Source organism: Kitasatospora sp. NPDC059648 (assembly GCF_042734825.1).
Lineage (GTDB): Bacteria > Actinomycetota > Actinomycetes > Streptomycetales > Streptomycetaceae > Kitasatospora.
Genome location: NZ_JBHWDU010000040.1, coordinates 1 through 45,275, shown reverse-complemented (window position 1 = coordinate 45,275; position 45,275 = coordinate 1). Strand labels below are relative to the sequence as shown.

Here is a 45,275-nt window from a genome sequence, read left to right as displayed (position 1 = left end):
AAAGGCGGGGGCTGCTGGCCACGGGCGGGTGAAGGCGCGGGCGGGGGTTCCCGGGGGGACCGCCCCCACCTTGCGGGGCCCCCCCCGTGTGGGGTGGGGGGGGGGGGGGGCGCCGTGGAACCCCCCCCCCCCGACACGTGATGTCACGCCTTCTTGCGGGCGCCAATCGCCGTCAGTACTTCCTGGGCCGCCCGGGTCCAGTGCGGATAATGCGCGCACGGCGCGGACGCTGGTCGGCCGAGGGGTTGGCCTGCGTCCTTGCGCCGGGCTACGCCTCGGCGCCCGCGATGCGGCGGCGGCGCTTGGCCATCGGTGCGTACAGCAGTGCGCAGGCGCCGACGGCGATGAGGCAGTAGGTCACCGCCTTGGTGCCGTTCTCCGTGTACTGCTGCCACGCGGCCCAGGTGCAGACGCCGGTCAGGCTCAGAACGACGAGGGAAAGGCCGACGGGCCCGCCGGGGACGCGGTAGGGACGGTCCAGGTGCGGCTCGCGCACGCGCAGCGCGATGAGTGCGGCGACTTCGAGCAGCAGCGTGATGTTGGTGAGGAAGACGTCCACGATGATCAGGTTGCTGAAGCTACTCAGGCAGAACAGGGCGTAGATCGCGGATGAGCCGATGAGGGAGGCGACGGGAACCTGGCGGCGGGCGGTCCTTCTCGCCATCCATTTCGGGAAGTAGCCGTCCTGGGCCAGGACGAAGGGCACGCGGGCGCTGGAAGTGAGGAGCACGGAGAACATCGCGGCCGAGGCGAGCATGCCGCCGAGCGTCACCGCGGTCTGCAGCCACGGGCCGGCCAGGGCGCCGGCCACGGCCGAGAAGGAGCCGCTGTGCCAGCTCTTCCAGCCGGCCGGCCCGTCCGGCCCGAGCGTGAGCGAGGCGACTGCCGGCAGCAGGTAGCCGGCGGTGATGGCCACGACGGAGAGGGCGAGTGCCCGCGGCAGGTGCTTGCGCGGGTTGTCGATCTCACCGGCGAAGGCCGAGACGTCGTCCCAGCCGCTGTAGTTCCACATGGCGAGGAAGAGCCCGGCGCCGAAGGCGCTTGCGATCGACTGGTCCGGGCGGCTGGTCAGCTGCGAAACGGGGCCGGCGCCGTCGCCGAGCAGGTGCGCGAAGCCGGCGACGCTCAACAGCAGCAGCGGAGTGAGGCAGACCACTGCGAACACGAGGGCGGAGGTGCCGACCCTGGCCGTGCCCGTCAGGTTGATCAGGACGCAGGCGGTGATGACGGCGAGGCAGACGAACCAGTGCAGGTCGAACCGGAAGTGGCCCACGGCGAACAGCACGTGCTCGCCGGGTGCGGCCCAGTCGACCATGGACTGCAGGTAGCCGGTGAACAGGACCGGGTAGACGGCCAGGTCCACGAAGCCGCCCAGCCAGCTGAGCATGCCCTGCTGGAAACCCCAGAAGCGTCCCAGCCCGCGCCGCACCCAGTGGTAGTAGCCACCGTCGACGGGGATCGCCGTGCCGAGCTCGGCGCAGACCATCGCGTGCGGAACGCTGTAGACGAGGGGTGTCACCAGGAGCAGCAGCAGGCCGATACCGGGACCGGCGGCGGAGAACAGGCCCTCGATGCCGTAGGCCCCGCCGGAGACGCTGAAGAAGATGAGCGCGACCAGGGGCGCGAGCTTCACGTTCCGGGCGGGGGAGAGGAACTGTGCCGCCGGAGCGGCTGCTGCGGTCACGGCAGTGACGTTCGGTGGCACTTCTCACCTTGATCCGGCGGACGACGGGCAACGAGCCGGGTGATTATCTCCACGGAATCGCCAGGTGGCACATCCGGTTGGCGTCGCCAACTGCCCTGCGCCGGTGATCACGGAGAGTCACGAGCGGCACCGTCGGTCCGGGAGCGGTGCGCCGTCGGAGTCAGCAAGGGCACAGGTGTCAGCCGGCGATCTCCTTGGCCGCGCGGATGCCCGACAGGTAGGCGCCGTGGACGGTGGCGAAGGACTGGCGGTTGGTCGCCTCCCCGGCGAAGTGCACCCGGCCGTCGACGGCGGCCGCCAGCTGGTCGCGCATGTCGGGTGTCGAGCCGAGCTTGTTGAAGGAGTAGGAGCCCAGCGCGTAGGGGTCGGAGGCCCAGCGGGTGATCTGGTACTCGGTCGGGGCGGGGATGTCGTTGCCGAAGATCGTCTTCAGCGTGGTCATGGCGCTGTCGACGATCTGGTTGTCGTTCCAGTCCTCGGTCGTGCGGGCGAAGTCGGCGGCGTTGAAGCCGAGCAGCACAGGCTGGCCGGTGGGGCGGCCGACGTTGATCCACTGCTCCCACTGCCCGTAGTGGCTCAGGTCGGGGATGTGCGTCAGCCAGTCGGTGTCCGGCCAGAATGCCTTCGGGAAGCGCAGGTAGCACTTGTCAAGCACGCCCATGCCGAGCTTGCTGATCGCGGCCTGCTTGTCGGCAGGCAGGCCGGGGCCGAACTTGACCGCCCCGCTCTGCAGGACGCCCAGCGGCAGCGTGACCACCACGTGGTCGGCCTGGACGGTGCCCTTGTCGGTGGTGACCGTCACGCCGCCGGAGTTCCAGTCGATCTGCTTCACGACCTGCCCGGTCCGGACCGACATGCCCTTGGCCAGGTGATCGGTGACGGCGCCGTAGCCGTCGGGGAACAGCACGTCCTTGCCGCTGATCTTGGCGTCGTCGTCGAAGTACAGGCCGGACATCTGGTCGACGCTGCCCGCGTACTCGTGCTCGTAGTCGTTCAGCGCGTACGAGATCAAGGCCTTGTCGGAATCGGAAAGGCTCGACCACCCCAGCGCGTTCTGGACGACGGCGCGCACCGCCTCGTCCTGGTTGTCGTCGCTCTGGAAGGACGACAGCGCCTTCGCGGTGTCCTGCTGCCACCGCTGCAGTGACTGGGCCTGGGGGCCCGCGATCTCCTGGCCGTCGGTGGCGTAGTCGGTGGAGCTCGCGGGGTCGGTCACCACCGTCTTCGCCCCGGCCTGCTTCGCAAGGTCGGTGACCGGGTTGCCGTCGATGCCGTGGATCCACGACGCCCCCAGGTCCAGCGGCGTCCCGGACCATTGCCGACTGGTCCAGACCCGCCCGCCGATCCGGTCGCGCGCTTCGAGCACCGACACCTCATGGCCCTTGTCCGCCAGGTACCGGGCGGCGCCCAGACCGCTGATGCCCGCGCCGACGACGATCACCTTCCGGTGCCTGGAAGAGCTGGGCGGACTGTTCTCCTGGCCGCCGTCCCCGCCGTTGTCACAGGCGGACGTCGAGGCGAGGAGGGAGAGGCCGGGCAGGCTCAGACCCATGCTCTTGAGGAAGCGACGGCGAAGCATCGTCATGCCTTCTCCACTGATCTGCGATCCGACACCGGCCGACTACGAGGATGTCGGTGAATGCCCCGTCACGCCCGCCGTGCCGCCCACCGGTGGCACCACGCTCGGGCCGCTGGGCGCGAGTACGCCCGGGCGGGTGCGCCGTCGTATGCAGCGATGGGCATCGATCCGCCCGGGTCCCCACCTGTACGCCATTCGGTGACGGGCACGGTGTCCAGTCCCTTCGCGAGTGCCGAAGCCGATTCGAGAGCCGCCCCGCCATCTGGAGGCCCCGCCATTCGGCCGGCCATCGCCGAGGTGCCGACGGAGCACGGAGAGGGGCGCGTGGGCACAGCTGCCGCGTCGGTCAAGCTTCGGGCCGCCGCTAAATGCCTCTATTGAAACACTGGAGGCTCAATATGTGCTTTACTGTTTCAGCCCTGTTGGGCTGGCAGAAGGGCAGGATTCCCGTCGGCTGCGCTGCGGAGCATGCAGGTTCCTGCTGTGCATCCCACTACCGCCGCCGACGCTCTCGGCGATCACTGCCCGGATCCGGACCCCGGTCCTCGTGTCCACCCCTGAGGTGCGAGGGCCGGTACGGGTTGACCCTGCAAGCGGGCGGCGAGCAGTCTCCGCCCGTCCTCGTCGGCGATCGCGGCCCGAACCGTTGTACCAACTGAGAAGCCAGTCGAGCCGGGTTGGGATCGGGGACGGGGCATGAAGGAGCCGCCGCGGCGCGGCATCGAAACGAGCACGAAAGATCCGGTGGTGCGGAGATGCTGCGCAATGGCCTGGAGCCCTGGCATGTCCTGGTGATGGTGACGGTGCTGGTGCTGCTCTTCGGTTCCAGGAAGCTGCCCGAGATGGCCCGCGGGCTGGGGAAGTCGATGCGCATCCTGAAGGCCGAGACGGCAGCCATGCGTGAGGACGGCTCGTCCGTCGAGCAGCCGGACGCGGGCACGCCAGCGCCGACCCCGCCGGCGGTCGCCACGGCCACTCTCGCGAAGGCCGATGAACCCGCCAAGTCGGGAAAGGCGTCCTGACCGCGGGCACTTGGAGCTCGGGGTGCGGCGCCGCCGCGCGCCGCCCCTGGTAAGTCGTCTCGGCCCGGCAGGTGATGGGGCCCGTCGGGCCGAGGCATCCCAATCGCAACACCGGCGCGCGTCCGGGCGGCAGCGACCCCGCATGCCCGAACCAGCGCCGCAGGAAGGACGACCGTGCAGGTCACCACTCCCGAGGTCGGCGCAACCGAACCCGCGGCCGAGCCGCAGACAGCGCCCCGTGCCCCTCGTCGCCGAAGCTGGCGGTTCGCCGTCGTGCTGGCACTGATCATCGGCCTGTGCGGGTCCGGTATCGGGCTGTACCTCAATGAGCGCAACACTCGTGAGCAGGCGTACGAGCTGGGCATCCCCTCTTCCGGGGACTGGATCGAGCTGGAGGTCACCGCCCAGGACGTGGATCCGTCGGCGCAGCGGCTGGCGCTGTACGTCGCCGCCATCCCGCACGGCAGGCTCGCCGCCGGCCCCGACTCCCAGGCCTTCGCCCGCCCTGCGGAGATCACCGCCACCGGCACCGCCAAGGCGACCATCAAAGCCGCCGAGGGTGAAGCCGCGGCACCGCAGGTGTTCCACGCCGAGACCTACGGCGGCACCGCCACCGATTACCCCTTCGACCGCTACCGCACGGAGGCGAGCTTCACCGCCACTAGTGGCGGCACAACCGTGCCGGTGGGCCTGGTCTTCACCGACGCCGACCCGTTCTTCGTCCTTCACCCCGAAACCACCACCGCCGCCACCGGCACGGTGGTCCTGGACGCGAAGATCACCCGCTCCCGCAGCACCTTCATCCTGGCCTGGTTCATGATCGCGGCGATGTGGGCACTCGCACTGGCAGTACTCGGCGCCGCCGAAGTGCTCTACCGCAAGCGCGAAGGCCTCATCTGGCCCTCCCTCGGCTGGATGGCCGCGACGATCTTCGCCCTGATCGGCATGCGCAACGCCGCCCCCGGATCACCCCCGATCGGATCGCTCATCGACTACGTCGCCTTCTTCTGGGCCGAAGGCATCATCGCGGCCAGCCTGACCTGCACCGTCCTGTCCGGCATCCGCACCGAGCACCAGCAGCGCCGCGAACGGGAAGCCGCCGCCAACGGGCAGTGACGGCCGGGCCGGCTCCGGAGGCTGCATCGCCTGGTCGGAGTCGTCGGCGTAGCCGAAACCCGCCCCCGGGGCCGTGACCTCGCCCACCTGTCTCTGCGCCTGTCCGGCAGCCAGTGGATCCGCCGGGACCGGGCGCACCCGCCGTGATCGTGATGCGGGCGCGGCGCCGTCCGTGGCCGCGCGGTCTCGGGGTTCCGTTCCGCGGGGGCGCCGGGAGCCGGGCCGGCGGTGGCCGGCCCGGCTGGGCGCCGCGGTGTTCGCGGGGTTCATCGGTGCTGTCGGTCCTTCACGCGGTCCGGCCGGTCACCGCCCGCTCGGGGCGGGGCTGACGATCGGCGTCTGGGGCTGGTCGGCGCGGGCCGTGGCCGGGTAGACGGTACTGCCCGACGCAGCGGGGGCCAGCGCGTGCCCGGAGGGGTTGTTGTAGACGTCCGCACCGAAGGGGCGCAGTCCGTCGGCGGCGGCGTAGCCGAGGTGGCCCTGGCCGTCGGTGCCTCCCTGGTCGACGCCGAACAGGTCTTCCATGCTGCGCAGCCAGGAGTAGTGGTTGTAGGGCTGGTCGCTGATCGAACCCGGCTTGATGTAGCGGGAGATGAGGACGGCGCCGGTGATGCCGCCGCCGGGGGTGGTGTCCTGGCCGAAGGCCTGGAAGCCGGGCTGGGTGGTGTTCGGGCCGGGCAGCTCGTTGCAGCAGGCGACGACCGACTGGGCGGTGTCGGTGGGGGTGTTGAGCTTCGGGTTCTGGTTTCCGGTGTAGTCGGCGACCGAGTTGCCGTACATCTTGTAGGGCGGGAAGGCCTCGTCGAAGATGATCTGGATCATGCCGTCGTGCTGGAAGGCGGGCGAGGCCATGATCTGCGGGACGATCTTCTCCAGGAACAGGTCCGAGGCGTACAGGCCGCCCTGGTGGTCGTTCGGGTCGCCGGAGAGGTTGTCTCCCTTGCAGACGGCGTCGTGGGCGTCGGAGCAGTTGTCGGGCGTGATCCAGGAGAACGCCGGGGTGGTGTCCTCGCTCTTGAGGTCCTCGGCCAGACCGGTCTGGGCCGGGTGGCCCGCGGTGGCGGGGCGGCCGTCCAGCGGGGCGACGTTGGCGCACTCCTGCGGGTCGTCGATGAGCGAGTGGAACCAGGCGGTGGGGTTGTGCTTGGCCACGTACTGGTCCTGGGCGGTCGCGCCCCCCGGGTCCGGGACGCCGGCGCCGGACGGGTCGCCGGGCACGCCGCAGCGGTAGGGGTCCTCGCGGCCGGGCGTGTTGCCCATCTCCTGCATGTACGCCTTCCAGTTCAGACCCTTGTCGTCGAGCTGGTTGAACAGGGTGTACACCGAACTCGGGTACACGCAGCCCGAGGAGGCGTTGACCTGGCCGTCGGCGGCGGGGGTGCCGGGGGAGACGTCCTTGTACTGCGGGCAGTCGTTCTGGTTGTCCGGGGTGGGGGCCTGGCCGGAGACCAGGCTGACGTAGTTGTCCAGGCTGTAGTGGCCGGTGCCGTAGTACTGGCGCAGCAGCTCGCCGTACTGGGGCAGGGTCTTCCAGAGGTAGCTGTTCTGGTTCAGCCCGGTGAAGGTGGCCTCGTAGGACTTGTTCTCCAGGATGATCGTCCACACGTGGCCGATCCTGGGCGTGGCCGGCCGGTGGCCGTCGTGGGCCTGGGCGGAGGCCGGTGCGAGCGAGGCGGCGGCCGTCATCACCGCCACCCCGGTTATCAGCCGCCGTCCCCAGCGGCCGATCGTGAGGCGTGCCATGACACTCCCTCAGTGCGATACGCCGGGGGCCGTCCCCGCCGACAGGACACTGTTCACCCCGCGGACAGCGCGTACCGCCGGGTAGTGCCAACGTGTGGTTGCCGGTGGATGAACAGCAGCCGATGGGATGTCTACGATCCGACCCGCCGGCGAAGTGGCGTCGCGCTCCCTTCCGAGGGGCTGCCGCGCGAGCGTCGATCGGTGCACCGGGCCGTCGGGCCGTCGTGGGCCGACGGGCCGCAGCCGGCCTGTGGACGACGATCTACTACAAGCTGTAGAATTTCTGGCGGTCGAACGCCGGACCCACCACCGCTGCACCTGGAGCGGACTGGCGGAGTCGTTCACCCGATGACCGCGAACACCGGCTCGTCACCCGCCGGCCGCCGCGCCCTGGCGCGCCCACCACTCCCTCCCGAGGTCATCCCATGCATCCCCCAGCGATTCTGGGCATCGGTGCCGCCGTCGCTGCCGCCGCCACCGCCACGCACGCGGCTCCGGCCATCTCCACGTACGGGCCACTGCGCAACCGGCTGATGCCCCGTCTTGCCGGGGAGGGCCGCCCCGACCACGTCGCCCTCACCTTCGACGGGGGCCCCGATCCCGTCTCCACGCCGTACTTCCTGACGTTGCTCCAGAAATACGACGTGCGCGCCACGTTCTTCCTGCTGGGCTCCATGGCGGAAAGGACTCCCGCGCTGGTCCGGGAGATCGCCGACGCCGGCCACGAGATCGCCGTCCGCGGCTGGGGCCACCGTCCGCTGGTGTTGCGCGGCCCCCGTGGCACCCACCGGGACCTGCGCCGCACCCGCGACGCCATCGCCGATCTGACCGGCACCGCGCCGCGCTGGTTCCGCCCCCCGAGCGGCATCATGACCGTCGGCGACCACCTCGCCGCTCGACGACTCGGCCTCACTCCCGTGCTGTGGACCAGCCGGGGCGAAGACTGGACCACCCGCACCACGCCCGAATCGATCCACCACGCGGTCACGGCCGACCTGCACGGCGGCGGCACGATCCTGCTGCACGACTGCGGCTCCACCTCCGTCCCCGCCGCCTGGCAGTCCACGCTCGGCGCCATGCCCCACCTCCTCGACCACTGCGCCACCAGCGGCTGGGAGGTCGGCCCGCTTCGCGACCACGGCGTCAGGCGCGGCCGTCGAGAAGGCGCCGGCTGAACGAGTACCTCGGAGCACCAGGGGCGTCCGCCCTGACCGAAACCCTGAGCGGCAGTCGGCGGGGCCGCACCGCACGGTCGAGCCGAGTGCGTAGCCAGGCCATCGCGGGGAACCCATGGGAACACTGAGTGCCCAATGTGCTGCTTTGCGTGACAAGGGTGATCGCGGTGGCGCAGCGGTGGCTGCTGGGGCTGATGCTGGTCTGCTACGCGCTGGCCGGCGCCTTCCCGGCCCCCGGCGAGGCTCTTCGAGGGCTGGTGCTGCGGGTTCCGGCGGGCTCGGTCGTGGTGACGCTGCCGATGGTGCTGCTGGCGGTGATGCTGTTCAACGCCGGGCTGGGGGTGCGGATCCCCGATCTGCGCGTCGTGGCCTTCCGGCCTCTGCGCCTGGCGGTCGGCATCGCGGCGAACGCCCTGCTGCCCCTGCTCCTCCTGCCCGTTGTCGGGCTGTGCCTGCGGACCTGGCCCGACCCCGCGGAGGCGGAGGGCCTGGTGGTGGGGCTCCTGCTGGTGCTGGCGATGCCGATCGCCGGTGGTGCCGCGTCCTGGGGGCAGAACGCGGGCGGCAACGTCCCCCTGGTCGTCGCCATGGTGATCGGCTCCACGCTGCTCAGCCCGCTCACCGTTCCCCACGGCGCCGGCGTCCTGGACGACACGACCACCGTCGACACCGTCGCCCGCACCGGGGCGGGGGTGTTCGCGCTGCTGTCGGTGGTCCTGCCGTGCCTGACGGGCATCGCCGTGCGCGCCGTGCTCGGCGAGGAGCGCATCCGCCGCGCGCTGCCCGCCGCCAAGGCCGTCAACCTGGTGAACATCCTGCTGCTCTGCTACACCAATGCCGCCGGCGCCTTGGGGCAGGTGATCGCCCGTCCGGATCCCGACCTGGTGGTGGCGGCGCTCGGCATCGCCGGGGCGGTGTGCGGCCTCACGTTCTGCTGCGGCCGGTGGCTCTCCCGATGGACCGGGTGCGACCGGCCTGACGGGATCTCCCTGACCTTCGCCACCGGGATGAACAACAGCAGTGCGGCAGCGGTACTCGCGGCCGGCTGGTTCTCCCACCGCCCCGAGGTGCTGTTGCCGATCCTCTCCTACAGCCTGCTGCAGAAGATCGTGGCCGGTGCGGCAGGGCGTCCGCCCCGCCCGAGGCGGACTGCTGTCCGGAGCGAACCTCCGCTCCCGGCGGGCATCGTGACGCGCCAGAGGTGAAGACAGCAGGCCGCCTCGGAGTCGGCGGCGCCCGGGCGGCCGGTCCGGGCACGGGCCGCGTGTTGCGAACCAGGACGTCGTGGAGGCCTTCGAGGGCACGGCGGAGAGGGGTGTACCGATCCGTTCAACGCCCGGCAGACCACCGGGAGGTGGTGGAAGCGCCCGGGGCCGGCACCGGGACCACGGCCCGGCGGTGACGCCGCGAGCCTCAGTGGGGTGTGCCGTTTCGGCGCCGGGCGGGAGGACAGACGTGCCGGCGTCGGCGAGCCGTCCGGCAACGGCCCCGGTTGTCGCAGCACTGGCGCAGGATGTGCACGCGGTGCACTGGTCCGTGACGGTGCGCCGGCCGGCCCAGGACCGAGCCGAGCAGGGGAATCGCCACCATGAGGACGATCAGAGCCGTGATCAGCGCGATCGCCGTCGTCTGCCGCCCAGGCCCCGGGCGCGGGTCTCCGGTGCCCGCTGCCGAGCGGTCGCGCCGCAGCACCTCGCGAGGAGGGACGTCCGCCCTGCCGGTGAGACGCCGCGTACGCTGCCGCTCGGGGGCAGGCCGATCGCCTGGCCCGCTCACCGGGGCCTGCGCGCGCAGTGCCCGGCGCGACCACTGGCCGATCGTGGCGACCAGGCGGATCTGCCCGATGCCGGTGGAAGCCAGCAGGGCGAGGGACCCGGCCCAGCACACGGCCGACACCACCGCCCCCGACAGCAGCGCCCACGCCGCGACCTTCGGCGACAGCCGTCGCGACAACCGCGGACCGAGGGCGGCCAGCAGCACGCTGGTCAGCAGCGGTACGTACACATCGACGCTCACAGGTCTCGGGACGTCTCGTGCCGACGCAGCAGTTCCTGGAGCGAGCGCTCGTCCTCCCGGGAGAGGGTGTCGACGAACCGGGCGAGTACGGCGAGGCGGTCGCTGCCGCGTTCCAGGAGTGCGTGCATGCCGGCCGCGGTGTGCTCGGCCTCGTCCCGGACCGGTTCGAAGGCGTACCCGCGGCCGGCGCGTTCGCGCCGCACCAGCCCCTTGGCCGCCAGGCGGGAGAGGATGGTCAGCACCGTGGTGTAGGCGAGGCCATCGGGCAGGCGGTCGAGTACCTGCGCGGCGGTCACCGGGCCGTCCGCCGCCCAGAGCACGGCGAGCACCTGCGACTCCAACTCTCCGGCCGCGCGCCGCCCGCCCTCGGCAGATCCGTTCCCGCCCCTGGTCATCGTGTCAGCGCCTCTTCCGTTCCTCGCCACCGCACCGGTCGGCGCCGCGTCGCGCCGCGGAACGAGGGTTTCGTGGAACCCGTCGCGGCGGCACCCGACACCAGTATCCCCGCCCCCAGCAGGCCCCGGAGGGCTTCGCCGGGAGCTTTCGCCGCCACGAGCCGGGAATTCCCGGCCGGTGGCTGCTCGTCAGCCCGTCAAGAGCCACAGGACGAGCCCCGTGGCGACTCCGGCGGCCAGGAGACAGGGCACGACGAGGACGAGGACGAAGACGAGGAGCTCGCCGGCCCGGGTGAGGACGGCGAGGACCGGGGCGCGCTCGCCGGCCGGGCGCCGGCCACTGGTGCGGGCCCTGCGGCCGGCGGCCCGCGGCGGGAGCGCGGCTATGCCGGGAGGCGACGGATCCGGATGGGTCACAGCGGTCACTCCAAAGCGTTCTGGGTCCGCAACGGCGGCTGTCCGGCGGTTCGGGCGTCCGAGACTCCTCGGCGATCGCCCTGCACGGCCCAAAGCTACTACAGCCTGTAGAGCCAGGCTGGGGGCGATGCCCGGACGGACCGCCGGCACGCCGTCGGCCCGCCCCGCCGACCTCTACAGCATGTAGTAGTTTTGCTCTTCGGTCGCCGGGCATTCACCTGCATTCCGCTGTTGCGTCAGTTCGATCCAGACGGGAAAGGGGTCGGTGGCCGGCCGGCATTGCGCACCGCCGCATGACCCCGGCGGCCGGTCCAACCGGCCGTTGGGGCGGTCGCGGCACCCCTCCCCCCGACCCTGAGAGACCGCGCCTGATGACATCCCCCTCTGTGCTCCCCCTCGCGTTCGACGGCTCCGGCATCGACGGCTCGCTGTTCACCTCCGTCACCGGCGTCGCCAAGGACACCCCCTGGCTGAACCAGCCCGTCGAGGCCTGGACCAACCTCGGCCTCGGCGTGTTCGCGGTACTGATGCTCATCGGGTGGTGGAACGCCCGCCGCCGGGACACCACCGCCATGGCCCTCGCGCTGGCCGTCCCGGTGTCCGTCGTCGCCGCGTTCGCGGTCGCCGAAGTGATCAAGAAGATCGTCGCCGAGGCCCGCCCCTGCCAGTCCATGCCGCACGCCTACGTCGTCGAGGCCTGCCCCGCGCCGGGCGACTACGCCTTCCCCAGCGGCCACACCACCACCGCCGCAGCCACCGTCGCCGCGCTGTTCCTGCTGGACAGGCGGCTGAGCGCCATCGCCGCCGTCTTCGCCGTCGTGGAAGCGTTCACCCGGGTCTACGTCGGCGCCCACTACCCCCACGACGTGCTCGGCGCCGCCGTCATCGCCCTGCCCGTCGCCTATGCGACGAGCCTGGCCCTTCGCCGCTTCGCGACCCCGGTCGTCAACGGCCTGGCCAAGGGGCGGCTGCGCCCGCTGGTAACAGCGGCCCCAGCCGCCGCAGCGCACTCAGCCTGCTGACGCTATACGGGTGTGCCGGGCCAGGAACCCGGCGGTCCCACTGTCGGACCCGTGCGTGGGGCGCGGCGGTGGGCCGCTCGCAGGAAGTGACGTGGTCGCGGCCGGAAGGCGTGCTCGTGGGTTCCCCGGCTCGACGGGCTTCTCTGCGGGACGGCAGGGCGGTCCGTGGGTGTGCGCCACAGTCGGACGGCCGGGCGGGGCGCGTGTTCGCCGCGCCGGACGGCGATCACGACGGCGTCATCGCCAAGGCGGCCGCCGACACGTGAGAGGAGGTCTTGACGACCCGCCGGTCAGAGCACTAAATGCCCAGGATCTGACGCTTTTTGGCTTGGAATTCCTCCTCGCTGAGCAGGCCTTCATCCCGCAGCGCGGCAAGCTTTCGGATCTGGTCGGCCGGGTCAGGCGCGGCCACTGGCGTGGCCTGCGCAGTGGCACCCGCCCTTTGGGCGTCAGCCACCAGGCGCCGAAGCTCTGCGGCGATGTCGTCAGCGGTTCGCTTGTCGGTCTTGACCGTCTTTATGAACAGCGCGTTCGGCGCTTCCCATACCGATCCAGCACCCTTGTCCATGCGCCCGAACTTCGTCACCGGGACCGTGCCCGCGGACTGGACAACGATCGACGCTGTGGTCATGCCCTTCCGTGTCTCGATGCCGGCGATGTTCCGCAGGTCCCAGGAGTTGAGTTGGGTCGAGAACATGGCCCCTGTCTGTAGTCCCCACTTGCAGATGAGGATTCGGCGATTGGTCGCGACAAGCGCGCTGTTCTCGCCCGCGCGGGCGACGAGCAGGCGCTCCCCGGGCTCCAGCGCTCCGCCGATCGTCTTCTGGGCCTTCTTGTGGAGTTGATCTAGGTCCGACATCTGGCGTTCCCTTTGGTCGATGGTCGGAGCGCAATTTACCGGCACCGCCGCCACCGCGAGAAGCCTTTCCAGCCGCCCAGGATCCCCAGCCGGACTGCAGGGGTCGGCCACCGTGCGCCGCGGCAGATACGCGGCGGTCCGGGGAGGTGTGCGTCCTGCTGGCGTGGAACTTTGACTGGGTGCCCGGTGGACGGCGCTCGCGGCGGCCACCGGGAACAGGCCGCCCGCCGCGGTGTCGGGCCGTGGCCGGCGGCCTGGGTCGGTGGCGCCGGCCAGCCGAGGGCGGCGACGGCGGTCCTGACCTTGCCGCTGACGGCGGCGGGCATCGGGACGTAGCCCTTGTCGGCGATGGCCTGCTGGGCGGCGTCGCTGGCCGCGTAGGTCAGGAACGCCTTGGCGTTGTCGAGGTTCTCCGGCTTGTTGCCCTTGTCGCAGACGATCTCGTAGGTGACCAGGACGATCGGGTAGGCGTTCTCGGCCTTGGTGCCGTAGTCGAGCTGGAGGGCGAGGTCTCCTCCGGTGCCGACGACGGTGGAGGCGCCCAGGGTGGTGGCGGCGGTGGCCTCGACGGGCTTGGAGGCGCCGGTGGTGATGGTGGCGGACTTGAGGTGGTTGATCTGGGCGTACGACAGCTCGGCGTAGCCGCTCGCCGGTGCATCCGGAAACCTAGGGCCTGCGAGGTGAACACCCTTTCCGGCGCCAGGTGAACCGCGCGTGAACCAGGACGGGCCGGGAGGCCACAACCGACTCCGTGGCACGGGTGATCCGCTGATCGGCGCGGAGCGATGCAGACGAGCCGAAGTACTGGGCAGCTCTATGGTGTTGTGCCGCCGCTCGGCACCGTGGTGACGTCCGACACCTTCAGCTCCACGGGGAAGCGGTGGGTCAGGGCCGAGGCCAGCTGTTCGGCCTGTTCACGGGTGAAGGAGCCGCTGATGACCGCGCTGCCGCCGGGGATGGCGCTGCGGACGTAGGGGTGGGAGAGGACCGAGCCGTCCACCACGATCGCGAACTGGTTGGTGGGGTCGGGCTGGGTGGCGAGCCGGCCGGTGACGTCGGCGAAGGCTTTGGCGCCGGCGGCGTCGAAGGAAAGCTGCACCTGCCAGCCGGCGCCCTGCTGGTCGTCGAAGGCGGCTTTCGCGTCAGTGATGTCGGCGCCGTCGACTCCGACGGGGCCCAACAGGAACTTGTACCAGGTATCGCGGTCGGCGTCGGTGCTGCAGGCGATCGCGGGCGCGGTGGCGGCGTGCTGGTAGTCCAGACGGCTGCCCGGATTGGAGCAGTCCAGCCTCGCCCATTGCGCCGCGAACTCGGGCGGCACCGCGCCCTGGGTGAGGGCGGCCGACAGGTCGCCCGGGGCGGCCGGCGCCGGTACCGTTCCCGTGGCCGTCGGCTCTGTGGCCGGGGCGCGCAGAGCATCCTTGAACGCTACCCCGGCGGCGGGTGAACCCGGTGCGGGAAGGCCCTTCACGCAGGGAGCCAGGGCGAGGACCGGGCGCAGGCGCAGCAGTCCGGGCCGGGCAAGGGCGGCGATTTTGTCGCGTACGTTGCCGGGGGCGGTCACCGAAATGGTGCTGCCGTCGATCCGGGTCTTGAGTCCTGCCAGTCCCATGTCGTGCGCCCTCGCCTGGAGTTGTGTAGCGCTCTGCTGCAGTTGCTCCGTGGTGGCGTCGGGCCCTGCCGTCAGGGTGGCCTCGGTCAGTGCGCTGTCGCCGGCGGCAGGCGCGGTGGCGGCGGCCGTCGCGGTGGTGTTCGAAGCGGGGGCGGGCACCGTGGTGTCGTGCCCGGAGCAGGCGGTGAGCGAGGCCAGCGCGAGGAGGACGGCTGCCGGTCGGCCGGCGCCACGACGGCCTGCGGGCGAGGGTCCGGGTGAGGGATGCATGGCGGTCAGTGTTTCCCCATCGCCCTTAAGGAGATGGCCACTTGACCCAAATGTGACCGTAAGGCGAATTTTGTCGCGTCTTCGACAAAGCGGGATGCGGGATGCCTCGGGCGTGGCCGACCCGGCCCTGGTCGTCGGCACCGGCTTCACCGGGAAGGGCGCGTTGGCGGGTGGTGGTTCGGCGAGGACCGCCGACGGGGAAGGGCGTGACGGGTGCCGGGCTGTCATGCCACGGTGGCGGGAGGCCGTCCCCTGCCGGTCCGACCCGCCGAGGAGCACCGCGTGGCCGCTCCTCGGCCGGCCCTGCGTCAGGAGGTGAGGTGGAACGCTTCCAGCTCCACGCCGTACCAGCGGGTGGTACGCCTCAGGAAGGCCATCCCGAGTCGACGGCAGACGGCGAGAGAGGGCTGGCTGTCGGGCCGGACCACCGCGTGGATCTCGGCCAGCCGTCGGTGAAGCCCTTGGCCACGGTGTCCTGCACGGCCTCGCTGGCGAAGCCGTTCCCCCGGCTGTCCGGGTGGAAGTACCAGCCGACCTCGACCTCGCCGCCCCCGTTCGGGATCGGCACCAGCATGGCCGTGCCCGCGATCACGCCGGTGTCCTTCCGCTCCGCGGCCCAGACTCCGAAGCGCGGGTCGGCCCCGTGGGAGCGGAGGCGTTCGATCGCAGCCTCGGCTTGTGCCGGGGTCTCCAGCACGCGGGGCGCGTTCCCCAGCCACCGCGCGACTTCCCAGCGGGAGTAGATGTCGAAGGCCCGTTCGCGGTCTCCGTACTACCACTGGCGAATCGTCAGTCGGTCAGTGGTGAACATGACGGCGATTCTTCTCCTCCTGGCCGCCGTGTGCCGGTCCCACCGAAAGCGATGCCCGCAGGGATCACCGTCCCTGCGCGAGGCTGTGCAGGGTGCCCTCCTCGGGCAGGTGGATCCAGCCTTCGACGGCGGCGGCCGGACCGTCTTCGGCAGTGGGCAGGCCGGTCAGGCCCTTGGCGCAGGCCCGGGCGACGAGGGCTGCGATGAGGGCGTCGAAGGCGTGCTCGTCGCGCTCGTACGCCTCCTGGACCTGCGGTGCGCAGCGCAGGAAGGGTGCCGCCTGCAGCAGTTCGTCCATGGAACGCTCGGCGCCGAGCTGCCACCGCAGGCGGGCGGCCTTGGGGTAGACCTCGACGACGGGGCCCGTCCCGGTGCGCTCCACGGGGTGGCCGCGGTGGGCGAGTTCGTCGGCCAGGTGCGCCCAGCGCGCGGCCGTGGCACCGAGCTTGTCGAAGGACACGGACAGCGGCTGCAGACGCGGGGCGAGGGCTTGCCGTACGACGATGTCGGTGCGGCGGTGGCGCAGCGCGGGGCGGTGTCCGGTGCTGGTGGTGCCGCGTCCGGGCCAGGGTTCGTGGTGGGCGTGGGCGGTGATCGCCTGGATGAAGGGGATCGGCCAGCCGAAGGGGCAGTCGACTCCGGCGCGCTCGCCGGGTGCAGGCCGGTGAGGTGGGTGAGCAGGTCGTCGTCGGTGCAGCGCAGTCGTGGCGGGTCGACGCTGGCGCTGTCACCGTTCCAGTGGATCACGGCGAGGGCCGTGGTGGCGGGGCTTGCCGCGAGGTCGATCCCGATGCTTCGCACGGGGGCCATCATCGCGGACGCGCGGCGGCGTGGACAGGCCCTTGCTGGTCTCTCCGGGCTGCTCGTCGGGCGGCGGGCCTGCGGTCAGCTGTCCGGCGACGGGCTTTCGGTGGCGGCGAGCTGGTGGTGGAGCTGGCGTACGAGGGAGACCATGGCGGGCAGGGCGGCGCCGAGGGCGGCCCGTTCGTCGGGTTCGAGGGCGTCGAGGGCGGTGCCGATGCGTTGTTCGTGGGCTCGTTGCCAGGCGGCGAGGCGTTCGGCGCCCTGTTCGGTGAGCTGGACGGCGGCGCGGCGCCGGTCGCGGCTGTCGGTGCCGCGGTCGACCAGGCCTGCGGCCATCAGGCGGCTGACGAGCCCGGAGACGGTGTTGGGGGCCAGGCGCAGTCGTTCGGCGAGCTGGCCGGCCTGGGCGGGCTGGGACTCGGCGAGGGACTGGAGGATCTCGACCTGGGCGATCGGGAGGGTCTCCCAGGGGTAGTCGGAACGGATCGAGGCGCGCAGGGCCCGGCGCAGTCCCGTTATGGCGTCGGTGAGCAGGCGCGCGTCGGGGCCCGGCCGTTCGAGGTCGGGGCGGGCGCTGGTGTCGGCGGTCGGGCTGGCCATGGTGCCAACCTAACCATGCCGCGACCTGGTCGCGGTCCGCCATGCGCCCGCTCCGGTCCCGGCAGCGCCTTACGGCACGTGGCCTCCTCCGGCGGCGCTTGTCGGGAAGGAGCACCCGAACGGTGGACATGGCGGTGTCGTGTCGGCCGTTCGGGCGGTGCGGGCGAGCACCCTGGGCGTTCAGGTGACTGTACGTACGCGGCGTTTCGGGGGCGGGATGCGCCGTACCCGCCCGTCCGGGAGGACCGTGTGGATCAGGTGAACGAGGCCGGAACGGACCGGTCCGCCCCGCAGGCGCGTCTGCTGCCCCGTCAGGCCGGGGCCGGACGTGGGCCGGAGTGGAAACCGGCCGGGGTGTGGGCGGGTGAGGTGCGCGCGGGTCTGATCGTGGCGTTGTTCAGCGTGCCGGAGGGCATGGCGTACGCGGCGATCGCCGGGTTCGATCCGGCGGCGGGCCTGTACGCCGGCGTGGTTCCCGCGGTCGTCGGTGCGCTGTTGTGCCGCTCGGTGCTGATGGTGACCACGCTGACCAGCGCGATCGCGCTGACCTCGCAGGAAGTGCTCGCCCAGGCGCACCTGGATCCCGCGGACGGGGCGAACGTGGCCGCGCTGGCGCTGCTGGTCGGCGTGGCGATGGCCGTCTTCGCCCTGCTGCGGCTGGGGTCGGCGCTGCGGCTGGTCTGCGGTGGGGCGATGGCGGCGTTCGCGGTGGGCATCGCCGTGCAGATCGTCGCGGGCGCCCTGGCGGACGCCACCGGCTTCCGGGCCGGGCATCACAACCAGCTGCTGCGGATTGGCGGGTGGGCGGCGCACCCGGGCGGGTGGTCGTCGGCGGCGACGTGGACGGCGGCGGCGACCGTCGCGGTGTGGTGGCTGGCTCACCACTGGCACCGTGCGCGGCCGCACGCGGTGCTGATCGCGCTGGTGGTCGGGAGCGCGGGGGTGCGGGCCTGGTCGGCGCCGGTTCCGCTGGCCGCATCGCTCGGCGCCCTGCCGTCCGGGCTCCCGCACCTGTCGCTGCCCGACTGCGGTGTGCTGGCCCAACTGGCGCCGGGCTCCTGCGCGGTGGCCCTGGTGGCCCTGGCCCAGGCCGCCGGGATCTCCGACGACCGCACCGGTGGCGAGCACCGGGCCGGTGGCGCGCGGGACGTCCTGGCGCAGGCCGCGGCGAACGTGGCGGGGGCGTTCTTCCAGGCGATGCCGGTCGGCGGCTCGCTCTCACGCACGGGGGTGGCCGTGGCCGCCGGGGCCCGGACCCGCTGGGCCGGTGCCGTCTCCGGCGTCGCCCTGGCCGTCCTGGTCGCCTCCTGCGGCCGCGCGGTCGGACTGATCCCGCTGCCGGTGATCGGGGCGCTGCTGGTCGTCGTCGGCGTGAAACTCGCGCTCGCCCGCCTGCCCGAGCTCCGGGCCGCCTGGCGGCGCGGGCCCCACGAGCGGGCGGCGACGGTGCTGACATTCCTCGCCGCCACCGAGATCCCGCTCCAGTACGCGCTCCTGCTGGGCGCGGCCGTCTCCCTCCTTCCGCGGGCGGCGGCGCGACTGCACCGCCGGTGGCGTCCGCAGACCGCACGCTCCTGACCGCGAGATACTGCGGTTACCGAGCTAATCGGTGCCCGATGTACTGTGGTGCCCCTCGCGCGGCAGGACCTGCGCCGCGCCCGGCCGCGAGGGGACCGGCCTCATGCATCTGGCGTACCTGCCCAGCCCTTCCCAGGGCGTGTGGCACCTGGGACCGATACCGATCCGCGCCTACGCGCTGTGCATCATCACCGGCATCGGGGCCGCGGTGTGGCTGACCCGCCGCCGCTGGGCCGCCCTCGGTGGCAACCCGGACCACGTCGCTGACATCGCCCTGTGGGCCGTGCCGTTCGGCATCGTCGGCGGCCGCCTCTACCACGTGATCACCGACCCCGAGCTGTACTTCGAACCGGGCCGGCAGCCGATCCGCGCGCTCTACATCTGGGACGGCGGCCTCGGCATCTGGGGCGCGGTCGCCCTCGGCGCCGTCGGCGCCTGGATCGGCTGCCGCCGCCACGGCGTCCGCCTGTCCGCCTACGCCGACGCTCTCGCCCCCGGCCTGGTGCTCGCCCAGGCGATCGGCCGCTGGGGCAACTACTTCAACCAGGAGCTCTTCGGCGACCCGACCAACCTGCCCTGGGGCCTGCTCATCGACCCCGCCCACCGCCCCGCGGCGACCCGGGACATAGCCCTCTACCAGCCGACGTTCCTCTACGAGTCGCTGTGGGACCTGGGCTGCGTGGCCCTGCTGCTGTGGGCCGACCGCCGCTTCGACCTGCACTCGGGGCGCCTGTTCGCCCTCTACGCCGCCTCCTACACCGCGGGCCGCGCCTGGGTCGAGGCCCTGCGCGACGACCACGCCAACCACATCCTGGGCCTGCGCCTCAACATCTGGACCGCCCTGATCGGCTTCGCCCTCGCGCTCGCCTGCCTCGTCGCCACCCGCCACCGGCAACCCCCGGCCGACCGCATCCACCGCACCCCCCAGTCCGCCGAACCGGCCGAGGTCACCAGCTGATGCCCCATCCCACCGCCCCGATACACGAAACCACCGCCCCGGCCGACCGCCCCGTACCGGCCACACGGCGCCCGCGCCCGGCCTGGTGGGCCGAACTCCTGCTCGCCGGCGCCGGATACGCCCTCTACACCGTCAGCCGCAACGCCGTACCCGACCACCGCGCGGCGGCCCTGCGCCGCGCCCAGGAGATCCTGGACGCCGAACGCAGCCTGCACCTGAGCTTCGAGCTCGCCGTCAACCACGCCGCCGACCACGTGACGTGGCTGATCACCGGCATGAACTACTACTACGCGACCCTGCACTTCATCGTCACCATCGGCGCACTGCTCTGGCTCTACGCCCGCCGCCCCGAGCACTTCCGCGAGGCCCGGACGGCCCTGTACGCGGCGACCGCGGCGGCCCTGGCCGGCTTCTACCTCTACGCCCTGGCCCCGCCGCGCTTCCTCGCCGGGGAGGGCTTCATCGACACCGTGGTCGTCCACCACACCTGGGGCTCCTGGGCTTCCAGCTCCGTCGACACCGTCTCCAACCAGTACGCCGCCATGCCCTCCGTGCACATCGTCTGGTCCACCTGGTGCGCCGTCGTCCTGTACCGGTACGCCCGCAGCCGGGCCGTGCGTACGGCGGCGGTCTGCTACCCGGTCGCCACGCTCGTCGTGATCCTGTCCACGGCCAACCACTTCGAGGCCGACGCCGTCGCCGGGCTGCTCACTATCGCCGCCGCCTTCGCCGCCGCCCGCTGGGCGGCCCGCTTCTCCTTCCGGCCCTTCCGGGCGCCACTCGCCTGAGGGTTCTGGGGGATCAATCGATCGGATATCGAGTACATCCTCTACCGATCATATCGGTGACAGATATATTGGGTTCGGGCCGCCGCTGGAAGCACAACCCCACGGGCGGCGGCCCCGCCCGTTCGCCGACCAGCCGATCGAGGTATCCGCCATGACGGTCCGCGACCGCAGCACCCCGGCGTCCTCCACCCCGCGTCTACGGGCGCTGCTCACCACCGAGCGGCCCAGACCCGGCGTGATACGCGACCACCCCGGCGCCTGGCGCCTCGCGGTCGCCACCGTCTGCTTCGGTGCCTTCATGGGCCAGCTCGACGCGAGCATCGTCACCCTCACCTACCGGCCGATCGGCGCCGAGTTCCACACCGGCCTGGCCGGTGTCCAGTGGGTGTCCCTCTCCTACCTGCTGACTCTCGTGGCCCTGCTGGTGCCCGCCGGGCGCATGTCCGATGTCCACGGCCGCAAGCTCATGTACCTGTACGGCTTCGCCGTCTTCACCGCCGCGTCCGCCGCCTGCGGCCTCGCCCCCACCCTGACCGCGCTCGTCGCCTTCCGCGTACTCCAGGCGGTCGGCGCCGCCCTCATGCAGGCCAACAGCGTCGCGCTGGTCGCCACCAGCGCACCACCCGGCAGGATGCGCACCGCCCTCGGCATCCAGGCCGCCGGACAGGCCATCGGACTCGCCCTCGGCCCCACCGTCGGCGGAGCCCTCGTCGCCACCGCCGGCTGGCGCTGGGTCTTCGGCGTCAACGTCCCGGTCGGCATCCTCGCCCTCGCCGCCGGGTACTACCTCCTGCCCTGTACCCGCGACCGGGCCACCACCTCCCGCCTCGACCTGCCCAGCGTCCACCTGCTCGCCGCCGCCACCACCCTGGCCCTCCTCGCCCTGTCCGTCCTCTCCGGACTCGGCCTGCCCCCCTGGACCGCTGCCGCCCTCGGCGTCGGCGCCGCACTCGCCGCGTGGGCGTTCCTGCGCCGCCAACGCGGCCTCGACCACCCACTCCTGGACCTGACCCTGCTGCGCCGGGGTCCCATCGGCCCCGGACTGCTGGCCGGGCTGTGCGGCTACCTCGTCCTCTTCGGCCCCCTGGTGCTGGTGCCCGTCGAACTCGACCGCCACGGCGGTTCACCCCTGACAGCCGGCCTGGTGCTCACCGCGCTGCCGGTCGGCTTCGCCCTCGCCGCGACCACCGCCGACCGCCTCCTGCCCCACGCCTGGGACGACCAGAGGCGCAGCCGCTACGGCGCGGCAGGCTGCATCGCCGCCTTGGCGCTGCTCGCCGCCGTACCACAGCACGCGGCGGTCCTGCCCTACCCGCTCGCTCTGCTCGGCCTCGCGCTTGGGGTCTTCCTGCCTGCGAACAACACCCTCGTCATGAAGGCTGTCCCGAGCCGCTCGGCCGGCACGGGCGGCGGCATGGTCAACATGACCCGCGGCCTCGGCACCGCCACCGGCGTCGCCGCCGTCACCCTCGCCCTCCATCTCGGCGGCCAGGACACCGGCGCCCGCCTCGCGATCCTGGCCCTGCTCGCCTTCGCCGCCGTCGCCCTGGCGAGCACCATGACCGCCCGCAGCCAGACGGCACCGGTCGAGGGGGAGTCGTGAACGGCCACACCCCGCTCATGTGACTCCGGAACCGACCGGACCAGATCGGCGACGGCCGCTCGGCACATGGCCGACGGCGCGGAGCGCAGCCCAAACGGCGTCTCGCCACCCCGCCGGGGAACCGGACGACTTCTCCCGGCGGCCCGACGGCCCCGACCGGGACTTCCCCGAGGCGGCCTTCACCACTGCCTGACCAGGCCCGACCGGCGACCGCAGGGCGGCCGGCGTACAGACTTCCCAGCCCCACGCCGGAGGCGTCCCGGGAACCGAAGCGCCGAGGTCCCGACCCCAAGGCCCGGTCCACGCCCGCCGGGCCTCTTCCGAGGACGCGCGTCCGAGCCGGTTCGCCCCACGGGCCGGACCAAGGCCCCGCCCCGGCGATGGAAGGAACCGGGCTATCGGCGGGACTCGGCCGCAGCACGGAACTCCCGGGCCATTTCCGCAGCCTTGGTGACGTTCTGTCCGGACACGGCATCCGAAATGTCGAGCACCACAAAGGTGTTGACGTCGATCCACACTGCTGCCGTCGTTGCGGGCCATGCTCATGAACGAGTCCGGCAAGTGGAGTTGCGACAACGGCTGGTTCCCGGCAGCAGGCGGTTGTCCGCTCGGACTTCCGCCGGTCGGTGTCGAGCCCGCGCCCCCCGTACCGCCTCCGCCCGCCGAACCGGCGGTTGCGGGAGGTGCGCCCGGTGCGGCTGCGGGCCCCGCGCGGCGGACCGGGTCGCCGAGGTCGGCGGTGGCCTCGGTGGGCACGTCGTGGTGAGCTCGGGGTTGTCGAGCCCCTGACGGTGGTTCGGCGCGGCAGGACGGCGTACGGCTGGGTTCGACCTGTGCGCTCGGGTCGGGCTCGGTTCTGCCGTACGACCAGCCGGCCCGGGTGCCGCCCGGAGCTGCTGATCGGGTTGGCGGCGAACCGCATGACGGTGAGCTGTTCGAGTCGGGGGTGGAGCTGCTCGACGGTCAGGGGCGTTGCCATGGGGTGGGGTCCTTCCAGTGGGGGAGCGGCGTGCGATGTGCGGGGTCAGTGGAGCGCGTCGGTGATCATCAGGGCGGCGACGGCGAGGAGCGCGACGGCGAAGACGGTCTGGAGGGTGTGGCCGCTGAAGCGGTCGGCCAGGCGTTTGCCGTCCCAGGCGCCGAGGACGGCGGCGGCGGTGAACGGGGCGATCACGGCCCAGTCGAGCGAGCCGGTCGTGCCGATGCGTGGGACCAGGGCGGCCAGCGAGTTGGCGCTGATGACCAGCAGGCTGGTGCCGACGGCCTCGGCCATGGTGAAGGCGAGGACGGAGACCAGCGCGGGGACGGCGAGGAAGCCGCCGCCCACGCCCAGCAGACCGGTGACGGCGCCGAGGCCGGCGCCGGTGGCTGCGGCCCGTGCGGGCCCGCTTTCGGTGGGCCGATCGCCCCCCGGGTCGCGGGGACGGTGCCGTGCGGTGTCCTTCGGCTTGCGCGCGGAGGCGAGCATGCGCCAGGCGGCGAACGCCGCCAGCACCGCGAACGCGACGGTGAGCAGGGTGGCGGGCAGGTGGGCTGAGAGTGCGCCCGCGGCGGCGGCCAGCGGGAGTCCGGCGGCGGCGAACAGCAATCCGGTGCGCCAGCGCACACGACCGGCGCGGGCATGGGCGAGCAGTCCGGTGAGCGAGGTGGCGGCGACGATGAGGAGGCTGGCGGTGCCGGCGTGGGCGGGGGAGAAGCCGAGCAGGTAGATCAGGGCGGGGACGGCGAGCATGCTGCCGCCTCCGCCCAGGCCGCCGAGCGCCAGACCCACGACGGCACCGGCGATCAGGGCCAGCACGAGCGCGGTCATATGACCTGTCCGCCCGTGCCGTGTGCGGTGACGACGGGGAGCCCGGCGTCGGCCCAGGCCCGCATCCCGCCCGCCACGTTCACGGCGGTGACGCCGCGCGCCGTGAGCAGGGCGACGGCGAGCTGCGAGCGGTTGCCCGAGCGGCAGATCGCGAGCACCGTCCGTCCCGCCGCGTCGGGCGGCAGATCGCCACCGGCGTCGAGGACGCCGAGCGGAACCCACACCGCGGAGGGCGCTCGGCCGGCGGCGTACTCCTCCTGCTCGCGGACGTCGACGAGGACCGCCCGGCCGGCCGCGACCATCCGCTCGGCCTCGGCCGGGGTGGCCTGCGGCGAGGCGGGTGGCTGGTGGGACGAGAGCATGGCTGGCCTCCGATGGGTGTGTTGCGAGTCGGTGGAAGCGGCGCGCCGGTGCTGGTGACGACCTGGCGCGGTGGCGAGTGACGGCCTGTGAACGGCGCCCCTTGCTTTCGATAATACCCATGGGGGTATCTTTGAGGGCAAGGGATACCCCACCCCGTATCTTTCGGGATCACACGGCGGCCCGATTCGGCCGCATCGGGCCGAGCTGCCACTGCCTCAGGAACATGAGCGATCCACGTGTTCTTCGCCCAGTACTACCTCGACTGCCTCTCCCAAGCCTCGTACCTGATCGCCGACGAGGCCACCGGCCGCGCTGTGGTGGTAGACCCGCGGCGCGACATCGACGAGTACGTCGCGGAGGCCGAGGGGCGCGGCTTCACGATCGAGGCCGTGATCAACACCCACTTCCACGCCGACTTCCTGGCCGGCCACCTGGAGCTGGCGGCCCGCACCGGCGCGTGGATCGGCTACGGGCAGCGCGCGGAGACCGAGTACCCGATCCGCCACCTCGCCGACGGCGAGCGGATCAGCCTCGGTGGGGTAGCTCTGCAGATCATGGAGACCCCTGGCCACACCCCCGAGTCGATCAGCGTCCTCGTGTACGAGCGCGCCGAGGATGCCGTGCCGTACGGCGTGCTGACCGGCGACGCGCTGTTCATCGGCGACGTCGGCCGGCCCGACCTGCTGGCCTCCGTCGGCGTGACGGCCGAGGAGCTCGGCCGGATGCTCCACCACAGCGTCCAGTACAAGCTGATGTCGCTGCCGGACGAGGTCCGGGTCTTCCCCGCCCACGGTGCCGGCTCGTCCTGCGGCAAGAACCTGTCCACCGAGCGGCAGTCCACCATCGGTGCGCAGCGCGCCACCAACTATGCCTGCGCCCCGATGGGCGAGGACGACTTCGTCGCCATCGTCACCGCCGGCCAGTCCACCGCACCCGGATACTTCGGCTACGACGCCACCCTCAACCGCCAGGACCGCGCCCTCTACGACGCTGCGCTGGCCCACCACCCGCTCACCGTTGGCCAGTTCCGCGCCCACCGCGCAGCCGGAGCGGTCGTCGTCGACGCCCGCAGCCCCCAGGAGTTCGCCGCCGGACACCTGCGCGGCTCCATCAACGTCCCCGCCGACGGCCGCTTCGCCGAACAGGCCGGCGCCGTCCTGGCGCCGGACGCCGAGATCCTCGTCGTGGCGCCGGACGGACAGGAGCGGGAGGTGGTGACCCGCCTCGCCCGCATCGGCTTCGACCGCACCGCCGGCCACCTCGCCGACCCGGAGACCGTCCTCGCCGCCCTTGCCGACGACCTCACACCCGCCAGCCGCCTCACCGTCGACCAACTGCGCACCGCCCTCACCGCAGACCTGCCGCCGCTCGTCATCGACGTCCGCACCTGCGGCGAACGCGCCGAAGGCTCGGTCGAGGACTCCGTCCACATCGCCCTCAACGAACTGCCCGGCCGCCTCGACGAGATCCCCACCGACCGGCCGCTCGTCCTCCACTGCGCAAGCGGACACCGCTCCTCCATCGCCGCCAGCCTCCTGCGCCACCACGGCTACGGCGACGTCTCGGACCTGCTCGGCGGCTACGCCGCGTGGGCAGCCGCCCACCAGCCCGCCGCCTGAACCCCGCCCCTGGTCCGGAAGGAATACCCACCGCTCCCCGACTGCTTCCATAGATACCCATAGGGGTATTTATGGAAGGGTTGTGGGAGTGATGGCGAACGTGGCCGTTCAGGCAGCCGAGCCGCTCGTCACCGCCTGCGGGCGGCGGATCGACGTAGGACAGCTGATAGTTAGCGGTCCTCCCGTTCGGATCGGTCGCGTCACCCTCGATGTCGGACCCGAGACCGGCGGAACCTCCCGCATCCGGGCCGGACTCAGCCCAGCCGAGGCGCGTGAACTCGCACAGCGCCTGCTCGACCAGGCAGCCCGCGCCGAGGGCGTGTCGTCACCCACGGCCGCCCGGGGGGTGGTCGAGGTGGTCCGTGTCGGCCCCCACGGCTGGGCCGCGACCGCACGGGGCCGGCACCTGTTCACAGCCGGCGGTCGAGCCTCGGCACCCACACCCGTGGAGCAGCTGGTGGCGTCGGCGGCAACCTGTGCAGCCGAACGCGCCGCCCGATTCCTGGAAGGCCGGGGCCTCCCGCACGACACCCTGCGCGTCACCGCCCACTACGACGAACCGACGACCAGCCCGCCAGGATCATCTCCCTGCGCCTGGTCTTCGCCGTACCGCCCGGCCTCGACCCGCAGCGGCACGCCGCTCTGCGCGACGCGCTCACCCGGTGCGCGGTCACCAACACCCTCCGGCACCCGCCGAAGGTCATGGTCGACCTGCGCTGACAAAGGGTGTGGACCGGTCCACCGTGGCGGGACGTACCGGAGCGGCAAGGGTGCTGGGACCGGGCCTACCACCTGCGCCGACGCTGGCAGCGCGACGGGACCTGGAAGCGGATCTTCCCGCCGCGGCCATCAATGAGTGGCTGTGACGCAAATGGCTGCCACCCACACCGACACGCAGCGACGCTGAGGATGCGTCAATCGGTCGTGACGGACGTTGCGCCCCGTTCCTCCGGTCCTCCGGGGCAACATCTGCGAGCTTCTCCGAGAACGTCCACTGGTGGGGCGCAAGGTCCTCGGAGGTGTACTGCCGTTCGCCGTTCTCGAAATCGGTGGCCCCCGCAGCCGCTGCGGCAGGTCGGCCGTTCTCGGGCCCTCGGGGACTTCCGCAAGGGTGTCGAGCAGAGGGCGGTCGAAGAGGTGCATGGCAGAGTCCACGGGCGCTCGGCGGGCGTGCCTGTACGAAGTCGGCGATCCACTACGGAGCGACAGTGCCGGGCACGGCCATTCTCGAGCCGCCGTGACCGACATGCCGCAACAGGCCTCAGTCGGGCGGGCGCAGGCCGCCGGCCCGTCGCGAAGCCGGTCGGTGCAGCGCGCTTCTCCGGCGGCCAGCAGTTCGTCCGGCGGGCTCGTCGACTACGCGGCGGATGCCGCGATCCGCTGACGAACGTCGTCCATGTCCACGGCGCGGACCCGGCGGATCACGTCCTCCAGCGCGGCCTCCGGCAGCGCACCCGGCTGGGCGTAGAGGACGACGCCGTCGCGCACCGCCATCAGGGTCGGGATCGAGGAGATCTGGAAGGCATCGGCGCGGTCGGCTATTCCGGTCCGTCGGACGGGGCCATCCCGATGCGGACGGTCGGCGGCTGGTGGAGCGTGTTGTGGACGGTGCAGTGCGAGGCGACGGCGAGCAGCGCGTCGTACCGGGCGGGGTCCAGGCCCTCCGGTGCCTTCACGGTGAGGGTCGCCTCGGTGACCCGGGCGGGGTGGTCGGAGGCCATCGTGAAGCCGGCGTCCACCCGCAGCCCCTTCGGATCGACGCCGTGCGGGGTCAGGTAACGGCCGGCGTAGAACGCCACGCATGAGGCGAGCGACGCGGCGAACAGTTCGGTCGGGGTGGGGCCGGAGTCCTGGCCGCCGTCCTCGACCGGCTGGTCCACCACGATCCGGTGGCCGCGAACCGCGATCTCGTAGCGGTCTCCGGCCAGGTGCTCGATCCGGATCCGGCCGGGAGGGGGTGCTGCGTCGGAGCCGGTGGGTGAGGCGCTCTGCGCGGGCGGGGTCACGGTCTGCTCCTGTCGACGGGCCGCGAAGCGGCCGGTGGCGGTCGGGGTCACCTCCAGTGGAAACCGGTGCCGAGCGACAGACCAGAGCCGACCGGCCCTGTCGGGAGGGTCCTTGATCCCCACCTGCGCCCGATATATACCCCACGGGGTAAACTCGGGGGAGAACGACACTCTGGAGGTGCGCACATGCAGGTCGGCGACGACGCGGTCGGCGCGGTCCTCAACCGCCTTCGCCGCGCGCAAGGTCAGCTCGCCGGCGTCATCGCGATGATCGAGGCCGGGCGCGAGTGCAAGGACATCGTCACCCAGCTGGCCGCCGTCTCCCGCGCCCTCGACCGGGCCGGATTCAAGATCGTGGCCAGTGGCATGCGCCAGTGCATGGCCACCGCAGACGGCGACGCGCCGCCGATGAGCGAGGCCGAGCTCGAAAAGCTCTTCCTCGCCCTGGCCTGACGTCCCGCCCGTCCGTCGGCGGCGCCGTCCCATGTCCTACCGGCCTGTTTGCGGGTGGGTCAGGAGACCCGGCCGGAGCGCGAGGGCAGACGACGCGCCCGATGGTCTGCGGCGGAATGCAGCTCTCCCTTCGGGCGTTGACGTACTCTGCTGCATACCCATAGGGGTATTTATGGAAGGCGGATCATGGTTCGGGAAGTCGACATAGAGGCGTTCGCCGCCGCACGGGTGCGGGGCGCGCTGGTGCTCGACGTGCGCGAGGCCTTCGAGTTCGCCGCAGGGCATGTGCCCGGCGCCCGCTGGATCCCGCTGGGCATGCTCGCGGGAAGCCTCGCCGAGCTGCCTCGCGACCGCGCCGTCATGGTGATCTGCGCTTCCGGCAGCCGGAGCCGGATCGGAGCCGAACTGCTCGGCCGCGCCGGGTTCGACGCCGCGTCCGTCCTGGGCGGGACCGCAGGGTGGTCGCTCTCCGGCCGCGACCTCGCCACCTGATCCCCCTGACCTCACGCCACGATTGGAGCACGCCATGGACTACGGCATTCCCCTCACCCTCGACCTGCCCTTCGACGAAGCGGTCGGGCGGGTGCGGTCCGCGCTCGCCGGGCAGGGCTTCGGGATTCTCACCGAGATCGACGTCCAGGCCACCCTGCGGGCCAGACTCGGCGAGGAGATCGAGGAGTACGTCATCCTCGGGGCCTGCAATCCGGCGCTGGCCAGCCGCGCCCTCGAGGTCGACCGGCGCATCGGGCTGCTGCTGCCGTGCAATGTGGTGGTGCGTGCGGCCGACGGGAGCACCGTCGTCGAGGTGATGGACCCGCAACTGATGGTGCGGGTCACCGAGCGGCCGGCGCTCGAAGACGTGGCCGACGAGGCCGCCGGCCGGCTGCGCGCCGCGCTGGACGTCCTCGCAGGCTGACCGCCGTTCCCCGGGCCCGCTCCTGTGGGCCCTTTTTCTCGGTTTTCCATATACCCCCACCCGTATTGCGAGCCCGCCGGGCCGCCCTCGGAACGGAGCACCCCCCGTGTCTCACCCGGACACCTCCCTCGTCAAGCCCCCCACCCCGGCGCCGCCCGGTCCGCCGGGCCGTGCCGGCCTCCTGGGCCGTCTCGGCGCCTGGTCGGCCGGGCACTTCAAGGCCGTACTCGTGGGATGGCTGCTCGTCGTGGTCGGACTCGGCGCGTTCGCCCCCCAGGTCACCAGCGCCCTCTCGGGCGCCGGCTGGCAGGCCAACAGCTCCGAGTCGGTCAAGGTCCGCCAACTGGCGGAGCAGCACTTCGCGGGTAACGCCTCCTCCGCCCTGCAGATCGTCGTCGCCGCCGACCGGCCGGTCACCGACCCCGCCGTCCAGCAGGTCATCGTCAAGGCCGAGGCCGTCGCGGCCGCCGACCCGCGGATCTCCACCGTCGTCCCGCCCCAGCCCGGCACCACCATCAGCCAGGATGGCCGCACCGCCATCCTGCTCGCCGGCGCCCAGGCCAACCCCGACGACATGGTCCGCGCCGCCGACGACCTCAAGGGTCCGCTGAACGCCCTGTCCACCGACGGTGTCAGTGTGCACGCCACCGGTGCCTCCGTGCTGTGGAGCGACTTCAACAAGGCCAACCACGACGCCATGATGAAGTCCGAGATCATGTCCTGGCCGGTCACCCTGGCCATCCTGGTCCTCGCCTTCGGCTCGCTGGTCGCGGCCGGACTGCCGTTGCTGCTCACCATGGCCGGCCTTGCCGCCTCCGCCGGGTCGCTGGTGCTGATCGGCCATCTGTTCCCGGTCTCGATCTGGGCGATGAACTTCGCCATGATGTTCGCCCTCGCGCTCGGCATCGACTACGCGCTCTTCCTGGTCGTCCGCTTCCGCAGCGCCCGCATGGGACGCTCACTGAACAGTGCCGAGGCGGTCGCGGAGACGATGGACACCGCGGGCAAGGCCGTGCTGCTGTCCGGTGCGACCGTGCTGGTCAGCCTGTCCGCCGTGATGCTGGTCCCGTCCCCGGCGTTCCGGTCGATGGCCGGCGGCATCATGCTCGCCGTGCTGTTCGTCCTCGCCGCCACCCTGACCCTGCTGCCCGCCGTCCTCGGCAAGCTCGGCCACCGCGTCGACGCCCTCGCCCTGCCGTGGGTGAAGTCCGGCGAACACCGCTCCCCGCGCTTCGCCGCCTGGGGCGAACGCCTCTGGAAGCACCCCGTCCGCTACGGCGCCTTGGCGCTGGCCGCCCTGATCGCCCTCGCCGCACCGGTCATCGGCCTGCGCACCGCGATGCCGTCGATCACCGTCATCCCCGCCCACGACAGCGCCCGCGCCGGCTACACCGCCGTCCAGCAGGCCTTCGGCCCCGGCGCCCCCGGCACCCTGCAGATCATCACCCCCGGCGGGCAGGCCGCCTCGGTCGGCGAGCAGATCGCCCACACGCCCGGCATCGCCGGCGTCATGCCCGCCCAGCGTGCCGCCGACGGCTCCGGCTGGTCGATGATCCAGGCCGTCCCCACCGTCGACCCGTCCAGCCCACAGCTCGGCTCCACCGTGAACACCCTGCGCGCCGAACTCCCGCACGACACCCTGGTCGGCGGCGCGGCGGTCGAGAACCTCGACCTCCAGCACCTGCTCACCCAGAAGACCCCGCTGGTCATCGGCGTGGTCATGGCCCTGGGCTTCCTGCTGCTGCTGATCGCGTTGCGCGCTCCGCTGATCTCCGCGCTCGGCACCGCCGCCAGCCTGCTCTCCACCGGAGCCGCCTTCGGCGTCGCCCGGCTGGTCTTCCAGGACGGCCACGGCGCGGGCCTGCTCGGCTTCAAACCGCAGGGCTTCCTCGACGGCTGGGCGCCGGTGTTCTTCTTCGCGATGATCTTCGCCATCGCGATGGACTACACCGTCTTCCTGCTCGCCTCCGCCAAGGAGCACTACGAGCGCAGCGGCGACCCCAAGGAGGCCATGGTCGGCGCCCTCGCCCACTCCGGCCGGGTGATCTTCGCGGCGGCCGGCGTCATGGTCGCGGTCTTCTTCACCTTCGCGATCTCCGGGCCGCTGCCGCCCAAGGAGATGGGCATCGTCCTGGGCGTCGCCGTCCTCCTCGATGCCGCCCTAGTCCGCCTGGTCCTGCTCCCGGTCATCCTCCGGCTGGCCGGCCGGGCCGCCTGGCACACCCCCGCATGGCTCGACCGGGTCCTGCCGAAGGTCACCTTCCCCCACGGGTGACCGATCCCGACCGCCGGTGGCGGGAGCGCAATCCAGCGCTCCCGCCGCCGGCGCTCCTGCCGTTGCGTCGGGCGGGCACGTTCGCGCCGTCGACGAGCGGCCTCCAGTGCGCAGGGCCGGAGCAACGGCCGGTGGAAATGGATCGGGCCGCGTCGGGGATTCCCGACACGGCCCGATCGAGTGGCGCCTGCCCGTCCGCTCAGCGGCGACCCAGCAGCTTCGCCAGGAAGCCGCCACCCTTGCCCGCGCTTCGGTCGCAGCTGCAGCGGTCGGCCTTGCGAACGCCGGCAAGCACCTGGTCGACGTGCATCCCGCACCCTGCGTAGGTGGCCTTGCCGCAGGTGCGGCACGTGGTACGTCGACACATGGCAGGACTCCTCGCGATCAATCAGAAGAAGGACATTTCCCTCTCTTCCAATATACCCCGATGGGTATTTCTGGAGTGCTGCATGTCCGGCCCTGTGCAGGACCGCCCTCTCACGACCACGGTGGAGACACCGGGGCGAACGGCTGGGCCGGTACAGCGGTGAGGTGATGGAACGGGGAGGCGCCCAGGGCCCGGCCCAGCCAGTCCAGTGCGGGCCCGATCAGCTGGACGAGGCATGCGGTGACGGAGGACGCGACCCACCAGGACACGATGACCGGCACGCCGCAGGGCGGCATCCTGGCCCCGCTGCTGGCCGACATCGCCCTGGGCGTGCTCGATGAGCACATGACGGGGCCGTGGATGCCGGGTCTCCGGGTCAGGTGGTAGGCAGGGCGTAGATGTCCGTGGCGTGCTGGAGGTAGATCTGCCGGCCGTCGGTGGCGAGATCGCCGTTCGGGTACTTGGCCTTGCCCGGCGGCGTGTTGAAGACCCAGGCGGTCCGGTGGCTGCCGACGTCCACGGCGACGACGCCGGGGGCGTCCGTTTCGGAGGCCAGCAGTGCGAGGGTCCTGCCCGTCAGGACGGGTGGGCGGTCGGCCAGCGGCCTCGGCGAGTCGTAGACCCAGAGCACTGAGCCGTCCTTGGCGCTGAACGCGGCGACCCGCCCGTAGGCGCTGGGTGAGGGAGGTGAGAGGACCGCGTACACGGTGCCGTTGACCGCCGTGACGGCCCTGATGTCGCTCTTGTCCGGCGCGGTGACGCTCCACCGGCGTTCGCCGCTGTCGAGCTCTCCCGCGTAGAGGTTGGAAGTGCCGTCCATCGTGCAGTAGAAGCCGTCCGCGTCCGTCGCGAAGGCGTCCCGGGACCGTGGCAGCGGGAAGTTGCCGATCCACTTGTCCGTGCCGTCGGAGCAGTTGACGGCCGTCATCCAGCCGTTACGGGCCATCAGGACCAGGCCGCCCGCGGTCGTGATGACGCCGGCGTTGGTGGTGCGGTTCCACACAGCCTTCTTGCGGCTGATGGACCATCCGGTCAGGTTGGACGGGATGGTGACGGCTGCGTTGCCGGTGGTGAAGCAGAACACGTCACCGCTGATGGCGACCGGGTTCCCGGGGGCGTTCTCGAGCGTCCAGGTGTGCTGTCCGGTCGACAGCTCGTACCCGTCGGCACTGATCCCGTTGTAGAGGTAGAGCGTGGAGTCGTTGATCACGGTGTAGGAGACCGGGTAGTCGGGGACCGCCCACCTCGCCGAGCCACTGTCGGTGTCCAGGGCGACCAAGCCCCTACCGACGGGCAGGACGAGAGTCTTCGTGGCGGGGGCGCACACCAGGCCCGCGGGCGCGTTCGTCGCCGGGTAGTGCCAGCGTGGCGTCGGGACCGGGCCTTGGGGCGCCTTGGCGCCGGCCCTGCTGGTGGATTGGTGTCGCTGGACGGCCCACAGGGCTCCGCCGCCGGTGGCGATCAACGCGCCGCCCACGAGGAAGAGCCGCCGGGATGGCCGACTCCGCTGCTCGCTGCTCGCGGGCTCGGGCTCGGGCCCGGGCGCAGGGCCGGGTGCCGGTGCGGGCTCCTGCTCGAGGGGCGCCCGGGCTGCGTCACCACCTGCGTCCACGGCGGTCGCGGCAGACTCGCGCAGCGGCTGGTGCAGGGCTGCCACCGCTTCGGCGTGGCGGGCCAGTTCGCCGGTGAGCGGGGCCGGTAGCCACGCCGTTCGTATGGTCGGTGACGTGCCGTCCGGCGGTGTCGCGCCGCCGTGGAGCAGCCGGTCGGCGATCTCGCGCGGCTCCGGCCGTTCGGCCGGATCCTTGGCGAGCATCGCGGACACGATCCGGAGCAGCGGTTCCGGCAGCCCGGTGACGTCGGCCGGCTCGTGGACGACCTTGTAGAGCATGCCGGCGCCGTTGGCTCCGTGGCCGTGCGGGCCGGCGCCGGTGGCCGCGAACACCAGCACCGAGCCGAGCGAGTAGACGTCCGAGGCCGGACCGAGGGGGCGGCCCGCGGCCTGCTCGGGGGACATGAAGGCGGGAGTGCCGATGACGATGCCGCTGGCGGTGAGGTCGCTGCCCTCGACGGCACGGGCGATGCCGAAGTCGATCAGCCGCGGCCCGGCGGCGGCGAGCAGGACATTGGAGGGCTTCAGGTCCCGGTGGATCAGACCGGCGCCGTGGATCGCGACCAGCGCCTCGGCCAGGCCCACCCCGACGGCCTGGACGGTGTGCTCGGGCAACGGGCCGAACCTGTCGACCACCCCGGCGAGCGAGGGTCCGCACACGTAGGAGGTGGCCAGCCAGGGCAGCGCGGCCTCGGCGTCGGCGTCGAGCAGGGGGGCGGTTCGATCACCTCCGACCGCCCGCGCCGTGTCCACCTCGCGCCGGAACCGCCGACGGAACTCCGGGTCATCGGCGAACTCGGCACGGATCACCTTGACCGCGACAGGTCGCCCCGACGGGGAGCGTGCCAGGTAGACCCGGCCCATGCCGCCCGCGCCGAGCCTGGCGAGCAGGCGGTAGGGCCCGACCACCTCGGGATCACCCAGGTCAAGCGGTTTGAGGCCCGCCAGGGCTTGCATGGGTAAGTGATGGTCACTCAGCGAACTCACGGCGGGATCGTAGCTCAGACGGCGAGGCCTGCAACCGGCCCGGACCGACAGCCGCCTCCGGGCAATCCACCGAAACGTCCGCGCGGTTTCGGCCCGTTCGGGGCTCGGTGGGGTTCAGCGGAAGATGCCGGTGTGGCCGAGGGAGTAGCGTCCGGGTTGGGGGTAGACGCACAGGCCGTGCGGTCCCGCACCGACCTTGATCTTCGAGATGAGGTGGCCGTCGTCGGTGGAGATGGCGTAGACGGCGGAGTCGTAGCGGCCGCTGAGCCACAGGACCTTGCCGTCGGCGGACACGCCGCCCATGTCGGGGCTGCCGCCTCCGGGCAGGTGCCAGGTGGCGGTGACCTGCTTGGTGCCGAAGTCGAGGACGGAGATGGAGCCTTCGCCCCGGTTGGAGACGTACAGGCTCTTGGAGTCCCTGCTGACGTACAGGCCGTGCGCGCCGCGCCCGGTTGGAAGGAGGATCGGCGGGGTGAAGGCGTCGCCGTCCAGGATCCACACGCCGTCGGCCGCCATGTCGGCGACGTACCAGGTCCGGCCGTCCGGGGAGATCTTGACGTCCTGGGGCATGGAGCCGTCGTGGGGGATCTTCTGCTTGGCGAGCACGGTCATGGCGGCGGTGTCGACCTTGAGGAGTTCGCCGGAGAACTCGCAGGAGACGATGAAGTAGCGGCCGTCGGGGGAGAAGTCGGCGTGGTTGACGCCCGCGCAGTCGGCCGGGACGGACTTGACGACGTTCATGGTGTGGGCGTCCCGGAAGACGAGCTGGTGGTCGGCGGAGGCCATGACGACGGCGTGGCGGCCGTCGGGGGTGAAGTAGAGGTTGTAGGGGTCGTGGACGTCGACCGGTTTGCCGGCCTTGCCGGTGGCGGGGTCGATCGGGGTGAGGGTGTTGCCGAGGTCGTTGTTGACCCACAGCGTCTTGAGGTCCCATGACGGCACGACGTGCTGGGGCTGGTGGCCCACGTGGAGGGTGTCGATGACCTGGTAGGTGGTGGGGTCGATCACGCTGACGGTGTCGGACTCGGTGTTCGGCACGTAGACCCGGGAGGGGAACGTCTTCACGGTGTCGGACAGCAGGCCGGCCCGGTCGGCGGCGTACAGGTCATTCGGGTCCAGGGGGGCCGGCATACCGGGCAGTCGCGTGTCCGGCGGCTGGGGGGTCGGCGCGCCTTGGTCGTCGGCCGATGGCGTGCCCGTCGGGACCGGCCCGGCTGCCGAACTCGGACTCGGTGACGGGTCGTCAGGCGCCGGTGAGCATGCCGTAGGCCCGCACAGCGCGAGCGCGAGACACATCAGGATCGGGGGGCGCCAGCGGGAAGGGCTGAGAAGGGTCATCGGCTTGCCGAACTCCGTCATCGGGGGTGTATCCACCCCCTCCAGTTCTTTGCACTGTGCAAGAGTAGGGGGAGGGGTGTCCGCAGGCAGGCCGACCTGCCGAAAGTACCCCGATTGGGGCAATCCTCATGACTTGCCAGAAATCCCCTCAACTTGGGGCGATAGGATTTGTTTGCGCAATGCAATCGCCTGCCGAAGTGGCGCGGGTGGGGCCCTGGCGTTCTGGCCCCACTACGCCCGGATCGCAGGGCGTGCGGGGCCTCGCCGCTCCGGACGTCTCGGTCGGGATGGCGGAGTCCACCGCCGGGTGGATGTCGTGGCACCCGACTTGCGTCCCCCGCGAACCAGTGCCCTTACCCCCAAGCCGCACCTCGGAGAGGTGTCGGAGGGGCCTGGTTCATTCATGCCCGCCCTGCGGTCGGGGTGGCGCCGGTCGAGGCAGCGGTCCGGCCCGCCCGCGACCGGCCGTGGGGCCTGCCGATTGGATTGGATGGTCGGCGGCGGGCCGGTCGCCGGAGTCGGCCGGGATGTGAGCTAAACGTCAACGTGTGTGGTGTTTGTGTGCCCGTTGGCTCGTGTGGCTCGCGAGGCGGTGGCTCGCCCTGGTCAAGTCGCGTGATTCTTTGCATAATGCAAAGGTCTTGTCTTCCTGCTCGGCCAGGCCCGCCTCTGTGTCCGGATCGTGGTGACGGGACTGGGCGAGCCTTGGTCGGGCGATCCCCGCCACGGGAACCATGCCCGTTCACGGGCGGCCGCGCAGCCGGGAATTCGCAACTCCTCAGCGCGTCCGCCCCAACCCGAGTTCCGTTCCTGCCCTACGGCGGCCGGGCCAAACCTTCACGTACGACACGGCAGCGGCGACGGTGCCTTGGTGCCGGACCAGTGGCCGAGACGAAAGGCATTGCGTGAGCACAGCGAACGTCACCTACGGCGAAAGACACGGCTGGACGATTGTGCACATCGCCGGCGGCGTCGACTTGCCGGCCTTGAACGCCGCCCGCGAGCGGCTGCTGCGGCTCATCTGGCATGGCTGCCGGCATCTGGTCGTGGACCTTGCCGCCGTGCACTCCTGCGAAGCGGGTCTCTTCGCGGTGCTCGCCGCCGCGCGCCGCCACATGTCCTCGCGCGGCGGTGAATTCCGCCTGGTGCTGCCGGCGCAGCCTTCCCCCGCCTCGAATGTGCTCGCCGCTTGCGGGGTCGGCCGGGCCTTCGCCGTCTACGTCACGGCCGCGGAAGCGGTGGCCGACGGAGGCCCGCCGGCCGGGGTGGTGGCCGCCGCCGGTCGGCAGCGGGGCAGCGACGATCGGCCGCCTGCTGCCCCGATACCCCAACAGCGCAGCTGAGCAGCGACCCGTGCGGCCTGCTCCGCTCATGCGAGATGTCAGGAGCCGGCGTGGTTCGAATGCGGTGACGATGCGTCAACGATCCGGACCTCGAGGCCCGGTCCACCGTGTCGGGCGGGAGACTGGCGTGATGTCCTCCCCCTCGCGAGCAGAGCGGACGGTGTCGTGTCGCCGCCCCGACAGCGGCAGCAGCGGACCGTTTCCCCCGACGCCGAGGCCGATGGGAGGCGGACCGGTCACATGATCGTCTGTGGCGATGACGCGCTGGCGCACTGGTTGGCCGTGGAACCGGCCGCGCTATACAGTCAGTGTGTCACCGTCGTCCTGCCGTCCCTCTAGGGCGACCACGGCCCGCGGATCGCCGCGCTGGCTGTGGACGAGCAGGCGCGGTCGAGACGGTCGAGGCGCGGCAGCTGGACGAGGCGACCCTGCGCGCCGCGGGCGTCGCCACGGCGGCGGTGCTGGCGCTCACTTCGGGTGACGACCAGGCCAACATCCATGCTGGGCTGTGGGTCAGACGGATCAACCCCGGCTGAGACTGGTGCTGCGCGTCTACAACCGGCGCCTGGGACTGCCCGTCGAGCAACTGCTGGACCGGGCGGCCGTCGCACGGAACCGGGAACTGTCTGGCGCGGCGCTGGAGGCGTCTACCCCTGTCCTGTCCGTCACCAGCCGAGCAGGTCGGTTGGGTGCTCCTCAGGTGCGGACGGCTCTCCGCTCGCTTCGGCGAAGGCTCGCAGTGCGGTGACCAGGCCGGTGGGCTGTCGGGTGGGCATGGCGGTGACAATGCGGGCGATCTCCTCGCGGCGCCGGTCGGTGGCGTCGACGACGGTGCGGGCGCCCGCGTCGGTCAGTTCGATGCGGACTTCCCGCCGGTCCTCGGGACTGTTCACCCGTGCGACGACGCCCGCCGCCACGAGACGCTCGATCATCCGCATCGCGGTCGACGGGTTCACCGCGAGGTGCTCGGCCAGGCGCGACATGCTCATCGGACCGCGGGAGTGGAGCACGACCAGCATCCGGAACTGGGGGAGCGTGAGGAATTCCGCGACCTCCCCCAGAGAACGGGCGGAGATCGCCACCAGGACCCGGGAAGCGGTGAGTACGGCGGTGACCAGGTCTTCCTCGGCGGGGCCGGAGGACCGGTCGCGGGAGGTGCGCGCGGTGGACTCGTCGGACATGTGTCCTTTTTACCGCCCTGGAGCGTCTATGCACACGTTCATTCGATCTTCCGCCGTCGTGACGGTGATCCTGCCGCCACTCCGATTCTACCCGCACGGGCTGGCGCCCTCTCCATTTTCTTTGCATAATGCAAAGGTGTGTAGGATCTCCGCCCGGCCGAAGGTGCCTCGCGCAGGCGGTGGCTGGCCCCCGCTCGTCGGCCGGGACCCCTATGCGCCGGACGAATGGCGTGCCAATCCCGGCCCGCCGGGTCCGGACGCGGCCTGCCGGGACGGATTTCGTAGTCCTCTATTCCCGGCAGGCCGCGTAACCGTCACGCCTTCGGGGGCGGCCGAATCGGGGCCGCCTGCCCCGCGGGGTGGGGCCTCATGGGAAGGGTGTTCTTGTGGCCGGTGATCCGCTCCGACGACCGGGCCTGTCGCGATGACGCGGCAATCTGGCGAAGGCGGTGGCCAGGCCGGATCGGGCGACGACGACCGGCTCGACCTTATTCGCGCCATGGAGCGAGCCCATCTGTCGGCCGCGGACGCCAAGACCACGCTGGAGGTCTTCGATGCCCTGCGAACGCTCGGATCCCGTACGGCGGATCAAGTGGCCCGGCTTGTCGCCGAGGCGGAGGCTTCCGAGGAGGCGGAGTGAATCCCGGGCCACCTGTGGGCGCGCGGAGCGCAGCGGCGCGGAAGCCGAATCAGGTCTTCGGCCGGTGGTGGCGAGAAGTGCGTGGCTCGGCACCGTCGTGTCGACGTTCGGTGCTGCGAAAACTTGTTGTCGCAGCGTCGGGTCTCGCGGCGCTGGCGCTGGTGTGCAGCTTCGCCGGTGGCGACTTGGGAGCAGATCCACTGCGGCCCGGGGCACCAGGTCCAGTATGCGTCGGTGCTCTGGCCGCCTCCTATCTGCGAGGCATCGCCATCGGGGCCTGGCTGGTGGCTCGTACCTGCTTGCTCGCAGCCCTGCTGGCCGCAGCTTGGAGCGTCGTTTCGCTGGCCGCGAGCGCTCTGCGCTTAGTCATGCTGCGCTTGGGTCACCGGGACCCCTGAGGTCGGTCGCCGCCGACCGCGGTCGGCGGTAGAGCTCCCGTTGTCTGCCGGTCGTCCCGCGAGGGGCGGAGGGCCACGAAGGGGATGTGATCGCGGCCGACGAGGAAGTAGTCGCGTTGCGTCCCGTCGATGCTGAGGCCGCAGAAATGCGTCAGTAACCTTGCGGCCCCAGGGTGCTGTTCGGCGTAGTGGGCCATGGCGAGCCCCGATTCATTCGGGGTCAGTGCGCTGGCGGTCGCCGCGAAGCGGTGTCGGCCGATCTGGACGTTCACCTTGGGTGTGTGCGTGACGTTCCGATACCACTGTGAGGATGCACCGAACCCGGAGGCGACGAGGTAGCCGCCGCTTCGCGGGTCGCGGCCGACGACTTCAAGTACCACGCGGCGTGGCAGCCCGCTGCTTCGGCCGGTGTGCGTCAGCAGGAGGAACCGGCTGCCGAGAAGCCGGCCGAGGTGCCACCGGTACAACAGGATCGGGGTGCGGAGCAGCAGTCGTCGCGCACCGGTGGGTGAGGGGGCGGGTCGGCGTCTGACGGCCATGGATGAATTGCCTCCTGCGGTGGTGTGATCGATGTCCTGTCTGCGAGCCGCTCTGGTCTCGGCGTCATATTATTTGCATAATGCAAAGGTGTCTGGGAAGCGCGCAACCATGCCGACGCCGCCGGATGGCGGCGGACCGCCATATTTTTTCCCACGGTCCCCGTGCGGCCCTGCTCGCTGTGCGGGAGGACGAAAGCGGTCTGGTCGTCCTCGCACTTGTCGTCGGTGCTGCGGCCGGCGTCGGCGCGATCGTCTTCCGCTGGCTGATCAGGACCTTCACCCTGCTGCTGTCCGGGCATGCCGACTACTCGGAGGCGGACCACGCCCCGAACCCCCACATGCCGTGGCTGGGCCCGTACTTCGTCCTCCTCGCACCGGTCGTCGCCGGCCTGCTGTACGGGCCGCTGGTGCAGCGCTTCGCTAAGGAGGCGCGCGGCCACGGCGTGCCGGAGGTGATGTATGCCGTCGCCCGCCGTGGCGGGCGGATCGCCCCGCAGGTGGCGGCGGTCAAGTCGCTGGCCTCTGCCCTGTGTATCGGCGGAGGCGGCTCGGTCGGCCGTGAGGGGCCCATCGTGCAGATCGGATCCGCGCTCGCTCCACCGCCGGGCGCCTGGTCCGCGTGGCCGAGGACCGGATGCGGGTGCTGATGGCGTGCGGCGCCGCGGGCGGGATCGCGGCGATCTTCAACGCCCCGCTGGCCGGGGTGTTCTTCGCGATGGAGCTGATACTGAGCGACTTCACCGCCGAGGCGTTCGGCGTGGTCGTGCTCGCCTCCGTCGCCGCCTCGGTGATCGGACGTGCGGCTTTCGGCACCCCGCCTTTCCTGCACCTTCCTGCGTTCAGTGTTCAGCATCTGCTGGAGTACCTGCTGTTCGCTCTGCTCGGCATCGTCGCCGGCGTGGTCGGGGTCGCGTTCTCCCGCGTCCTCCACCTCGTCGAGGACGGCTGCGACTTCCTTTGGCGCGGCCCGGAATGGGCCCGGCCCGCCGTCGGCGGGGTCTTCCTCGGCGCCCTGCTGCTCGCCCTTCCGCAGATGTACGGGGTCGGCTACCCGGCGCTGGAGAACGCCGTCGAGGGGAAGTACGCCGTCGGACTCCTGGTCCTCCTTCTGGCCGGGAAGATCGCGGCGACGAGTCTGACCATCGGCATCGGGGGCTCCGGCGGCGTGTTCGCGCCGTCCCTGTTCATGGGCGCCATGCTCGGATCTGCCTTCGGGCAGAGCGCCCACGTCCTCCTGCCGGGCACGACCGGAGTTTTTTGGCCACCGGCCGCCTCGGCCACGACGAGCAGCTCCCACCAGCACCACGCGGACGCATCCCCAAAGACGCGACCCTGAAGGAGCGCACGGCCCGCAAGCTGCGGACCAAGCCCGGCCGGAAGGCCTACAGCCGCCGCAAAGCCATCGTCGAACCCGTCTTCGGGCAGATCACGACCTGCCGGAACGGCCGCCAGCTCCTCCTGCGCGGCGAGGACGGCGCCCGCGGAGAGTGGCGCCTGCTCGCTGCCTGCCACAACCTCCGCAAGATCTTCCGCCACGCCGGGACAGCAGGGATCGCCGCCCTGGCCAGCTGACCCAGCCGGGCTCCCCGGCCACGTCACGAGCCCTGCCCGCCGGACACCTGGCGGGCAGCCCCCCGTCCGAACCCCACACAGGCCCCGCCGAGGCCGCCGCGACCGATCCGTCGGTCACGGGAGCGGAGCCGCTTGCTCGTTACTGACCCACGCTCCTAGCCGAAGCAGTGGGACAGCCCTGCCGGTAGTCGGCGAGATACCGGGCGAGTGAGCCCATGGCACTGAAGCCAAGTTCGGCAGTCCACTTGCCTGTTGACAGAGCTGCGGTTGTTCTCCGGCCCCGAACGCAGCGCCCGGGTCTACGGCCTCCTGCTTGTCCCGGTGGGATGACGCCGAGGGCCTACAGGTCGCCGCCCCGGCATCACGTCGGTCCAGGCGTGTGCCTGGTGGAGCCGAGTCCCGGATCGGCGGCGCGGTGCAGCGGATGTGAGGTGAATCACATCATCGCTGTTGCTGTGAGGGTAAAGGTTTTCCACTCAAGACCCCTTTCACCATGCGAGGTTGACGCGAAGGCGTCGCCGTCGACGAGAAGAGGCGGAGAAATGTGGGAGACGGTCCTGCTGGCCATGTGCGCCGGCACCGTGAGGCTGGCGCGCCAGTTCGTGTCCTACCGACTGGCGGTAGTGCGGGAACGCACGCGCGGCGCCGTGCTGGAGACCCTGGTCCGCACGGCGGGGCCCGGGGCGACGGTGGAGGACCGGCAGGCGGACGGGAGTGTCCTCTTGGTGCGCGGAGCACGGTCGAAGTCGAATCACACGCAGGAAAGGACATCATGACGTCTGATCAGGGAACGGTGCCACCCCGGGCGGAACCTCCCGAAGAACTGGAGGAGTTCGTCCGGGTGACCCAAGCCAGGCTGCGCGCGCAGGCGCGCTTCCTGTGTCAGGACGGGGAGACCGCGGAGGATCTGGTCCAGGAGGCGTACGTGCAGGCCAGCCGCATGTGGTCGCGGCTGCGCGCGATGGACCACCCCGAGGCGTACCTGCGGGAGGTCATGCGCAACGAGTTCCGCCGCCGGGGCGAGCGGCGCACCAGGGAAGTGGCGAGCTGGCTGCAGGCGGCAACCCCCGCGCAGGCCAGGATCGAGATGACCGTCGAGACGCGCGAGGTGCTCGAGGCCGTGCGGGATCTGCCCGAACGGCAGCGGGAGGTGCTGGTGCGGTTCTGCCTCCAGGCGGAGCCGCAGCGGGCGATCGCCGAGGACCTGAAGATCTCCGTCAACACGGTCGCCGTCCATGTGAAGCAGGCCCGCAACAGCCTGGCGAAGCGACTCAGGACCACCTCGCAGGAGCTCTGGGCCGACTTCGACGCCCTGGTGGACGCGCCGGCCGGCGGACTGCAGGATCAGCTGCTGGTCGAACTCCTCGATGCGTCCCTGTGGCTGGAGGAAGCCTTCGAGCACGACCGGCTCGGGCTCGACCTGCTGCTGGAGCGGCTGGCCGAGGCGTGGGGTCAGGACGCCGGGAGGCTCGGGTGAAGCCCTCGGTGTTCCTGGTCTCCGTGCGGGCGTTGCTCGGTGTCGTCATGCTGTTCGTCAGCTATCTGGTCCTGCTCACCTCCGTGGCACTCTACGCAGGGTTGGTGGTCCTCCTCGTCAAGGCACCGCCGGACGACTTCAGCAGGCTCTTGTTGACGGTGGTCTTCTCCACGCCCGTCATCGGGACGGTCCTCCTGTCGCTGTACGCGGCGGGTCGTCCGGCCCAGGACCCGGAGGGTTCGGTCGAGGTGACCCCGGAGGAGGAACCAGCCCTGTGGAACACCGTTCACGAGCTTGCCGGGCGGCTGGGGGTGCGCCCGCCGACCCGGCTCTACCTGATCCTCCAGGCCAACGCGATGGTCCTCGAACACGCCACCCTGCTGGGGCTGTTGGGAGGCACCCGTCGGCTCTACGTGGGGATGCCGCTGCTGGTGGGGCTGACGCGGGACGAGCTGGAGGCGGTGATCTGCCATGAGCTCGGCCACTACGCGGGACGCCACACCGCATTGTCGTCCGTCACCCGCCGGGGGGCCACCGCGCTCGAATCCATCCTCGAACGCCTCGGCCGACACCCAATGGTGCAGGACGAGAACTTGTATCATCCGGCCTACACCTGGTACGTCCTGTTCTCCGGCTACGCCCGGCTCTACACCCGGCTGACCTCGGCGATCGGGCGGCGCCAGGAGTTCGAGGCGGACCGGATGTCGGCCCAGGTCGTCGGAGCCGTGGTGATGGCCGACGCCTTGCGCAGCGCGCACTCCCTGGCGCTCGCCTGGACCCGGTTGCTCTGCGACTACCTGGAGCCGGTGGCCGGGGCAGGCTGGTTGCCCGACGATCCGTTCGCCGTCTTCGCACAGATGCTCGCCGCCCCCGAGTACCAGGACACCCTCCGCCGATGGCGGAACTCGCCGCCGACGCGGCCCGCCTCCCGGTTCGATCGCCACCCCCCGCTCGCGCAACGCCTGGACGCCCTAGCCGCCGTGGACGCCCACGCGGACGCAGCCGCGCCGGCCTGCGTACCGGTTCCCGCGATCGAGGTGCTGACCGACCCCGACCAGCGGGCCGCCGAACTCAGCCTGATGCTCCTGCCGCAATTCGCCGGCGACCCGGACACGACCTGGCTGGCGACGGCGGCCTGGGCCTCGACCGCGGCGGCGACGCTCACCGGCGAAAGCGCCCAGGCCCTGGCCCGGGCGGCCGGCCGCAGCGGCCGCACCACACGGCCCAGTCTGCAGACGGTGCTGGAGGCCCTCGCCAAGGCCCCGGAGACCCTGGCCCCGGCCCGCGCACTGCCCGGCGCCCTGCGCGCGCTGCTCTACCAGGTGCTGGTCCGCGACGGGCTGGCCACCGGCTGGCGGCTGTCCTGGGTCGGGCAGAGCCGCGCGGTCGCCGACCAGGCGCTGCTGTCTGAACTGCACGAGCTGACCGAGACCGTCGACGCCCAGCGGTTGGAGGCGCTCCTGCGGACACTGCCCGTCGACCTCACCGCGCCGCTGCTCGTCCGGCGCCCGGCGGCCCAGGAGGAGGCGCCGCCCGCCGAGCCCGAGGAAGAGTTCGGGCTGCCGCCCGAACTCGAGCCGTACGGCGGGCCGGAGGACGACGAGCCCCTGCGCTGGGAGCACCCGGTCCTCAAAGCCGGCATAACTCTGATCGTGCTGGTGATCGTGCTGGGGTCCACCTTGGCCGCGGTGTACGGGTGAAGGGTGCCTGGCGGCGCCCGCCAGGCGGGCGCCGCCAGGCACGAACTCCAACGACGCCCGCTGATCCGACGTGATCCGTAAGACACTCCCTAACCGGCTGACGATCCGGAGGGGTAGTGACTCTTTCGTGGACACGCCACCACCCATGCCCCACAACGCCACGACCTCGTCCAGCCTCGTGATCCGGGCGACTTCCACCGTGCTGGCCTCGCCCGGATCGAGGGCTTGCCAAGTCCGGCCGACCGTGCTGGCCGTCGCAGACGCAGCACCAGTCACGCTCACCAGGTCTCTGCGCTGCGGGATCGGTGCAGCCGCTTGACGCCCCAGGTGCCGTGGTGATCTTCAACGAAACGGAAGCGGATCATCACCGTGTCGTCTCGGCCGGGAAATAGGCGGCCGCCTTGCGCAGGCTGACCACGTCTCCGCTTTCGCCTGTCGGCTTGGCTGACCGGCGGCAGCCCCATCAGTCGGCTGACAAACGGACCATCGGTACCGCTTCCTGTCTCGCTGCCTAGTAGGGCTTGGTCAGGTTCGCATGGGTGTCGGTATGTCGCGATGGCAGGTCGGGCAATTGCCTGCCCAGGTGGCGAGGACCAACTGCAGCTC

Annotated in this window: 42 protein-coding genes and 2 pseudogenes; 22 read left to right on the top strand and 22 right to left on the bottom strand. The window is 71.6% G+C overall.

Annotated elements, in window-relative coordinates; all coding sequences use genetic code 11:
- Positions 1 to 268 precede the first annotated feature (268 nt).
- Positions 269 to 1,684, bottom strand: coding sequence for an APC family permease (locus ACFV1W_RS23120; protein WP_380419109.1), 1,416 nt, complete (start codon positions 1,682 to 1,684; stop codon positions 269 to 271).
- 199 nt (positions 1,685 to 1,883) lie between these two features.
- Entirely contained in the window at positions 1,884 to 3,290 is a 1,407-nt protein-coding gene (locus ACFV1W_RS23115; protein ID WP_380419108.1) for a flavin monoamine oxidase family protein, read from the bottom strand.
- A gap of 749 nt (positions 3,291 to 4,039) precedes the next feature.
- On the opposite strand from ACFV1W_RS23115, the gene tatA reads away from it, so the two are divergent.
- Complete coding sequence (tatA, locus tag ACFV1W_RS23110) at positions 4,040 to 4,306, top strand: Sec-independent protein translocase subunit TatA (protein WP_380419107.1); 267 nt, start codon at positions 4,040 to 4,042, stop codon at positions 4,304 to 4,306.
- A 174-nt stretch (positions 4,307 to 4,480) separates the two neighbouring features.
- Positions 4,481 to 5,422, top strand: coding sequence for a DUF4436 family protein (locus ACFV1W_RS23105; RefSeq protein ID WP_380419106.1), 942 nt, complete (start codon positions 4,481 to 4,483; stop codon positions 5,420 to 5,422).
- A 303-nt stretch (positions 5,423 to 5,725) separates the two neighbouring features.
- Here ACFV1W_RS23105 and ACFV1W_RS23100 read toward each other — a convergent pair whose 3' ends face one another.
- On the bottom strand, positions 5,726 to 7,165 hold the full coding sequence (locus ACFV1W_RS23100; protein ID WP_380419105.1) for an alkaline phosphatase family protein: 1,440 nt from the start codon (positions 7,163 to 7,165) through the stop codon (positions 5,726 to 5,728).
- Between the two features lie 425 nt (positions 7,166 to 7,590).
- Here ACFV1W_RS23100 and ACFV1W_RS23095 point away from each other — a divergent pair, with 425 nt between their 5' ends.
- Both ACFV1W_RS23095 and ACFV1W_RS23090 read left to right on the top strand, forming a co-directional pair.
- Positions 7,591 to 8,340 (top strand): polysaccharide deacetylase family protein, encoded by a 750-nt coding sequence (locus ACFV1W_RS23095; protein WP_380419104.1) that lies wholly within the window; start codon positions 7,591 to 7,593, stop codon positions 8,338 to 8,340.
- Positions 8,341 to 8,489: 149 nt separating this feature from the next.
- A complete protein-coding gene (locus tag ACFV1W_RS23090; RefSeq protein WP_380419103.1) occupies positions 8,490 to 9,545 on the top strand; it encodes a bile acid:sodium symporter family protein in 1,056 nt (351 codons plus the stop codon).
- A 208-nt stretch (positions 9,546 to 9,753) separates the two neighbouring features.
- Here ACFV1W_RS23090 and ACFV1W_RS23085 read toward each other — a convergent pair whose 3' ends face one another.
- The 3 genes from ACFV1W_RS23085 to ACFV1W_RS23075 form a co-directional block, all read right to left on the bottom strand.
- On the bottom strand, positions 9,754 to 10,356 hold the full coding sequence (locus tag ACFV1W_RS23085; RefSeq protein WP_380419102.1) for a hypothetical protein: 603 nt from the start codon (positions 10,354 to 10,356) through the stop codon (positions 9,754 to 9,756).
- Positions 10,353 to 10,751 carry a BlaI/MecI/CopY family transcriptional regulator gene (locus ACFV1W_RS23080; protein ID WP_380419101.1) on the bottom strand — a complete coding sequence of 133 codons (399 nt, stop codon included), beginning with the start codon at positions 10,749 to 10,751 and terminating at the stop codon, positions 10,353 to 10,355. Before ACFV1W_RS23080 ends, ACFV1W_RS23085 begins: the two co-directional genes overlap by 4 nt.
- 189 nt (positions 10,752 to 10,940) lie before the next feature.
- Positions 10,941 to 11,168, bottom strand: a complete 228-nt coding sequence (locus ACFV1W_RS23075) for a hypothetical protein (protein WP_380419100.1) — start codon at positions 11,166 to 11,168, stop codon at positions 10,941 to 10,943.
- A 371-nt stretch (positions 11,169 to 11,539) separates the two neighbouring features.
- Here ACFV1W_RS23075 and ACFV1W_RS23070 point away from each other — a divergent pair, with 371 nt between their 5' ends.
- Complete coding sequence (locus ACFV1W_RS23070; protein ID WP_380419099.1) at positions 11,540 to 12,190, top strand: phosphatase PAP2 family protein; 651 nt, start codon at positions 11,540 to 11,542, stop codon at positions 12,188 to 12,190.
- Positions 12,191 to 12,488: 298 nt separating this feature from the next.
- On the opposite strand, the gene ACFV1W_RS23065 is transcribed toward ACFV1W_RS23070, so the two are convergent.
- The 6 genes from ACFV1W_RS23065 to ACFV1W_RS23040 all read right to left on the bottom strand — a co-directional run bounded on the left by ACFV1W_RS23065 (position 12,489) and on the right by ACFV1W_RS23040 (position 17,146).
- Entirely contained in the window at positions 12,489 to 13,049 is a 561-nt protein-coding gene (locus ACFV1W_RS23065; RefSeq protein WP_380419098.1) for an SHOCT domain-containing protein, read from the bottom strand.
- Between the two features lie 35 nt (positions 13,050 to 13,084).
- The gene (locus ACFV1W_RS23060) at positions 13,085 to 13,792 is read right to left on the bottom strand and encodes a hypothetical protein (protein WP_380419097.1); all 708 of its coding nucleotides are present in this window, start codon (positions 13,790 to 13,792) and stop codon (positions 13,085 to 13,087) included.
- A 71-nt stretch (positions 13,793 to 13,863) separates the two neighbouring features.
- Positions 13,864 to 14,931 (bottom strand): hypothetical protein, encoded by a 1,068-nt coding sequence (locus ACFV1W_RS23055; RefSeq protein WP_380419096.1) that lies wholly within the window; start codon positions 14,929 to 14,931, stop codon positions 13,864 to 13,866.
- Between the two features lie 364 nt (positions 14,932 to 15,295).
- Positions 15,296 to 15,646 carry a GNAT family N-acetyltransferase gene (locus tag ACFV1W_RS23050; RefSeq protein ID WP_380419129.1) on the bottom strand — a complete coding sequence of 117 codons (351 nt, stop codon included), beginning with the start codon at positions 15,644 to 15,646 and terminating at the stop codon, positions 15,296 to 15,298.
- A 160-nt stretch (positions 15,647 to 15,806) separates the two neighbouring features.
- The gene (locus ACFV1W_RS23045; RefSeq protein ID WP_380419128.1) at positions 15,807 to 16,337 is read right to left on the bottom strand and encodes a DUF429 domain-containing protein; all 531 of its coding nucleotides are present in this window, start codon (positions 16,335 to 16,337) and stop codon (positions 15,807 to 15,809) included.
- A gap of 290 nt (positions 16,338 to 16,627) precedes the next feature.
- A complete protein-coding gene (locus ACFV1W_RS23040; protein ID WP_380419095.1) occupies positions 16,628 to 17,146 on the bottom strand; it encodes a MarR family winged helix-turn-helix transcriptional regulator in 519 nt (172 codons plus the stop codon).
- 249 nt (positions 17,147 to 17,395) lie between these two features.
- Here ACFV1W_RS23040 and ACFV1W_RS23035 point away from each other — a divergent pair, with 249 nt between their 5' ends.
- From ACFV1W_RS23035 to ACFV1W_RS23020, 4 genes are all read left to right on the top strand, one after another.
- Positions 17,396 to 18,724: a SulP family inorganic anion transporter gene (locus tag ACFV1W_RS23035; RefSeq protein WP_380419094.1), complete on the top strand. Its 1,329-nt coding sequence runs from the start codon at positions 17,396 to 17,398 to the stop codon at positions 18,722 to 18,724.
- Positions 18,725 to 18,827: 103 nt separating this feature from the next.
- A complete protein-coding gene (gene lgt / locus ACFV1W_RS23030) occupies positions 18,828 to 19,682 on the top strand; it encodes a prolipoprotein diacylglyceryl transferase (RefSeq protein ID WP_380419093.1) in 855 nt (284 codons plus the stop codon).
- A complete protein-coding gene (locus tag ACFV1W_RS23025; protein WP_380419092.1) occupies positions 19,682 to 20,470 on the top strand; it encodes a phosphatase PAP2 family protein in 789 nt (262 codons plus the stop codon). Before lgt ends, ACFV1W_RS23025 begins: the two co-directional genes overlap by 1 nt.
- A gap of 151 nt (positions 20,471 to 20,621) precedes the next feature.
- Positions 20,622 to 22,073: an MFS transporter gene (locus tag ACFV1W_RS23020; RefSeq protein ID WP_380419091.1), complete on the top strand. Its 1,452-nt coding sequence runs from the start codon at positions 20,622 to 20,624 to the stop codon at positions 22,071 to 22,073.
- A 395-nt stretch (positions 22,074 to 22,468) separates the two neighbouring features.
- On the opposite strand, the gene ACFV1W_RS23015 is transcribed toward ACFV1W_RS23020, so the two are convergent.
- The 3 genes from ACFV1W_RS23015 to ACFV1W_RS23005 form a co-directional block, all read right to left on the bottom strand.
- Positions 22,469 to 22,591 carry a hypothetical protein gene (locus ACFV1W_RS23015; RefSeq protein ID WP_380419090.1) on the bottom strand — a complete coding sequence of 41 codons (123 nt, stop codon included), beginning with the start codon at positions 22,589 to 22,591 and terminating at the stop codon, positions 22,469 to 22,471.
- A gap of 506 nt (positions 22,592 to 23,097) precedes the next feature.
- Positions 23,098 to 23,883: a sulfite exporter TauE/SafE family protein gene (locus tag ACFV1W_RS23010; protein WP_380419089.1), complete on the bottom strand. Its 786-nt coding sequence runs from the start codon at positions 23,881 to 23,883 to the stop codon at positions 23,098 to 23,100.
- Positions 23,880 to 24,245, bottom strand: coding sequence for a rhodanese-like domain-containing protein (locus tag ACFV1W_RS23005; protein WP_380419088.1), 366 nt, complete (start codon positions 24,243 to 24,245; stop codon positions 23,880 to 23,882). Before ACFV1W_RS23005 ends, ACFV1W_RS23010 begins: the two co-directional genes overlap by 4 nt.
- A gap of 237 nt (positions 24,246 to 24,482) precedes the next feature.
- Here ACFV1W_RS23005 and ACFV1W_RS23000 point away from each other — a divergent pair, with 237 nt between their 5' ends.
- Complete coding sequence (locus ACFV1W_RS23000; protein WP_380419087.1) at positions 24,483 to 25,865, top strand: rhodanese-like domain-containing protein; 1,383 nt, start codon at positions 24,483 to 24,485, stop codon at positions 25,863 to 25,865.
- A 1,356-nt stretch (positions 25,866 to 27,221) separates the two neighbouring features.
- On the opposite strand, the gene ACFV1W_RS22995 is transcribed toward ACFV1W_RS23000, so the two are convergent.
- Positions 27,222 to 27,359 (bottom strand): hypothetical protein, encoded by a 138-nt coding sequence (locus ACFV1W_RS22995; protein ID WP_380419086.1) that lies wholly within the window; start codon positions 27,357 to 27,359, stop codon positions 27,222 to 27,224.
- Positions 27,360 to 27,403: 44 nt separating this feature from the next.
- The gene (locus tag ACFV1W_RS22990) at positions 27,404 to 27,922 is read right to left on the bottom strand and encodes an OsmC family protein (RefSeq protein ID WP_380419085.1); all 519 of its coding nucleotides are present in this window, start codon (positions 27,920 to 27,922) and stop codon (positions 27,404 to 27,406) included.
- A 135-nt stretch (positions 27,923 to 28,057) separates the two neighbouring features.
- On the opposite strand from ACFV1W_RS22990, the gene ACFV1W_RS22985 reads away from it, so the two are divergent.
- The 4 genes from ACFV1W_RS22985 to ACFV1W_RS22970 all read left to right on the top strand — a co-directional run bounded on the left by ACFV1W_RS22985 (position 28,058) and on the right by ACFV1W_RS22970 (position 31,515).
- A complete protein-coding gene (locus ACFV1W_RS22985; RefSeq protein ID WP_380419084.1) occupies positions 28,058 to 28,324 on the top strand; it encodes a metal-sensitive transcriptional regulator in 267 nt (88 codons plus the stop codon).
- A 186-nt stretch (positions 28,325 to 28,510) separates the two neighbouring features.
- Complete coding sequence (locus tag ACFV1W_RS22980; protein WP_380419083.1) at positions 28,511 to 28,816, top strand: rhodanese-like domain-containing protein; 306 nt, start codon at positions 28,511 to 28,513, stop codon at positions 28,814 to 28,816.
- Positions 28,817 to 28,850: 34 nt separating this feature from the next.
- Positions 28,851 to 29,240, top strand: a complete 390-nt coding sequence (locus tag ACFV1W_RS22975) for a DUF302 domain-containing protein (RefSeq protein WP_380419082.1) — start codon at positions 28,851 to 28,853, stop codon at positions 29,238 to 29,240.
- Positions 29,241 to 29,346: 106 nt separating this feature from the next.
- Positions 29,347 to 31,515 carry an MMPL family transporter gene (locus ACFV1W_RS22970; protein ID WP_380419081.1) on the top strand — a complete coding sequence of 723 codons (2,169 nt, stop codon included), beginning with the start codon at positions 29,347 to 29,349 and terminating at the stop codon, positions 31,513 to 31,515.
- Positions 31,516 to 31,714: 199 nt separating this feature from the next.
- Here the strand turns inward: ACFV1W_RS22970 and ACFV1W_RS22965 are convergent, their stop codons facing one another.
- Complete coding sequence (locus tag ACFV1W_RS22965) at positions 31,715 to 31,882, bottom strand: hypothetical protein (RefSeq protein WP_359974478.1); 168 nt, start codon at positions 31,880 to 31,882, stop codon at positions 31,715 to 31,717.
- Positions 31,883 to 32,122: 240 nt separating this feature from the next.
- On the opposite strand from ACFV1W_RS22965, the gene ACFV1W_RS22960 reads away from it, so the two are divergent.
- The gene (locus ACFV1W_RS22960) at positions 32,123 to 32,269 is read left to right on the top strand and encodes a hypothetical protein (protein ID WP_380419080.1); all 147 of its coding nucleotides are present in this window, start codon (positions 32,123 to 32,125) and stop codon (positions 32,267 to 32,269) included.
- Here the strand turns inward: ACFV1W_RS22960 and ACFV1W_RS22955 are convergent.
- Entirely contained in the window at positions 32,259 to 34,451 is a 2,193-nt protein-coding gene (locus ACFV1W_RS22955) for a protein kinase (protein ID WP_380419079.1), read from the bottom strand. The genes ACFV1W_RS22960 and ACFV1W_RS22955 overlap by 11 nt on opposite strands.
- 144 nt (positions 34,452 to 34,595) lie before the next feature.
- Positions 34,596 to 35,612 (bottom strand): hypothetical protein, encoded by a 1,017-nt coding sequence (locus tag ACFV1W_RS22950; protein WP_380419078.1) that lies wholly within the window; start codon positions 35,610 to 35,612, stop codon positions 34,596 to 34,598.
- A 1,112-nt stretch (positions 35,613 to 36,724) separates the two neighbouring features.
- On the opposite strand from ACFV1W_RS22950, the gene ACFV1W_RS22945 reads away from it, so the two are divergent.
- Together ACFV1W_RS22945 and ACFV1W_RS22940 are read left to right on the top strand one after the other, a co-directional pair.
- A complete protein-coding gene (locus tag ACFV1W_RS22945; protein ID WP_380419077.1) occupies positions 36,725 to 37,162 on the top strand; it encodes an STAS domain-containing protein in 438 nt (145 codons plus the stop codon).
- 308 nt (positions 37,163 to 37,470) lie between these two features.
- On the top strand, positions 37,471 to 37,698 hold the full coding sequence (locus ACFV1W_RS22940; protein WP_380419076.1) for an NAD-binding protein: 228 nt from the start codon (positions 37,471 to 37,473) through the stop codon (positions 37,696 to 37,698).
- A gap of 129 nt (positions 37,699 to 37,827) precedes the next feature.
- Here the strand turns inward: ACFV1W_RS22940 and ACFV1W_RS22935 are convergent, their stop codons facing one another.
- The gene (locus ACFV1W_RS22935) at positions 37,828 to 38,343 is read right to left on the bottom strand and encodes a MarR family winged helix-turn-helix transcriptional regulator (protein WP_380419075.1); all 516 of its coding nucleotides are present in this window, start codon (positions 38,341 to 38,343) and stop codon (positions 37,828 to 37,830) included.
- Positions 38,344 to 38,767: 424 nt separating this feature from the next.
- Here ACFV1W_RS22935 and ACFV1W_RS22930 point away from each other — a divergent pair, with 424 nt between their 5' ends.
- Positions 38,768 to 38,983, top strand: coding sequence for a hypothetical protein (locus ACFV1W_RS22930; protein ID WP_380419074.1), 216 nt, complete (start codon positions 38,768 to 38,770; stop codon positions 38,981 to 38,983).
- A gap of 382 nt (positions 38,984 to 39,365) precedes the next feature.
- Here the strand turns inward: ACFV1W_RS22930 and ACFV1W_RS22925 are convergent, their stop codons facing one another.
- The gene (locus ACFV1W_RS22925) at positions 39,366 to 39,920 is read right to left on the bottom strand and encodes a nitroreductase family deazaflavin-dependent oxidoreductase (protein ID WP_380419073.1); all 555 of its coding nucleotides are present in this window, start codon (positions 39,918 to 39,920) and stop codon (positions 39,366 to 39,368) included.
- Positions 39,921 to 40,120: 200 nt separating this feature from the next.
- Between ACFV1W_RS22925 and ACFV1W_RS22920 the strand changes: the two are divergent.
- From ACFV1W_RS22920 to ACFV1W_RS22905, 4 genes and pseudogenes are all read left to right on the top strand, one after another.
- Positions 40,121 to 41,172 (top strand): annotated as a pseudogene (locus ACFV1W_RS22920) (chloride channel protein); the annotation flags it as partial.
- Between the two features lie 2 nt (positions 41,173 to 41,174).
- Positions 41,175 to 41,492 (top strand): annotated as a pseudogene (locus ACFV1W_RS22915) (transposase); the annotation flags it as partial.
- 772 nt (positions 41,493 to 42,264) lie between these two features.
- Positions 42,265 to 42,969 (top strand): sigma-70 family RNA polymerase sigma factor, encoded by a 705-nt coding sequence (locus tag ACFV1W_RS22910; protein ID WP_380419072.1) that lies wholly within the window; start codon positions 42,265 to 42,267, stop codon positions 42,967 to 42,969.
- The gene (locus ACFV1W_RS22905) at positions 42,966 to 44,669 is read left to right on the top strand and encodes a M48 family metalloprotease (protein WP_380419071.1); all 1,704 of its coding nucleotides are present in this window, start codon (positions 42,966 to 42,968) and stop codon (positions 44,667 to 44,669) included. Before ACFV1W_RS22910 ends, ACFV1W_RS22905 begins: the two co-directional genes overlap by 4 nt.
- The last annotated feature ends 606 nt before the right edge of the window (positions 44,670 to 45,275 follow it).

Bases quoted from the DNA above. Each gene is read 5' to 3' on its own strand.
- ACFV1W_RS23070 (WP_380419099.1), top strand. From the start codon at position 11,540: ATGACATCCCCCTCTGTGCTCCCCCTCGCGTTCGACGGCTCCGGCATC.
- lgt (WP_380419093.1), top strand. From the start codon at position 18,828: ATGCATCTGGCGTACCTGCCCAGCCCTTCCCAGGGCGTGTGGCACCTG.
- ACFV1W_RS22925 (WP_380419073.1), bottom strand. From the start codon at position 39,920: ATGGCCGTCAGACGCCGACCCGCCCCCTCACCCACCGGTGCGCGACGA.
- ACFV1W_RS23025 (WP_380419092.1), top strand. From the start codon at position 19,682: ATGCCCCATCCCACCGCCCCGATACACGAAACCACCGCCCCGGCCGAC.
- ACFV1W_RS22930 (WP_380419074.1), top strand. From the start codon at position 38,768: ATGACGCGGCAATCTGGCGAAGGCGGTGGCCAGGCCGGATCGGGCGAC.
- ACFV1W_RS22910 (WP_380419072.1), top strand. From the start codon at position 42,265: ATGACGTCTGATCAGGGAACGGTGCCACCCCGGGCGGAACCTCCCGAA.
- ACFV1W_RS23080 (WP_380419101.1), bottom strand. From the start codon at position 10,751: ATGACCAGGGGCGGGAACGGATCTGCCGAGGGCGGGCGGCGCGCGGCC.
- ACFV1W_RS23100 (WP_380419105.1), bottom strand. From the start codon at position 7,165: ATGGCACGCCTCACGATCGGCCGCTGGGGACGGCGGCTGATAACCGGG.
- ACFV1W_RS23040 (WP_380419095.1), bottom strand. From the start codon at position 17,146: ATGGCCAGCCCGACCGCCGACACCAGCGCCCGCCCCGACCTCGAACGG.
- ACFV1W_RS22985 (WP_380419084.1), top strand. From the start codon at position 28,058: ATGCAGGTCGGCGACGACGCGGTCGGCGCGGTCCTCAACCGCCTTCGC.
- ACFV1W_RS22980 (WP_380419083.1), top strand. From the start codon at position 28,511: ATGGTTCGGGAAGTCGACATAGAGGCGTTCGCCGCCGCACGGGTGCGG.
- ACFV1W_RS23020 (WP_380419091.1), top strand. From the start codon at position 20,622: ATGACGGTCCGCGACCGCAGCACCCCGGCGTCCTCCACCCCGCGTCTA.
- ACFV1W_RS22955 (WP_380419079.1), bottom strand. From the start codon at position 34,451: ATGCAAGCCCTGGCGGGCCTCAAACCGCTTGACCTGGGTGATCCCGAG.
- ACFV1W_RS23095 (WP_380419104.1), top strand. From the start codon at position 7,591: ATGCATCCCCCAGCGATTCTGGGCATCGGTGCCGCCGTCGCTGCCGCC.
- ACFV1W_RS23010 (WP_380419089.1), bottom strand. From the start codon at position 23,883: ATGACCGCGCTCGTGCTGGCCCTGATCGCCGGTGCCGTCGTGGGTCTG.
- ACFV1W_RS22965 (WP_359974478.1), bottom strand. From the start codon at position 31,882: ATGTGTCGACGTACCACGTGCCGCACCTGCGGCAAGGCCACCTACGCA.
- ACFV1W_RS23115 (WP_380419108.1), bottom strand. From the start codon at position 3,290: ATGACGATGCTTCGCCGTCGCTTCCTCAAGAGCATGGGTCTGAGCCTG.
- ACFV1W_RS22975 (WP_380419082.1), top strand. From the start codon at position 28,851: ATGGACTACGGCATTCCCCTCACCCTCGACCTGCCCTTCGACGAAGCG.
- tatA (WP_380419107.1), top strand. From the start codon at position 4,040: ATGCTGCGCAATGGCCTGGAGCCCTGGCATGTCCTGGTGATGGTGACG.
- ACFV1W_RS23055 (WP_380419096.1), bottom strand. From the start codon at position 14,931: ATGCATCCCTCACCCGGACCCTCGCCCGCAGGCCGTCGTGGCGCCGGC.
- ACFV1W_RS22995 (WP_380419086.1), bottom strand. From the start codon at position 27,359: ATGGCGGTGCGCGACGGCGTCGTCCTCTACGCCCAGCCGGGTGCGCTG.
- ACFV1W_RS23005 (WP_380419088.1), bottom strand. From the start codon at position 24,245: ATGCTCTCGTCCCACCAGCCACCCGCCTCGCCGCAGGCCACCCCGGCC.
- ACFV1W_RS22950 (WP_380419078.1), bottom strand. From the start codon at position 35,612: ATGCCGGCCCCCCTGGACCCGAATGACCTGTACGCCGCCGACCGGGCC.
- ACFV1W_RS22935 (WP_380419075.1), bottom strand. From the start codon at position 38,343: ATGTCCGACGAGTCCACCGCGCGCACCTCCCGCGACCGGTCCTCCGGC.
- ACFV1W_RS23065 (WP_380419098.1), bottom strand. From the start codon at position 13,049: ATGTCGGACCTAGATCAACTCCACAAGAAGGCCCAGAAGACGATCGGC.